This is a genomic window from Tropicibacter naphthalenivorans (genome assembly GCF_900176475.1).
Classification (GTDB): Bacteria; Pseudomonadota; Alphaproteobacteria; order Rhodobacterales; family Rhodobacteraceae; genus Tropicibacter; species Tropicibacter naphthalenivorans.
Window position 1 is genome coordinate 56,560 of the sequence record NZ_FWXX01000009.1, and the last position, 56,237, is coordinate 112,796.

Sequence of the window (56,237 nt, forward strand, 5' to 3'; positions counted from 1 at the left end):
ATAAGCGCGCGAGCCTGCACACGATCTCGGCCGGGTTCCGGGTGCCTTACGAGCTGCTGACCGGGGACCTGTCCCAGGTCAACTACTCCTCGATCCGCGCGGGCCTCGTCGAGTTCCGCCGGATGATCGACGCCGTCCAATGGCAGCTGTTCATCCCGATGTTCTGCGCGCCGGTCTGGCGCTGGTTCACGGAAGCCGCATGGGCGGCAGGCAAGATCCCCACGCCGGATGTCCCGGTCGAATGGCAGCCGCCGAAGTTCGAGGCGGTCGATCCGCAGAAGGACGCGATGGCGGACCTTCTGGCGATCCGCTCGGGCACCACGACGCTGGCGCAAGCCATCGCCCGGCAGGGCCGTAACCCCGACGCCGTGCTGGCGGAAATCGCCGCGACCAATGCGAAGCTCGACGAACTCGGCCTCGTGCTCGACAGCGATCCGCGCCGCGTCACCAAGACCGGCAGCGCGCAGGCGGGCGACCCGACAGCCCCCGCCGATCCGGAAATCACACCGGCGCAGGCCGACCAACAGGACTGACCCATGGATACGATGATCGAACTACCGGCCCTTCGCCGGTCGGCGGAGCTTGCGCCGAACAGCGTCGACAATGACGCGCGCACCGTCGAAGTGATCTGGTCGGCGGGCGCGCGTGTCCGCCGCGCCAGTTTCTTCGGCGAGCCCTATGACGAGGAGCTGAGCCTCGACCCCGCCCATGTGAGGCTCGAACGGCTGAACGCGGGCGCGCCGTTCCTGAAGGTGCACGAAATCGACACGCTCGACGCGGTCATCGGCTCGGTCGTGCCCGGTTCGGTGCGGATCGAGAACGGGCGCGGCATCGCGCAGGTCCGGATCAGCGAGCGCGCCGATGTCGAGCCGATCTGGCGCGACATCCAGGCCGGGCACATCCGCGCCGTCTCGATCGGCTACCAGGTCCACCGCTTCGACATCTCGAAACCCGATGGCGGGCGCGAGCTTTGGCGGGCGGTCGACTGGACCCCGTTCGAGATTTCGGCCGTGCCAGTCGGCGCCGACCCCGCCGCGGGCTTCCGCGCCAAGGGCGAACATCACGACTGCGTCCTCCATCGCCGGGACGCCCAAACCAGCGAAGGAGCATCCCCGATGACCGACAAGACGACCCCGGCCGCACCGGCCGACGACACCCCCGATACGGCAGCGACCGAGGAGATCACCATGCCCGACGACAAGACCGGCGCGGCCGAGACGCAAACGCGCGCGGCAGAGACGCGCAGCCAGCCGAAGCCTCCGAAGCCCGAGGCCCCCGACACCGAGGCCATCGCGACCCGCGCCCGCGAGGCTGAGCGCGACCGCGTCTCCACCATCTACGATCTGGCCGGACGGCTGAACCTCGAGCGCGGCTTCGCCGAGGATCTGGTCAAGCGCGGGGTCAGCGTCGACGAGTCGCGCCGCCTGATCCTCGACCAGGTCGCCGCGAAGTCCGACGAGACCCGGACCTTCCCGCATGTCTCCGTGCCCCTTGGCGGCCGCGACGAGCGCATCACCCGCCGCGACGCCGTGGCGAACGCGCTGCTGCACCGCTACAGCCCGACGCTCTTCCCGCTCGAAGACGCCGCGCGCCAATACCGCGGCATGACGCTGCTGGAATTGGCCCGTGAGAGCCTCGGCAACTCCGGAGTGAACACGCGCGGCCTCTCGCGCGACGAGGTGGCGACGCGCGCGCTGCACTCGACCTCGGACTTCCCCGAGATCCTGTCGGCCGTCACCAACAAGACCCTGCGGCAGGCCTATGACGCCTATCCCCGAACCTTCTCGCTCTTCTGCCGCCAGGTGCTGGCCACCGACTTCAAATCCATGCACCGCGTCCAGCTGGGCGAGGCACCCCAGCTTCTGGAAGTGGGCGAAAGCGGCGAGTTCAAGCGCGGCACGCTGGGCGAGAGCAAAGAAAGCTACAAGGTCAAGACCTATGGCCGCGTGGTCGCGATCACCCGGCAGGTGCTGATCAACGACGATCTTGACGCCTTCACCCGGATCCCGGCGATGTACGGCAACTCGATTGCCCAGCTGGAGAGCGATGTGGTCTGGGGGATCATCACCGCCAACCCGGCGATGGCCGATGGAACGGCGCTGTTCCACGCCAATCACAAGAACCTCGCGGGCACCGGCGCGGCGCTGGCCGTCGATGCGGTGGGGGCGGCGCGTGCGGCGATGGCGCTGCAGACCGGGCTCGACAAGAAGACGGTGCTGAACATCCGTCCCGCCTTCCTGATCGTGCCGGCCGCGCTGGAACTGAAGGCCGAGCAGCTGGTCGCCCAGAACCTCGTGCCCGCCGCGACCTCCAGCGTGGTGCCGCAGTCGATCCGGACGCTCTCGCCGATCAGCGAGCCGCGCCTCGACGCGGCGAGCGCCACCGCCTGGTATCTGGCGGCGAGCCCGAACCAGATCGACACCATTGAATACGCCTATCTCGAGGGCCAGCAGGGTGCGTACATCGAGACCCGCAATGGCTTCGATGTCGACGGCGTCGAGATCAAGTGCCGCCTCGACTTCGGCGCCAAGGCCATCGACTGGCGCGGCCTCTACAAGAACCCGGGCGCGTAAGGCACGAATCCTGAACCCTAAAACGCGGGCGGTCCAATCGGGCCGCCCTTCGTCTTTCCACGAGGATGCTCCCCATGAAAAACTACGTCCAGCCCGGCAATACCATCACCTTGACCGCACCCTATGCCGTCGCCTCGGGCGATGGCCTGCTCGTCGGTTCCATCTTCGGCGTGGCGGCAGGCACCGCCGCCCTCGGCGAGAGCGTCGAGGTCGCGCTCACCGGCGTCTTCGACGTCACCAAGATCGGCTCGCAGGCCTGGACCGCGGGTGCCAGGATCTACTGGGACGATACCAACAAGCGCACCACCAACGTGGCAACCTCGAACACGCTGATCGGCGTCGCCATTGAGGCAGTCGGGGGTGGGGCCGGTGAGACCATCGGCCGGGTGCGGCTCAACGGCAGCTTCTGATGACTGCCTTCGCCGCTGCCGTGGACGCGCTTTTTGCCGATCCGAATATCGGCAGGGATGCCATCTACATGCCCGAGGGCGGCGCGCCCGTTCTGGTGCGCGTCGTCGCCCGGCGCGCGGATGCCATCACCGACTTCGGCGATACGCGGCTCTGGTCCGAGACCACGCGGATCGACCTGCGCGTCGCCGAGGTGGCGAACCCGCGTCCCGGCGACCGTATCGAGATCGACGGAGACGCCTTCATCATCCAGGGCGAGCCGGTCCGTGACCGCGAGCGGGTGGTCTGGACCGTCGACCTGCGCCCGGCGTGACCGCGATGAAACTGAAGCTCGACATCGATCCCGACATTGTCGCGATAATGGCGGCCGAGGTGGCGGCGGGGGAGCGCGCGGTGACCGCTGCCATGCGCGAGGCCGGGACCGGGCTGAAGGCCGCGTGGCGCTTGCAGGTCACAGGCGCAGGGCTTGGCACACGGCTCGCCAACACGATCCGCAGCCAGACGTTTCCGAAGTCGGGCGAAAGCCTAGACGCCGCCGCGCTCGTCTGGTCCCAGGCCCCGGTCATCGTCGGCGCGCATGACACCGGCCCGCTGATCCGTTCCAAGGATGGGTTCTGGCTCGCGATCCCGTTGCCCGCCGCAGGCAAATCCCTGCGCGGCGGCCGGATCACCCCCGGCGAGTGGGAGCGGCGACGCGGGCTGCGCCTGCGCTTCGTCTATCGCCGCACGGGGCCGAGCCTGCTGGTGGCCGAGGGGCGGCTGAACACGAAAGGTCAGGCGGTGGTGTCGCGCTCAAAGACCGGGCGCGGCAAGGTCACCGCGCCGATTTTCCTGCTGGTACCGCAGGTGAAGCTTCCGAAACGGCTGGATCTGGCTCGGGATGCAGACCGGGCGTTGGACCGCGTGCCGGAGCTGATCGTGGCGAACTGGGTGGAGGATTTGGCAAATCGCTGACTCTGCGAGCGATTAAGGATTGTCAGGTAAAACCGGCGCAGCGCGGCCAGCCAGCTTTTTCCAGTCTTGGTTGTCGATTAGGGTTGATCGATAGATCTTTATCTTCGAACAGCCATCTATCGACTTTAGTGCGGCCTTTACTGAGTCCGAGAGTGCCGATGCCAACCAAGGGCTCAAAGTGATGCGCTTTACATGCCTCAAACTAATCGGCACGTCATGAAATGGCTTTGAGACGTCGGGGTCTACGTGGACGACGCGGTACTCGGCCTCATCGCCATAGGGCCACCTTTTTAGGAAAGGAAGCTGCTCGACATCAATGTCAGCCATCTTCTTCGCCTGCTTGAGAAGGGTGTAATTCATGGCGCCGTGCCGAATACTCCCATCCCGGTTGAAGCTACCCAATAGCCCTTCCTTTTCGAATTCGATGCAAACGCCGTCGGAGCCGTGCGAGAAGACCCTCCAATGGTGATATGTCTCATGGCTTTCAGCAAAGCACAGTGCCAACACCGAAGCTGACTGCGTGCGTCGCTTGTATTCTGACATGAAGAACGCATCATTTCTGTCGTCCCATGTCGAGGGATCAAGGAGCGTGATCTTGCGTTTCTGCAGGAGATGAATGGCTGCGGCCAAATTCGTGTAGCGTCGAAAAGTCGTGTTTGTCATATTCTTGGACACCCCCTTGAAATCTCGAGCCGATCATAGGCATCAAGCGCAGCAAAGCGCCAAGGCAAAGTGGATCCCAGGTGACTTTGCTCTTGGATAGGATCAATGCCCACCACTCGCGAAACCATCTTAACCGCGCTGCACGCGCGGCTATCGGCGCTGCCCGCCACCGCGCTGCGGGGTGACGTGCTGCCCGAGCGCGTCCCGGCCGAGGGGCTGCTGATTCTGCGCGATGGTGATCCGGGGGAACCCGAGGTGACGCTGTCGCCGCTGCGCTATCACTACCAGCACCGCGCCGAGATCGAGGCGGTCGTGCAGGGCACCGCCCGTGACGCCGCCTTCGACATGCTGACCGCCAGCATCGGCGCGGCGCTCGCCGCCGACCGCACGCTGGGCGGGCTCTGCGACTGGGTCGAGGCGGAAGCCCCGCGCCCGGTGGACCTGCCGGTCGAGGGCGCGGCGAGCCTGAAGGCGGCCGTGATTCCGGTGGTGCTGCACTATTCCACGGCCGATCCACTGGCCTGACCCAACCAACAACAGGAGATCACCATGGCACGAGCCCAAGGGGCGCGGGCGCAGATGGCGCTTGCGTTCGAGACCGTCTACGGCACGCCGCCCGCGGGCGGCTTCACGAAGATGCCGTTTGCCAGCACCACGCTCGGCGCGGAGCAGCCGCTACTGAACTCCGAGCTGCTCGGCTATGGCCGCGATCCGCTGGCGCCGATCAAGGACGCAGTGACGGCCGACGGCGATGTCGTGGTGCCGCTCGACGCCGAGGCTTTCGGCTTCTGGCTGAAGGCGGCCTTCGGGGCGCCGACGACGACCGGCACCGGCCCCTGGACGCACGAGTTCCAGTCGGGTGCCTGGACCCTGCCGAGCGTCTCCATCGAGACCGGCATGCCTGAGGTGCCGCGCTACGCCATGTATTCCGGTTGCGTGCTCGATCAGATCACCTGGCAGATGCAGCGGTCTGGCTTGCTGACCTCCACCGCCCGGCTGGTGGCGCAGGGCGAAACGGTGGGCACGACCACCAGTGCCGGCACGCCCGCCGCGTTGGAGCTGAAGCGGTTCGGCCATTTCAACGGGTCGATCACCCGCAACGGTTCGGCCCTCGGCAATGTGGTCTCCGCCGACATTACCTATGCCAACAACCTCGACCGGATCGAAACCATCCGTTCGGACGGCCGCATCGATGGCGCGGACCCGTCCATCGCGGCGCTGACGGGCTCCATCGAGGTCCGTTTCGCCGACAGCACGCTGGTGACGCAAGCGATCAACGGCGATCCGTGCGAGCTCGAGTTCGCCTACGTCCTGCCGTCCGGCGAGAGCTTCACCTTCACCGTGCACGCCGTCTACCTGCCGCGCCCGCGCATCGAGATTTCCGGGCCCCAGGGCGTGCAGGCGACCTTCGACTGGCAGGCCGCGCGCGACAGCACCGTCGGCCGGATGTGCACTGCCACCCTTGTGAACGATGTGGAGACGTATTGATGCTGACGCTCGACCTGACCAATGCGCCCTGCTGGCATGACCTCGCCCCTGGCGTGCGGGTGCAGCTGCGCCCGCTGACCACCGCGCTGATGGTCGCGACGCGCAGCGATCCGGCCGTGGAAGCTGTTCCAGAAGATGCCTCCGACGAGGAACGCGCAGTGGCCTTCGCCAAGGCGCTGGCGCGGCGGGCGGTACTTGCCTGGGACGGTATCGGCGATGCGGACGGCAACCCCATCGAGCCGAGCCCCGAGGCCATCGATGCGCTGCTCGACGTCTGGCCGATCTTCGAGGCCTTCCAACTGACCTACGTCTCCAAGGGCCTGCTGCTGGAGCAGGAAAAAAACGCCTCCGCGCTCTCGCCGAATGGTCCTTCGGCGGGGGCGAACGATATTGCCAAGCCTGCGCGCAAGCCTGCCCGGACTGCCCGGCGCGGCTGAACCGTCCAGAAACTCCGGAGGGCTGGCAGGTCTGGGACCTGGTCGGCCGCCTCGGCGGTCAGCTGCGTGTGTTGCCTGGCGCGGTGATTGGCTGGGACATGTCGGCGGCACTGGACCTTGGCAATGCCCTTGGCGTGCCGCCCGCCGTCGCGGCCGAACTTCTCCCCGTCATCGAAGCGGTGATGGTCGCGAAACTCAACGAACAGATGGAACGCCGCAATGGCTGAAAAACGCGTCAGCGTCCGCCTTGCGGCGGTCGGTGGTCGGCAAGTGCGCGCCGAGCTGGAAGGTGTCGGCGAAGCCGGATCGCGTGGCTTCGGACGGCTCAGCCGGGAGATGGAAGCGGCCAATGCTCGGCTCGCGGCTTTCTCGCGGCGCGTGCGTGTGGCCGCCGCAGCCGCTGTGGCCGCAGCCGCCGCTGCTGGCGTGGCGATGATCCGCTCCGGCCTGCAGACCGTCGATGCGCAGGCCAAGCTCGCGCAGTCGCTCGGCACCACCGTTGCTTCTATCCAGACGCTGGAGCGTGCGGGCGAGCTGGCGGGCGTGTCGATGTCCGGCATCGAGCAGGCGACGAAGGATCTGACACGCCGTCTCAGCCAGGCGGCCGCTGGCACGGGCCCGGCCGCCGATGCGCTCGACCGGCTCGGGCTGTCCGCCAACGACCTGATCGCGCTGCCGCTGGACCAACGTGTCGGCGCGATCAATGCCGCCATCGAAGAGTTCGTGCCTGCCGCCGAGCGCGCCGCCGTGGCGGGGCAGCTCTTCGGCGAGGAAGGCTCCATCGCCATGTCGCGGATCGACACCGCGACGCTGCGCCAGGCGACCGAGGACGTGCTCGCGTTCGGTGTCGTGGTCTCCGAACAGGATGCCGACCAGATCGAGCGGACGAACGACGCCATCTCCCGGCTCGGGCTGATCTGGCGCGGGCTGTCGAACCAGCTGGCGGTCGCCGCGGCTCCGGCGCTCGAGGCGGTCGCCAACGCCATGGCCGCCATTGCCAGCCGCACCGGGCCGCTCGGCATCGCCATTCGTGGCCTCTTCGACAATATCGGCCGCCTGACCACCTATGCCGTGACCTTCGCGACCTTCCTCGCGGGCCGCTGGGTCGCCGGATTGGCCGCTGCGGCGCTGTCGGTGCGTGGGTTCGCCACCGCGCTCGTCGTGCTGCGCGGGGCTCTGATTCGCACCGGCATCGGTGCGCTGATCGTCGGCGTCGGCGAACTCATCTATCAGCTGTCCCAATTCGTCGCCCGCGTGGGCGGGGTCGGCGACGCCTTCCGGCTGCTCTCCGATCTGGCCTCCGAGGTCTGGTCGCGGGTCGGGCTCGCGCTCGATGCCGCGCTGGCCCGCATGGCGGCCGGATGGGCGGGGTTGAAGGCTGCCGCGCTTTCGGCGCTCGAAGGCACCGTCGCGGGCGTCGTGGGGTTTGGGGACCGCACCGTCGCGATCTTCCAGGGGGCCTATGACGGCGCAGTGGCGATCTGGGGCAGCCTGCCGGGCGCCATCGGTGACTTCGCTTACCAGGCCGCGAACGGGTTGATTGGCGGGGCGGAGGCGATGCTGAACGGCGTCGTCACCCGCATCAACAGCTTCATCGCGACCCTGAACGCCGCGCTGGCCCTGCTGCCCGAATGGTCGACCGGCGAAGGCGGCGTGCGGATCGGCACGCTCGACGCGGTGGACCTGAGCCGGATCGACAATCCGTTCGAGGGGGCCGCGACGGCGGCGGGTACCGCCGCAGCCGATGCGTTCTCGGCGGCGCTCGCCCGGACCTACGTCGCACCGCCCGATCTCGGGCTTGGCGCGATGGCGGAGGACGTGCGTGCCCGGGCCGATGCCTATCGCGAGGCTGCGGGCATGCTGACCGATGCCGCGACCCGGCCGCTCGCCGCCTGGCAGGCGCTGAAGGATGCCGTCGCCGGGTCCGGCACGGAGGCCGAGACCGCGCTGTCAGACGCCGCGACCTCCGCCGATGCACTCGCGGCCGGGCTCGACGACACCGCATCCGCAGCCAATGGCGCCGGAGGTGCTGCTCGCGATGCCGGAACCGCCGCGGGCGAAGGAGCGGAGCGTGCCCTGACCGGATGGCAGGCCGTAACGGCGGCGCTCTCGGACTATGCCAGCCGGGCCCGGGAGATCGGCGGCGATATCGGCCAGAGCCTCGTCAGCGCGTTCCAGTCGGCCGAGGACGCGGTCGGGGAGTTCGTGAAGACCGGCAAGCTGAACTTCCGCGATCTGGTGACTTCGCTGATCGCGGACCTGGCGAAGCTGGCGGCGCGGCGGTTCATCCTCGGCCCCATCGCCAACGCGCTCTCAGGCGCGCTCGGTGGCGCGGGCGGGATCTTCGCCAACATCCTTCACGCAGGCGGCATGGTCGGCTCGTCCGGCCCCTCGCGCATGGTCCCGGCCATGGCCTTCGCCACCGCGCCCCGGATGCATTCGGGCGGCGCGGTGGGGCTTCGGCACGACGAGGTGCCCGCGATCCTGCAGCGGGGCGAGCGCGTGCTCTCGCGCCGCGAGGCGCAGAGCTACGGCACGGGCGGCGGGATCAACGTCACCATCATGGCGCGCGACGCCGAGAGTTTCCGGCAATCGCGCACGCAGGTCGCGGCGGACATTGCACGGGCGGTCTCGCTCGGGCGGAGGGGGATGTAAGCCATGGCGTTCCATGAGGTCCGGTTCCCGGACAACATCAGCCGAGGCGCGCGGGGCGGGCCCGAGCGGCGCACGCAGATCGTCGAGCTCGCCTCGGGTGACGAGGAGCGCAACGCCAGCTGGGCCAATTCGCGCCGCCGCTACGATGTCGCCTTTGGCATCCGCCGCGCAGACGATCTGGCGGCGGTCGTCGCTTTCTTCGAGGCGCGCAACGGCCGCCTGCATGGGTTTCGCTTCAAGGACTGGGGCGACCACAAGTCCTGCCTGCCGTCGGGCGCCCCGTCGCCGACCGACCAGGCGATCGGCACCGGTGACGGCACGACGACCGCCTTCCAGCTGGTGAAGCGCTACGCTTCGGGCAGCCAGACATGGGTGCGGACCATCGCCAAGCCGGTCGCGGGCTCGGTCACCATCGCCTTGAATGGCGCGCCCCAGGCGTCCGGCTGGTCCGTCGATACCACGACCGGCGTCATCACCTTCACCACCGCGCCGGGCCTCGGCGTCGCGATCACCGCGGGCTTCGAGTTCGATGTCCCCGTCCGCTTCGACACGGACGTGCTCGACGTGACGCTCGACCTCGAACGGCTGGGTTCGATCACCTCCATCCCGCTTCTGGAGATCCGACGATGAACGACGAAACCGGATTTCTGGCGGCGGCGCTGAAGGAACTGCTCGCTTCCACCGCCGTGATCCTCGCCGCCTGGGGCGCGCTCGGGGGCGCGACCAACGCGCTGACGACGAAAATGCGGCTGCGCGACGCCCTGCGCCACATCCTGCTCGGGGGTCTGATCGCGGCCGGGATGGGCAGCCTGTCGATGGCGATCATTACCCGCTGGCTCGGCCTGCCGCCCGAAGCGATCCCGGCCGGGGGCGCGGCCGGATCGGCCGCCTATCTCGTCGGCGTCTTCGGACCGGCCTTCATCGAGGTGCTGCTCGCCCGTCTGCGCCATGCCGGGAAAGGTGATGGCGATGCATGACCTCCTGCGCCTCGCGCGCTCCCTTCGCTGCGACCCGGCCGATCCCGGCCAGGCCTTCCGCCACCACCTGGGCATCGGCATCGCCGTCGCCGCGCTGATCCTGATCCTCTCGCTTCTGGGGTAACTTCCATGCAGATGACTGACCGGGGTCTTCTGGCCCTCGTCCGGCACGAAGGGATCGTGCTCGGACCCTATCTCGATGTGAAACAGGTCTGGACGTTCGGCATCGGCCACACGGCCGCAGCCGGGGCACCCGATCCCGCCACGATGCCGCGCGGCATGCCCGCCGATCTCGATGCCGCGATCCGCGAGGCGTTCCGGGTCTTCCAGGCCGACCTCGCGCGTCACGAGGCTGACGTTTTGCGCGCCGTGAAGGTGCCGCTCGAGCGGCACGAATTCGATGCGCTGGTCTCCTTCCATTACAACACAGGCGGCATCGCCAAGGCGGCGCTCACCCGGCTCCTGAACGCGGGCGACCGGGCTGCTGCGGCAGCAGCCTTCATGGGCTGGCTCAAGCCCGTTGCGATCCGCCCGCGCCGCGAGGCCGAGCGCGACCTCTTCGCCAAAGGCCACTATCCCGCTGGCAACATCCCCATCTGGTCGGTCGACCGCAACGGCCGAGTCGATTTCTCGCGACCGATCCGGAGACTGACCGAGGGCGAGGCGCTGGCGCTGCTGCGCCCCCCAAGCGTGCCGATACCGAGACCAACCGTGCCTGCCGCCAAACCTGAACCCGCAATCAGCTGGTTTACCCGGCTGACCTCCTTCTTCTCCACCCTGATCCGGAGGGCCTGATCCCATGCGCTACATCCGTCCGACCTCGCTCACCTGGTGGGCGGGATGCCTCGCCATGCTCACCGGCATCGCCTCTCTTGCGCTGCCCGCCACCGGGCCGCTCGGGGAACTCTCCCGCTTCGTCGCGTTGCTCGCAGGTTCAAGCGACGCTTCGCCTGCGGGGCTGATGTTCCTCGGGCTGGGCCTGATCGGCCTGCGCGACCGGATCGAGCGCGGGTTCCATGGGCGTGCTTGAGTTCCTCGCAGGTCTGGTCGTGGGCGGGGTGCTCGGCGTCTTCATCGTTGCGCTCTGCGTCGCTGCCGCGCGCGGGGAGCGGGACGATGGCTGAGTTCCTGGTCTGGCTGATCGCGGCTCTGGGCGCGGTCGGGGGCGTCGTCCTCGGCCGGGTCTGGGGGCGTGCGGAGGGCGAACGTACGGGTAAGCGAGAGGCAGAAAGCGATGCGATGGAAGACAAGAACAAGCGCGTCGAGCGCGGGCAAGATGCGGTTCGCGACGGCCGCAGCGCTGGCGATCCTGCTGACCGGCTGCGCCGCAACGATGGGCGCTGGTGATGCGGGCTGCGTCTCCTATGCCGAGGCGCGGTTGGCCCGGCCAGCTGCCCAGACCGTCGCGGAGGTTCCGCCGGAATGGGCGACCTGGATCGCCGATCTCGACGACCGAATGACGGGAACCTGCCGACGAAATCCCTCTCACCCGCACTGCAAGCCCATCTCGACGATGGCACCACGACGCTCGCTTGGTGCTGGCGGATCTCGCAGGCCGATGGGGTCACCTTCGGCTTCACTGACCACGACCGCACGCTGAGCTTCGACGGCACGGATTTCGAGCCCGAGAGCGGGCTGACCGCCTCCGAGGTGCGCTCGGGCTCGGACCTCTCGGTCGATGCGCAGGATGCGGAAGGCGTGCTGACCTCGGACCGGATCACCGAGACCGATATCCTCGACGGCCGCTGGGACAACGCGGCCGTCGAGGTCTGGCGCGTGAACTGGGCCGACACCGCTCAGCGCGTTCTGATGCGGCGCGGGGCCATCGGCCAGATCCGGCGCGGGCGGCTGGCCTTCGTCGCCGAGGTCCGCTCGCTCGCGCATGTGCTCGGGCAGACGGTCGGGCGGACTTTCCAGGCGACCTGCGATGCCGCGCTCGGCGATGCGCGCTGCGGCGTCGATCTCGAGGACCCGGCCTTCAAGGGCGCGGGTGCTGTGGTCGATCTGCTGCGGGATCGCGCGTTCACCACCTCCGGTCTCGGCGGGTTCACGTCCGGGTCTTTCACATTCGGCACCCTAGACTGGACCTCCGGCGCGAACGCAGGGCGGCGCACCGAGGTGCTGGGCCATGATGTGGCGGACGGTATCGCCGTGCTGACCCTGCTCGAGGCCCCGATGCGGGCCATCAGCGAGGACGACGCCTTCACCATCCGCGCGGGCTGCGACAAGCGGATCGAGACCTGCAGCGCGAAGTTCGCCAATACCGCCAGATTCCGGGGCTTTCCGCATATTCCGGGTCAGGACGCCGTTCTGCGCTACGCCACTAAGGACGGCGGCCACGACGGAGGTGTGCTGTGAAAGCCGCTGATCCGGATCGGGTTATCGCGGCGGCACGGTCCTGGCTTGGCACGCCGTATCACGACCAGGCGAGCCTCAAGGGCGTCGGCTGTGATTGCCTCGGCCTCGCGCGGGGCGTCTGGCGCGAACTCGTCGGCCCCGAGCCATTCCCGATCCCGCCTTACAGCCGGGACTGGGGCGAGACGGGCCCGCGCGAGGTGCTGGCCGAGGGCGCGCGGCGCATGATGCCGGAGATCGCCCCGGCCGATGCCGGTCCCAGTGCGCTGGTTCTCTTTCGGATGATGCCGCGCGCCATCGCCAAGCATGTCGGGATCCTGACCGGCCCCGATACTTTCCTCCATGCCTACGAGCGGCTCGGCGTCATCGAGGAACCGCTGAGCCAAGCCTGGCGGCGGCGCATCGCCTTCGCCTTCATCTTCCCGCAACGCTGAGACCCCCGACATGGCCACCCTCGTTCTCGGCGCGGCCGGTGCTGCCATTGGCGGCAGCATCGGCGGCGCGATCCTCGGCGTCAGCGCTGCGACCATCGGAGGCTTCATCGGCTCCAGCATCGGCTCGGTCGTCGACAGCTGGATCATCTCGTCGCTGGCGCCGACGCAGCGCATCGAGGGCGCGCGGCTCGACACGCTGCGCATCACCTCGGCCACGGAGGGCGCGGTCATCCCGCGGCTCTACGGCCGCATGCGGATGGGTGGCAACATCATCTGGGCGACGGATTTCCGCGAGGAGACCACGACCACGACCCAAGGCGGCGGCAAGGGCGGTGGGGGCGGCAAGGTCAAGACGACCGAGTATCTCTACTACGCCAGCTTCGCCGTGGCGCTCTGCGAAGGCCCGATCACCGGCATCGGCCGCATCTGGGCCGATGGCAAGCCGATGGACCTCTCCGGCGTCACCTGGCGCTGGTATCCGGGCGACGAAGCTCAGCCTGCCGATCCGTTCATCGCGGCGAAGATGGGTGCGGCGAAAACCCCGGCCTATCGCGGCACGGCCTATGTGGTCTTCGAGGAACTGGCGCTCTCGACCTACGGCAACCGGCTGCCGCAGCTTTCCTTCGAGGTGTTCCGGCCGCTCGCTGATCCCGACACCGCCGAGGGGCTGACCCGCGCCGTCACTCTGATCCCGGCCTCGGGCGAGTTCACCTATGCCACCGAAGGAATCCGCAAATCCTCGGGCGGCGCAACGCAGGCCGAGAACCTGAACGCGCTGCCCGACACTTCCGATATGTTGGTCGCGCTTGATCGGCTCCAGGCCATGGCGCCGTCCGTCGAGAGCGTCAGCCTCGTCGTGGCCTGGTTCGGCGATGACCTGCGAGCGGGAACCTGCAAGCTGCGCCCGGGCGTCGAAGTCACGGCGAAATCCACGACGCCGGTCGGCTGGTCGGTCAATGGCGTCAGTCGCGCCAATGCCTTCCTCGTCAGCCGCGACGATCAGGATCGACCCGTCTACGGCGGCACACCCGCCGATTTCGCGGTGGTGCAGGCAATCCGGGAGATGAAGACGCGCGGGCTGCGCGTGACCTTCTATCCGTTCATCCTGATGGACGTTCTGCCCGGCAACACGCTGCCGAACCCGTATTCCGACAATGCCGCCGGGGTGGGCCAGCCCACATTCCCCTGGCGCGGCCGGATCACCTGTTCGCCTGCGGCGGGCAATGCTGGAAGCGTGGACAAGACGGCAACCGCAGCCAGCCAGGTCGCGGCCTTCTTCGGCAGCGCCAACCCTTCCGACTTCGCGATCTCGGGCGACACCGTCTCCTGGACCGGCCCGTCCGGCGACTGGGGCCTGCGCCGCATGATGCTGCATTACGCCCATCTCTGCGCCGTGGCAGGCGGCGTCGACGCTTTCCTCATCGGCTCGGAGATGCGCGGCCTGACCACCATCCGCTCGGGTGCCAGCACCTATCCGGCCGTCACCGCGTTCAAGGCGCTCGCCGCCGATGTGCGCGCCATTCTCGGGGCAGGCACCTATATCGGCTACGCTGCCGACTGGTCCGAGTATTTCGGCCACCACCCGAGCGACGGCAGCGGCGATGTCTATTTCCACCTCGATCCGCTCTGGTCGGATGCCAACATCGATTTCATCGGCATCGACAACTACATGCCGCTCTCCGACTGGCGTGACGGGTTCGAGCACGCGGACGCGGCCGAGGGCTGGCCCGCGATCTACGACCGGGCCTATCTGCAGGCGAACATCGCGGGCCGCGAGGGCTTCGACTGGTTCTATGCATCGTCGGCCGACCGCTCCGCGCAGGTGCGCACGCCGATCACCGATGGTGCTGCGGGCAAGCCATGGGTCTTCCGCTACAAGGATCTGCGCAGCTGGTGGTCGAACGCGCATTACGACCGCCCCGGCGGCGTGGAGAGCGGCACGCCAACGACATGGGTGTCGCAGTCCAAGCCCATCCGCTTCACCGAACTCGGCTGCCCGGCCATCGACCGGGGCACCAACCAGCCCAACGTCTTCTTCGACCCGAAGTCGTCGGAGAGCTACACACCGTATTTCTCGCGGGGCTGGCGCGACGACAGGATCCAGCGCGCCTATCTCGAGGCGACCCATCTGTTCTGGGGTGAGGCCGCGAACAACCCGCTGTCCTCGGTCTACGGCGACCGGATGGTCGATGTCCCCGAATGCGCGGCCTGGACCTGGGATGCGCGGCCGTATCCGTTCTTTCCCGAACTGACCGATGTCTGGACCGACGGACCGAACTGGCGTCTCGGCCATTGGCTGACCGGCCGACTCGGGTCCGTGTCGCTGGCGGCGCTTGTACGGCACCTCTGTCTACGCGCGGGATTGTCCGACGATCGCATCGACGTCACCGGCCTCTGGGGCGCGGTCGAGGGCTATGCCATCGGCGCGCTGGAAAGTCCGCGCGCATCGATCACCACGCTGGCGCGGCATTTCGGGTTCGATGCCGTCGAGACCGAAGGCGTGATCCGCTTCATGATGCGCGGGCGGGCGGCGGTGGCAAGCGTCGCACCGGACGATCTGGTCGCCGCGCGCGAGGGTGATGTTCTGGAACTGACGCGCGGCCAGGAGACGGAGTTGCCGCAGGCCCTGAAGTGGCAGGTCGCCCGCGCCGACGAGGATTACGAGGCGGCTCAGGTCGAGGCCTGGCGCATCACCGTCGACACGACCCGCATCGCATCCGAGAGCTTCCCATTGGCGGTGCCGCCAGAGGAGGCCGAGCGCCGTTGCCGCCGCGCGCTGATGGAAGCCTGGACCGGTCGCGAGAGCGCGGCATTCCGGCTGCCGCCCTCGCGGCTCGCGCTCGACCCGGCCGATGTGGTAACGCTCGCCCATGACGGCCGATCCATCCCGCTGCGGCTCATCTCCATCGCCGATGCCGATGCGCGCAGCATCGAGACCGTCCGCCAGGACCGAGAGGCCTACGACCTGCCGCCCGGCGCGCCGCGCCCCTCGGCGCTGTCCCAGGCCGTCGTCTTCGGCGCACCCGAGGTCATGCTCCTCGATTTGCCGCAGCTCACCGAGGACCAGGCCGCGCATCGGCCCTTCGCGGCGGCGCATGCCGTGCCTTGGCCCGGCGAGATGGCGGTCTATCGCAGCCCGTCGACGGATGGTTTCGACCTGCTGACCACGTTTGGCACACGCGCACGGATCGGCACGCTGGTCTCGGACTTCTACGCCGGACCTACCTCGCGCTTCGACCTCGGCAATGCGCTGGTAGTCGACCTGCTGGCCGGCACGCTGGAAAGCGTCACTGACCTGGCACTGTTCGGCGGTACCAACGCGCTGGCCATCGAGAGCGCGCCAGGTGTCTGGGAGATCGTGCAGGCGGGCGCGGCCGAACTGATCGCTCCTGGCCGGTATCGCCTGACCCGGCTCCTGCGCGGCCAGCGGGGGACAGAGGCCGCCATGGGAAATCCGGTGCCTGCGGGTGCGCGGGTGGTGATACTGGACGCCTCGCTGGCGTCGCTGCCGATCGCCGAGGCCGATCTCGGCATCCCATGGAACTGGCGCATCGGCCCGGCAAGCCGACCGGTCAGCGACGAGACATATGCGGCAAAGGCGTTCACGCCCGCGGGCGTGGGGCTTCGCCCGTTCTCCGTCGCCCATGTCGAGCAGCCATGGCGCAGGCCTCGCACGCCAGGCGATTTGACGATCCGCTGGACCCGGCGATCCCGCGCGCTCGCTGCCGACAGCTGGGGCGGGCTAGAGGTCCCAGTCGCCGAGGAGCTGGAGGCTTACGAGGTCGAGATCCTCGACAGCGCCACCGTGAAGCGCGTTCTGAGCGCGGCTGCCGCCAGCGCGGTCTACACCGCCGCCGCCCAGACCGCCGATTGGGGCGTGCTGCTCGGCCCGGGCGACACGCTCACCATCCGCATCTACCAGCTCTCCGCCCTCGTCGGGCGGGGCGCGCCCAAGACCGCCACGCTTACGTTCTGAAGGCCATCCCATGTCTGACGCAACGACCCATCTGCTGCTGCCCTACATCCTGGCGGCGCAGGCCCAGAAGCACGTCACCCACAACGAGGCACTGCGGATCCTCGACGGGCTGGTCCAGCTTTCCGTTCTTGATCGGGGCCTGACCGCGCCGCCGGGAAGCCCTGCTGATGGCGACCGCTATATCGCCGCTTCGGGCGCGACGGGCGATTGGGCTGGTTGGGACCTGAATGTCGCCCTCTGGTCCGACGGCGCCTGGCTGCGTCTGCCGCCGCGCACCGGCTGGCGGGCATGGGTCGAGGACGAGGGCCTGCTGCTCGTCTGGACCGGTGCTGCCTGGGAGGTCGTGGGCGAGCCCAGCGACATCTCGGATGCTGTCTTCAGTCTCGTCAACGACGCCGATCCCACCAAGAAGGCGGTGTTCTCGCTGTCCGGTATCAGCACCGGGACGACTCGCAGCTACACGCTGCCGAACACCTCGTCGGAACTGGCGATCCTGGCCGGCACCCAGACCTTCACCGGCAACAAGACCTTTTCGGGCACGCTGACCGCGTCCGGCACCGTCACGGTCTCGGGCGCGACCGCGACCATCGGCACGGCGACGGGCACCGCGACCTACGGCATGGGCACCGGGGCGACGACCACCGGCCTTACCAAGACCGTGAACCTCGGCACCGGCGGCGCGTCGGGGTCGACCACGGTCGTCAACATCGGCTCGGCGACCTCGGGTGCGAATGGCACGACGGTGGTCAATACGCCGACCGTCACCTTCGCCAATGCCGTCACGCAGGTCGGCATGCCCCAGGCCAACCTGACTGCGCAGCTTCTGGGCCTCGGCGGGGCGGCGGCCGACAGCTACAATCGGCTCTCGGTCAACACGCCCGCGGTGCTCCTCAACAACGCGGGCGCCGGAATCGAGGCGACGGTCAACAAAGCCGCAGCCGGGAACGATGCGAGCTTCGCCTTCAAGACCAACTGGTCGGCCCGGGCGCTGATCGGTCTTCTTGGCAGCGACGATTTCAGCTTCAAGGTCAGCCCGGACGGCTCGGCCTTCTACGAGGCGATCCGGATCGACCGCGCGAGCGGCCGGGTCGAGATGCCCGAGCCCGTGGTGCTCCCGGCGCTCAATGCCGTGCCCACGCCGCCGCCGACCGGCAAGCTCGCCCTCTATGCCCGCGACCGCGCCGGGGCCGGATGGCTCGACGTCCAGCGCCCCTCGGGGCGGTTCTTCCCGCTGCAGCCGCATTTCGGGGTGAATCGCATCGCGACCTGGGCGCCGTCCACCGGTACGACCGTGAACACCAACGGCATGCCGCGCACTGCCGTCGGCACCGTCTCCACGCCGACGCTCGCCACCACGAACCTCTCGACCTCGATGCGCCGCTGGCGCGTGACCAGTGCCGCCACCGCCGATGCAGCGGCCGAAGAACGCTCGGCCGGCTGGGTCTGCTGGCGCGGAAATGCGGATGGGCTGGGCGGCTTCACCTATGTGAACCGGCTCTCGCTGGTGACGCTGCAGGCGACCGGCATGGGGTTCTTCGGCCTCTATGGCTCAACGACAGCGCTGGCGACCACCTTGACGTTGTCGGCGGCAGTGAACTGCATCGGCATCGGCTTCCAGCGCGGTACCCATACGAACTGGCAGCTGGTGCAAAACGACACCTCGGGCGCGCCCACGCTCACCGATCTGGGCGCGAGTTTCTCGGTCGCGAGCACGACGAACGTCCTGACCCTGACGCTCCTCGCTGCCCCGAACAGCGCCGAGATCGGCGTCCGGGTGGTCGAGGAGGTCAGCGGAGCGGTGGTCGAGGTCATGCTCGACACCGACATCCCGGCCGCGACGCAACTCCTGAGCCCGCGCAACTACATGAACAACGGCGCGACGGCGGCGGCGGTCGCCTACGATTGCTCGGGCGTGTATGTCGAGACTGACTACTGAGCTGGGCGTTTGCGGAAGTGATGATTGCAGGGGCTCATCCCGCCGGGAATTCCCGCCCCTTAGGGCGAGGTCAATAAGGGCAACCCGGCGTTGCGCTCCCTAGACCGCAGTGAAACTTGATGTACCCAACCACTTGATCGAAAAGCCCAAAAGCTGCGCGCGGATCGCCGCGCTATCCGCAGCGAGATCCACTGTGGCGAACCGGATGCAATGACCCTGCACAAGGATTGCCTCGTCGACCGTTTCGCCGATGGCGGGGTGCAGTAGCAGGCCCTCGGCAACGTCGGCCAGCGAGTCACCACGCCCGGTCTGCGACCGTAGATAGACGTAGATCTGATAAAGGTATCCGCTGCGCAGCGTGGTTTCGCGCCGCCAACCGGCCGTGACGATCCCGGTGAACTTTGTATCAATCACGATGCGTCGGTCCGCCACCAGATCGTCGAGTACGACGTCGGTCCGCATGCCAGGCAGGATGTCCCGGGCGCCGTCGCTGCACCAGTCGACCGGCCAATCAAGTGGACGGCCCGTTCGCACATCCCAGCGGCTAGACGGCAGCACCGCGCGGTAAAAGCCGCCCACAGCCCGCTCGAAGAGCCGTCGTGCCCATTGTTCCTCCCGATCCGGCATCGGCAGGGGTCTGGGGCCCGCCGACTCGGTGGGCAGGACGAGGTCTACGGCCAGCTTAGCGGCCGCCAGCATCTCGCGATCCGCCGCGTCGTGTCGCCCGATGCGGTCAGCACTTAGCTCGCTCCGCGACGGCATCGCACCCGAGACCCCCAAAGCCTGCATGTCCGCGGCGAGGCGACGGCAGCGATGGCGCAGATCCGGGTGTGACACCAGTCGCGCCACCGCTTCCAACGCACCGCGAACAAAGCGGTTGCGCGGCGTGTCGACGCTGAGTTCGACGAAGCGACAGGCCACCGCGCCGCGCGCGAGCAGCTGGCGACGCTCGGTGCGCAAGACGTCGATCCGGCCCCGCACGCGCGAGAGGTCCGCGCTGCGCGGCCGATAGCCGAGACTCAGCTGCCGGCGCTGTCGCTCCTCCACAGCCTGTGCCAGCAGTCGCGCGACGAGGTCGGCGATCTCATCCGGGTTGCGTTCCGCGTCGACCAGCGCGCGCTCTGACGTTTTCAGCAGATCCGACGCGTAGAGCATCAGCAGCCAGATGTTGCGCACGGGGATGCGCCCGATGAAGCCCGCAGCCTCGTGCGACAGATTTGTCGCGGCAGTCACCATCCCTGCAGCAGCTTCTCGACGGCATCGCGCGCTGATTTTGGGGCATCGAACCAGTATTCATCGAGAAGTGGTCCGATTTCCGTTTCGGCAACCTGTCTGAACCACTCGCGCGTAGCGTCAGGTTCGAGTCTTGCCGTCGGCGTCACGTAGCTATGCCCGATCTCGAACTGGTGGCCAAATGCCTCACCGATCTGCGCATTCAGCGCCACGATACGCCGTTCGATGTCGTCGACGAGGGCGGGGTCGACGCCGCCTATTTCGGTTACCCACCGCCGCCAGGCTTCACCCAGCCTCGGCTCAAGACCGACGAAGGCGAAGCGCCTCCGGAACGCGAGGTCGACCAGCGCCAGCGAACGGTCTGCGATGTTCATCGTGCCAATGACAAAGAGATTCTCGGGCACATGAACCGGGCGGCGTTTGCCGTCAGCATCGGGATAGCAGAGTTCAAGCGCCTCGCGCGGCGTGCGTTTTCCAGCCTCGAGCAGGGTAAGCAGTTCGCCGAAAATCTGTGCGGGGTTACCGCGGTTGATCTCTTCGATGATTACGACGAAGCGGGCTTCTGGCCGGCTAAGCGCCGCACGGATCGCCTCCATGAAGACGCCGTCGGCAAGGGTCAGCTTGCCATCGCCGCTCGGACGCCAGCCGCGCACGAAATCCTCGTAGGAGAGGTTTGGGTGGAACTGGACCGCACGGACGCGCGCCTCGTCGCGTTCCCCCATCAGTGCGAACGCGAGGCGCTTGGCCATCCAAGTCTTGCCCGTTCCCGGCGGTCCCTGCAGGATCAGGTTCTTGCGCGTGCGCAAGCGCTCCAGCAGGCGGTCGATCTCCCCGCGCTCCAGAAAACATCCCTCGCGCAGGATGTCGTCAGCATCGTATGGCACAGCTGGCGCTGGCATCTGGACCGGATCGACAACAGCCGCATCGTCTTCGTCCTCATTGGGCGCGGCGCCTCCTTGGTCGGCCTCGGCCTGAGACTCTTCGGGCCCCTTATAGTGCCATGCGGCCAGCGACAGTTCGGGGAAGCTGTGGACCGGGTAGCTTTCCTCAGAAAAGCGCGCCTTCAGGTCGTCCACCAGCTTGAGATAGGTCGCGCCACTGCACGGCTTCTGCGGCCCTATCGTCGGGACCCGCATCTGTAACCGGCTAGTGAGGAATGAGCGCGAGTTGCTATCAAGGGTCGGGAACTCCCACGGATGTGACCAGTAGAGCCCTGTCGAGAGGTTCCATGAGGCGCCCCAAACGTCGATGGCCGCGTCGTAGTCGGCGATGAATTGGTCCCGCTGATCGGGCTGATCAGATTCCACCAGCGCTGCGGCGGCAGCGAACAGGTCCCATAGCTTGTCGATGTCGCCTTCGCCGCGCTTGTCGCCGTATCGAAAGAACCAGGATCGCTGGTTGTTGAGGACCGGAATACCCTCGAAGGTGCTCGGAGGCTCCTCCTCCACGCCGATCAGCTTGGCAATCGCTCTCGCGATCACGCTCCGATTGGAGTCGGTCATGGATCGGTTGAACGTGCCCATCGCCGTAAAGGGGCAGATGTCGCGCAGTGGGCCAGTACCGCCTTCCGGGTAGCGGTCCTGCAAATAACCGAGCCCCGCCATCTCTTGCGCGATTGCATGGATGCCGTCGATCAGGGGCTTGCGGTCTGCCCGGTAGTCCAGGAGCTTTGCCGCAACGGCGCTGTAGAAGGATGTCCAGCGGAAACGCTGCTCGCCGTCCGCGTCGCCGAACCGCTCCCGCCAGAACGGTTCATTCCGGAACCGGTCGAGGTCCTGCCGCTGGCCGTCGAATGTGAAGGAGAGGAGGCCATCCTCCATCCAGCCGCCCGGCGCGACCCGCCAAACCGTGGCGCGGTTTGTGTAGAAGTACCATTCGCGGGGCGGCGATACGGGCGTCCAGTTGACCTGAACACGCTTGCCATCGTCTAGATTGGCAGTGATCGTGCCGACCGCCTTTATGGCCATCACTGAGACAGTGGCACCGCGGTTGTCGAACGGCAGTTCCCGCTTGCGAGTATAGGATGACTTGATCGCGATCCTGTCCCCCGGGCGCATTGAGCGCACGAGATCGCTATATTTGCCGTCTTCGTAGCCGTTCTCCCAGATGCCTTCAGCGAGAAATCTGGGCGTCTGGTCCTCGGTGCGATTATACGCGGCGCCGACAAACCAGCTGGGCCTGATGTTTAAAATTTCCGACATTCCGCAAAATCCTGTCTATGCCGCCATGCGATTTATTATCGAGGCGACATAGGTGTCTTTTCGATCCTCCATGAACAGAACATGCATGTCCTCCAATTCATGGATCGTTTTGCCCCAGTTCAGCTTGCCGAACCGTGTTGGTGTGACGATAAAGCTGTTCAATATGACGTTCTCGCTGGCGAGCCTTGCCTGGATGCCCTTGATGACCTGATGGAACTCAATCTTCTTGTGGCCAGGGCCTTCATGCTGGAGGCCATGAGGCTCGACGAAAGCCAAGTGCTGTCTGCCGTCCTTCACGAGCCATAGAAGGAAGTCGGGATAAAAATTTCCTGCCTCAAAGAAGCCCACCCCGCGCCCGCGGCTCTCGTTGCGAAGCAAGAAGAGTTCAATTCCCTCCGCCGCCAGCCGTGCTTGATCCTTTTCGATGAAAAGGCGCAGATCATCCAAGAACTGGAACTCGCTCTCATTCAATGAAACCGGCGCGATCTGGATTTTGCTTCCCTTGGCCGCATGAAGCACGGGCTCGTAGAGATGCGTGCCAAACAGGCAGCCTTTCAAGTCGCCAGCACGCAACACCCCGGCTTTTCGAGCCGATATCTCGCCGGTGAGGTTCTGGATGTCGTTGATGAGCGCGGTTTCGCTGGCATCGACGATTAGCTGGTATTCCTCCGCTTCAGGCAGGCTTCCGTCACCGGCTTCGATCTCACGGAGTTCAAGACGTGGCTCAATAAAGGCTGCCTTGCAGTAGTTATAGTATTCTTCCGAGAATTTCTGCAGCAGCTCCGCCGCCATCTCCTGCCAGAGCGCGACGTTCCCAAAATCCGAGAACTCCATCTTCCCCGAAGGCACGACGACCTTGTACCAGGTCCGGTCAGTGAGCAGTGCCCTGATCATGGACTTGGAAATGTTGAGATTGTGCCAAGTGCGCTCACGCTTGAATTTCTCAAGACGGAAGAAAAGATCGTCGTAGTCCAAGAAGTCCAAGTGGCCATCTTCGAAAACGGTCTCCTCCTTGGTGCCCAGCCTGCTGCCCTTCTTGGACTCGAGAGACTGGATGCGGGGATACCAATCTATCGTGACGCCCTTTTGGTGTATCTTTGCCGGGACCAACGTCAGGGCCGGCACAGCGCCATCCCTCTTAAAATCGTACTCGCGACCGTCACCGCGCTTCTTTCGGGGGCGCAGCACCTTGAGGCGTTGCCCGAAGTCGTATGTGACCGTCAGCGGAACTGTGAAGACCTGCTTCTGATCGTTGCGGGGCAGCTCTTCCTCTTCGAGGAACTTCCGGAATCGCTCCATGAAGTCAGCCTCGATCCCGAAGACATTCAGGGTCTCGACATACTGTATGAGTTCCGGTTGATGGGTGGGGGTGGCGAAGCCGCTACGCTGGAGCGACCAGTCATACCCTTTTAGCCGGACGCCGCGCCCGAAAAGCTGAATGATCTGCGCGCCTTCGCTCTTGCCGACATGCATGAGACCAAGGGTGCTGACGCGCCAGCAATCCCAGCCCTCGACAAAGCGTTTGGAGCCGATGAGCAGATTGACCGGGGAGCTGGACAGGTTGATCTGCCCGAACATCGTCTCGGCAAACTCAGATTCCAGGACCGCGACGTTGTCGAACTCCTGCTCAGCGATGTGGGTCGCCAAGCCGGATGCGTCGCCGACGTTTATGAGCCCGAAGGGCTTCTCAGCCTGGCCGACGCGCAACATGATCTCGTTCTCGTCGCCCTTGATCCGGGCAATCGACAGCTCACCACCGGCCCGGTTCTGAAAGAGCTTTTCAAGGATGTCGCGGAACAGGTCGCCGGGCTTCCAGCCCTCGCGAAGCATGAGCTGCTGTAGGTAGACGAAACCGCCGGCGAATATGTCGCCGCCGTTCTCATCGAGGAGACCGGTCTCCTGAGCGTTACCGCTGAGGATCCGCTCGATCTCGGCGGCCGACGTACCCTCGCTCTTCAGGAACTTCGCTATGAAGGCAAGAATCTTGCCCACGTCAGAAACTGTAGCCTTCTCGGCCTTGGATCCGGTGGCCTTGGTCACGCTGGAGCCGACGAAAACCCAGAGCGGTTTCTCGATGTTGTAGGGCGCATAAATGCCCTGCTTGTCCTCGTAGAGCTTCAGCTGCTGGTAAAAACTCAGAAGGCAGGCAGTCAGGTACGAGAATTCGAGCTGGGAGAAGGTCCGCGGAAGGTTGAAGATGCGGTAGTCCTTGCCATAGCCGTCCTCGTAAAAGTACCGGTACGAATAGTCGAACAGGATCGTCTTCGCGTAGGACGCTTCGATATCGGGACGCTTCGCGGCAGTGACAGCCTCCTTCAGCGTCGCCGAATACTCGAAAACAAAACCCTTCTCCGACAGGCGGGCGCGGCTTCGGAACCAGCCGCGTTCTTCCTGGCTTCCCATGCCACGATGGGCCTCGTCGACGAGCAGCAGATTCTGGTCGCCGAGATTGCGTGTCGCGATGACGTTGGGCCCGTCGGTGTCTCCGAGCTTTGTCACCTCGGTGAAGTCCACCTGACGCAGCCCGTTCTTGCCCGAGGACAGCAGATCGCCGCTGTCCGTCAGCAGGCGCGACGCGACGATATTGCTGCCCTTCATCTCGCGCGCGTGCTGCAGGGAAAGCTGCTCGTTCGGCGTGATCAGTACCGTCCGCGTCAGGTCGTGCTTGAGTGGCGACTTCGAGGCGTAATGCCTGAATTGCAGGAAGTTGACGTGCATCAGCAGCGTCTTCCCCGAACCGGTGGCGTTCTGCAGGCAGAGCTTATTCAGGTCATCGAGCTCGTAGGGCGTGATCCCCGTCTCGTAGCCCTCATCGGTCCAGTACTTGTCGAACGCATCGACATAGGCGTTCAGCGCATCGAGCAGCGCGGCGCGATCAGCGAAGAACCGGTCGAGATAGATCTCGGCGAACAGCAGCGAGAGCCACTGGTAGTACTTCCACACGATCGGCCGGTCACGCTTCTCGTTGATCGCCAGCGTGTGGCTGACGATGTTGTGCTCGTAGCGCAGCAGATCGGCCCGCGTGATCTCGGCGCCTTCCTGCAGGTGGACGTCCAGCGCCTTGTAGAAGTGGTGCAGGTTCTCGGACGTCATGCCCTCGGGCGCATCCTTCACCGTCTTGGCCAGCGGCTGCACCGGCCGCAGGGTGCGCTTGCCGTCCTTGTGGTCCTTCAGCGGATCGAAGCCGAACAGGCTGACGATCCACTGGTTGAGCACCAGCTTGTGGCCAAAGGGGAGCGGCTTGATCTTGGATTTGGGCTTTCTTGCCATCGCTCAGCCCTCCACGTCCCACATCGCCTGGTGGAAGGCTTCCTCGATGAGGCGCACCTTCCAGGTCTCCTCGTCCTTGCGGAGGTTGGGCAGGTTGTTGGAGCCATTCACGTAGATCACGTCGAACTCGGTGTCCTGCGCGGAGAGGCGGTACTTCCGGAACCACTCGTCCAGCATCAGATTGTCCTGCTCGAGATCGCCGGTCAGCTTCCGCCAGACCACCAGCGCCTTCTCCCGGTCGTTGTGATCACCGGGGGTGCGCAGGGTGTAGCCCTCGACCTTGCGGAAGCGCCAGGTGCCGTCGTCCGTCTCTTTCAGCGCGCCGTCGAGCATCAGCCGGGTGTTCGTGTCGCCCGGTAGCTCGGGATCGACCTCGCGCTTGAACGCGGCGTCATAGCCGCGCCATCGGTCCAGATGCTCGACATGCAGGCCGGTCAGCCAGTTGAACGTCTCGACCAGGTCCACGGCTTTCTCGACATACTCGTCCGTGCCGGGCTTCTTGATCTTCAGCTTGTAGGCGGTCGGATCGTCGAACCACTCGATGTTCAAAAGCGACGGGCTGCCCTTGGTCTCGAAGTCGAGCCAGTAGCGGAGCATGTAATCGCGCTCGAAGTCGCCTTTGGCCCCTTTGAAGCCGGCTCCGGGGAGGAGCGTAAGGTTGTTCAAGGCATCTTCGTAGCTTTCGAGCCGAACATATTTGAACAGAGCGGACAAGCCGTCGTTCGAAAGCGGTTTCCCGTCCCGCCACTGTGACGCGTAGATTGCCTTCTGCATTCTCGGTCGCGTCACTGTATCAAAGTATTCGCCCATCTCAACTAGACAGAACTTGCGGGAGCCGTGATCAGCTCTGTTCAGCGATAGCACGGCATGCCCAGTGCTTGCCGAGCCGCCGAAACAATCAAGGATCGTCGAGTCTTTTTCTGCCGCGTGCGTTATGAAACGAGAGACAAAATCAGCATGCTTCGGCGCAAGGAAAATACCAGACTGACCGAACATCGCAGAGGTTTGCTTTTCGCCGTCTGAATAATCTACAAAAATACTTTTTCCGACGTTTGTTTCGACTTCATGAAGCATTCTCTTGATTTGGGGAACCTTGGCTTCGGTGTCGCCCCATGCAATACGCCCGTCCTCGTCCAACGTCTTAAGTGTTGTTCGATTTGTGTCATCCTCCGCTCGGTCATACGGAAACTTCCAACCACTCTTGGGCATTGTGACCGGCTTTCCTGTTATTGGATGATTGGCAGTATAGAATCGATAGTTAGGGCTCTTGGGATCACGTGTACTTGCGGCTTGTTTGGTCGCAGGTAGTGCGAGGTCAGACTCCCTGAAGACCCAGATCTGCGCTTGAAGCTCTCTGGCAACGGACTCGTCAACGATCTTCCCATCAGCATCGCGGTATTCTGCATTCTTATAGTTAAACAGTCCCTTCCACGGGTCGTCCTTCTGAAAGTCTTCCCACTCAAGACCTTGCGCTTCTATTTCTTCGCGGTAAGCGATTTTGTGATCGTTGTATAACTTCTTGATTGCCTCTTCAATTTCCGAGATCGGCGGATAATCCGGGTTTAGGGCTGCAACAAGCTCCATGACTTCCAAGTAGCCAGGCTTTGGCTCACGGAACATGCTGCGGTCTTTCTCGGCAGTCGGCTTATCTTTGGCATAAACCAATACATACTCGTGGTTCGTCGAGTAATTTGGGACCTGGCTATTATTTGTGTTCATTGACCAGATCAGCTCTTCGACACGGTTCTCCGCCCCAAATACGGCATCCATCGCATGTTCAAGTACCGTGCGTTCGGATTTGTCGATACTCACGAAGATCGCGCCATTTTTTGGCAGCATCGGCTTCATCGCTCGAAGCCGATCATGCATCAAAGTCGCCCATGAAGAGTGCTTGTAGCTGTTCTTGTAGGGAATTGAACTGCTATCAGTGTTGTAGGGCGGGTCAATATAAATGCACTTCACGCTATCCCTTAGCTTTTCCTCAAACAGCCTCAGGGCCTGAAAGTTGTCCGAATGAACGAGTTGGCCCGATTGCTCAGCGTCTATGTCTTGAAGTCGCGCCAATATGTCTTCTTTGGTTTCGGCCGTGAGGAAACAGGTGTCCAAGAGAAGCTTTTGATTTTCCCTCAAGAAATCGACGGATAGTGGCTCTGAGTATCCCTGCATTTGGTCGATCGCAAAAAGCTTGACCCACTCTTTCCGCTGGGCCTCGTTGGCCGCAATCTCTGGATAGAATTCCTCCGGGATGCGGTCGAGCGTGATGCAGTACTGGGTGTCGACGACGAATTTCTTCTTCAGCCACAACCGCTTCTGGAAGTCCTCGAGCTGGGCGAGGAAGTCGATCAGATGCTGTGCGATGCGGCGCAGCACCTTGACCTTGGCCAGGTAGGCTTCCACCCGCGGCGCATCGGCGGACTCGATGTCGTCCAGCCGCATCACCTCGTTCTTGATGTAGAAGTCCAGCTCGCGCCGCAGGAACCCGCCCAGATCCTTGTGGATGAAGTAGTCCATCGTGTTCCGGCCCGTGTACTGGGCCAGGTACTTCTCCAGCAGCGTCCGGTCCTTCTCGGCCTCGGTCGGCGCCGGGGTCGTCAGCGCGGTCACATAATCGTTCGCGCCCTCCAGCTTGGGCAGCAGTGCCTTCACCTTGTCGGCCGCCTCGGCGAGGCGCTTCTTGCGCCAGGTGCCGTCCTGGCCGGTCTTTTCGGGATCCGGGCGGTACTGGAACTGGATGACCAGCTCCGGCTCGCCGGTGTCGCCCATCTCGATCTTCACCGGCTCCGGCTCGTGGATGATGAAGTAGCGTTCAGTCTGTTCGGACGCCTTGACGTTGTTGTGCTCTCCCTCGGACGCCGAGACGATCCGGCAGTGGACCTTGAGCGGCTTCTGCTCAAACAGCGCGCCGTGCTTGTCCTTGAACTCCTTCGCCTGCGTCGGATCGAAGGTGAAGTTGGTCAGGTACTCGGACGTCTTGATGTAGTATTGATCGCGGTTGGCCCAGTGCAGATAGACCTCGCGCCCGTCATAGGGAACGGCGTAGGGGGCCGCCTTGCCGTCCGTCTCGCGCGCGAAGTAGCGGCGGCTCATGAAGTCGCCGTTGTCGTAGTAGCGCTCGAAGAAGCGGTAGAGGTGGTCGTAGACGTCGCCCTCGTTGCTGCCGCTCTCCTTCGCCGCGTCCCAGGCCGCCTTGGCCTTCTTCACCGGCTCGGTCACGTCCGGATCGGGCGCGCCGTATTCGATGGCCTGCTGGCGGGCAGCCTCATGCGCGGCCTTGGCCTGCTCGACACGGGCGCCATCCGCCTCGCCGAATGCATCGCGGATGATGCTCAGCAGATCTTCCTCGAGAAACTTGGTCACCCGGCCGGCCTTCGCATGCATGATGCGATAGAAGCCGAAGTCCAGGTCGGGCTGGTCGAGCTGGAACAGCTCCTTCAGCAGGCTGATCAGGCGTTCTCGTTGTTTCTCGACGTTCGGCATGTGACGGGTTTCTCCTGCATTCTGTTGGCTCACACGACCGCCCAGCGGACGGCGAAGAGCTCCTGTTTGCTGATATCCTGTTGGAGGCGGGTTTCCAGGTCCGAGATCATCTGATCACGCTCGTCGATGATCTCGTCCTCCACCTCGAAGATGCGTTGGCGAAGCCGACGCTTGGATTTCTCCAGGTCCTGAATCTGCATCTGGATCCGGTGCTGATCCTCGGGGGACTCGGCCGTTCGCGCCTCGCGCTTGAGTTCGAGGATCCGCGCCTTCGCGTCCTTCAATTCCTTTTCGGCGGCGAAGACCTTGTCCTCGGCCCACCTTTCGAGCTTCTGGCTCTCGGCCGAGAACCACTCCGCGTTCTGGCGCTTCAGAGCGTCGGTCACAGCTTGTTCGCGTACAGCGAGCGGGCCCTCCAATCGGGATTTCTCGATGGTCGCGACCCCGCCTGTGATGCGGCAGGGCATGTCGAAAAGGCGCCGAACGACATCTTCTTCGATCAGCTCGCCCTCATCGGTCATCGCCGCGAACAGGATGTGGTCCTGCGCATCGAAGCCTGAAAAGCTGAGGCAGCGTGCAGCGAGGATTCCGCCGCGCCCCACAAGCGGTTCGATGCTGACGGCCTTGGCTGGCCATGCTGAGTAATCGAATGCCAAAGAGGCTGCTTCGAGGATTCGGCCCTTGGCCCGCTCAATGACATGCTGCGCCAGCGGGTGACCCAAACGGTATCTGTGTTCGCTCAGACCGTTCTTGGCGATCCCGTAGCCTCCAGCGGGCACAGCAAGCCCACCCGGCGGCTCCTTCAGGGTGAAGGTGAGGTGTTCGTCATCGAACTGAGCTCGGTCGCGGAGCTCATGCCGCGTCACCGCCCAGAGCATCCTCTCGTATCGCCCGACATACTCCTTGCTCTTGTCGAGATTGATCTTCAGGCGGTCATGCACCTCGGCGTCGAAGTTCTCCAGCAGCTTCCGCCGAGTGTCCTCCATCGCAACGCTGATGTTCTCGTCCATTTCGCCCCGAAGCCGAGAGAACTCGGTCTCGATCTCTTCTGTTGTTCTGCACGTCTGGTAGATGGTGACGATCCGCTTTTCGAATTCGACACCGGACTCGATTGACCCCAAAACCTCGTCGGAAGCGCCGAACACCCCGGAGAATAGCTGAAACTTTTCGGCCAGAAGCTCGTAAACGCGTTGGTCTGCGGCATTGTTTTTGTTCAGGAAATTGACAACCACAACGTCATAGAGCTGGCCGTAGCGGTGGCAACGACCAATGCGTTGCTCGATTCGCTGGGGGTTCCAAGGCAGATCGTAGTTCACCACGATGGAACAGAATTGAAGGTTGATGCCTTCTGCGGCGGCCTCTGTTGCAATCATGATCGAGGCATTCTCGCGGAAGTACTCGACCAATGCCGCACGTATGTCGGCTGTCCGTGAGCCAGTAATGCGATCGCTACCTTTGTGCTTTTCGAGCCAGGCATCATAGATCTGTTTGGATTGCTCGTCGGTGTTAGACCCGTTGAAAAGAACGAGCTCATCGCCGTAGCCGTTGTCTGACAGAAGGCGGACAAGATACTCTTGGGTGCGGCGTGACTCTGTGAAGATGATAGCCTTCTGCGCGGCACCAAGTTGTTGGGTCTTGGCGAAACCAGCACTCAACGCGCTGAGAAGTGCTTGCCCCTTCGCGTTTTCAGAAATCGAAACAGCGAGGTCGCGGAATTCGCGTAGGTCGGAGATTTCCTTCTTGATCGCGTTCACATCTTCCGGGGACAGCAATTCGGGCTGGTCATTGCTTTCTGGCCACTCGTCTGCGAGTTCATCGAACTCCTCGTAGTCTTCCGCTAGTTCCTCCTCGAGCTTGCTCCGCAGGTCAGTGTCTTGCTTGAGTTGCCGCTCAAGCTTCCGCGCAAGGGAGTCGAGAGCGCCTGCGATGGCGAAAGTCGAGGATGCGAGCAGCTTCCGCATGATCAACGTCATTAGGGTTCGCTGCGATGACGGCAACGCGTGCAGAGAAGGCCTTCGGAGGTAATCCGATACCATGTCGTAAAGAGCCTGCTCTGCCTCGGTTGGCACGAACTCCTGCGTGATCGGAATGCGATTTGTGTACCGTATATATTCGAGCACCTGGCGACGGAGCGTTCGATGGCAGACAGCTTGCAGTCGCAGCTTCAGTTCGTCGAACTGATCATCACCGGTCAGCCGCGCGTACTTGGCCCTAAAGCTCTTGGCGTCACCGAAGGTGAAGTCATCGATTAGGCTGACGAGTCCGTACAACTCCATCAGCGAGTTCTGCAGGGGCGTGGCGGTCAACAGGATCTTGGGCGCGTTCATGAGTGCGCCCTTCAGAGTGCGTCCGATCCGATTGTCTGGTCGGTACACGTTCCTAAGGCGATGCGCCTCGTCGATCACCACCAAATCCCAAGGAATGACCATCAAAGCCTCGGCGTGCCGTGCCGCAAATTGAAAAGAGGAGATCACAAGGCGCTTCTGATCGAATGGGCTACGCACCCCATCCTTCGACATCTTGTTGTAGTTCTTCGCCTCGAGGATAAGCGTCGGAAGGAAGAACTTTTCCTCGACCTCTTGCGACCACTGCTTCCGCAAGTTGGCTGGCGTAATGATCAGAATGCGACGTTTCCCTTCGGCCCATTTCTGAGCGAGAACCAATCCAGCCTCGATTGTTTTTCCAAGACCCACTTCGTCAGCCAGAATCGCCCCTTTCGAGAGCGGTGACTTGAACGCAAACAGCGCGGCTTCAACTTGATGAGGATTGAGGTCCACCTGCGCGTCCAACAGTGCCCCAGCGATTTTTTCATTGTCGGCGACGGAATGCCGCTTGCTCAGTTCGTGCGCAAATAGCTTGGCGTGATACTCTGTGATCAATTCAGCACTCCGGAACCTGGCTTGCAGGACCGACGGCATTGCCGACGGAGGGGATATGGCAAGTAATGAGTTCCCGATTGAGGAGCACGATCTGCTGATCCTGCGGCTTCCTGGCGAATGGATCCGTGTCCAGCCCAAGGCGCTTGAGGGTGTAATAGAGAAGTGCACGGCGAACCTTGATTTCGGCTTTCCCGTCTTGCATGCCGTAGTCGAGCGCGATCACCTTGGCCTGTGTCTCGGACAGGTCCGGGTGGGGCCCCACCTTCAGCGTGACCTCCGAATGCCAGTCGTCGTCTTCGGCGGCAGAGGTTGCAGCATCGGCGGTCTCGCGCACCTCAAGTATCCGAGACAGCAGGAAGTCCTTGAAACTATTGCCCGTCATGCAAAAGGCTCGCGCATGCCAACGAAACCCATCGAAGGCAATGGCGTGGGGCGCAATCCAGCGCCAACGCGGCTCGGGATTGGACAAGGATTGGTAGTTGATCTCTATCGCCTCAGTCCGGCGAATGGCACCAACGACCGCGCGTAAGGTTTCAGGATGAACGCCGCGCACAGGAGTAGGCGTCGAGCCAAAGGCCGGCAGGTCAGTGGTCCAGCAGTCATCGCGGTCGAGGAGCCCATCCTCAAGGGAGCGCAGCTGGGCCAGGTAGCGGCCAGCGTCCAGCTTTCCGAACACAGACTTGAAGCCCGGGCCGCGCACATAGGTGCGCGCGCTCTTGTCGTAGGTCATGTTGTCGGGGGCAAAGCTGATGTAGCGATTCAGGTCGGTTGAAGCCTGGTTCACCGACAGCCCGAACTGCTCCATGACATCGCTTCGGTTCACATGACCCTCCCAGAACAGGCGAAACTCGATGAACTCGAGCCGCTGCTCGACGCCCCAGCGAAGTTCCGACCTGTCGATTTCCACTACGCGCTCCCGCCTTGGTCGATGCGCACGATTACTATGCGCGCCCAATTATTGGGTTCTAGCCGACGCTATCCGACGGGGTGAGCGCGCGCAATCGAAATTGCGCGTAAAGCGATTGATATTGCTGGGGGTTGTGGGTGGGACCTAGTTTCAGCAGGGATCGCGCAGTCACCGATCAGGCATGATGGCGGTCCTCACTGTTCAGCTTCCCTGCGGCATGCGGCACGGGGGACGTCAGGCTGCATGGCTCAGTCCCCGGCCTTGTCCGCTGGGATCTCGCTCAGCTCCCGATTTTCGAATGCCACGACATCCTCCATCCGGTAGATGACCAAGCGTCCGATCTTGATGAAGCGCGGCCCTTCGCCAAGGGAGCGCCAGTATTCGAGGGTCCTGTGGCTGATCCTCCATCGTGCTGCCAGCTCAATTTGGGTCAGACGGGTGTCAAACATTTTCGTTTCCTTTCGTGCGATCTCAACGGCCGAAATGCAAACTCCCTGCGCGTCCATAACAATGCTTCGCGCAGGGTTTTGCTGACGATGCCCGCGCGGGATTCAGCGCCCGGCCTTTATCTCCTCCAGGTCGCGCAATTCTTGATTTTCGAACGCAAGGACATCTTCGAGGCGGTAGATCACGCGCCCGCCGAGCTTCATGAAGCGCGGCCCATCGCCGATCCACCGCCACCGCTCAAGTGTCCTTGGGCTAATTCTCCATCGAGCAGCCAGCTCGATTTGCGATTTGACTGAGGCACATTTCTCGCATTTTCGTTTCCTTTCGAGCGACCACCGTGGTCGCACGACAACGAATGCGTAGAAAGAAAACCTATTCAAGTCAGTGCGTTGCGGGGTTTTTCGCGTTGCGGGCTACGTCCCTCGGACATTGGGCGCAGCAGCGAATTGCCCGGTGGACCGGCGTCAAATTGCGAAATGTTCCCTAGAAGTCCGTAGGACACGTTAGCCTGCCGGAGCTTCCTCAGGGGTCACAGGAGACGGTCCGGTTGGAAGCGCACTTCCTCCGCCACTAACCTAATAAGATCAACAGGTTAGTGAGTATTCTGGGGATCAGACACACAGATAGCTCCACAGTTGCGCCGCCTTTGGTTCCCGCTCAATGTCGTGCCCTATGCACAACGTTCAGCGGCAAACTTTCCGTCTGTCTCCATCCGCCGGAAGCATGATCACCACGGAGCCAGTGCCTTTGGATTGGCTGGTAGGGGGCATCCCATCGACGGGGGCGGGGTGGCTTTTCGCTTGAGCGGGGCCCCCATCAAGCCCGACATCAAGGGAACCCAGAATGCTACTAATGGCGGGTGAGAGGGAGCCTTGGCTTCCCCGGGCGACATGAAATTTCCAGCGCCATCAGGGCGAGGGCAAAGTTTGCAAATCCCGGCGTGAAGACCGGATCACCCAAGGGAGAAGCGCCATGAACGAGACGTCCAGCTGCTAGAACGGCAGCAAAGGCGGCCAGCCTATCACCATGTCGTCGCGTTAAATCGCAGACACTTGCTGCATCTGACATGCCCCCCATCGTAATGCAGATTCTGCGCCAACTCGGAAGGAGCAGACAAATGCGAAAGAGCCGTTCCACCGGTTAAGGGGACCGTGGCCCCGGTGGGGCCGCGTAAGCCCTGTACCAGATTATCGGGATGATCAAAGAGCAAGAGGCCGGCATGGCGACAGCCGAGGTTTGCCGAAGGCATGGCCAAAGCACGGCGACTTTCTACAAGTTGAAGGCCAAGTATGGCGGGATGGAAGTGTCCGAGGCGGTCAGGCTGAAGGCGCTCGAGGACAAGGACGCTAAGCTCAAGCGCGCCGGACGCTTGAGCAATTTGGGGGCTCCGCGCCCCGCGCGCTTGCGTCAGACGCGGAAGCCGAACACCCAGATCCAACATGCAGACTCTCATTGTGAACGAGGGATCCGCAGGGGGGCAGGTCGGTCGGAACGGTATGACATTGTTTGGCTGCTGGAAGGACTTCGCGCATTGCAGGCGGTCGCGAATGACCGCGAAGCGCGGGTTGACACTGCGGCTTCTGAAGGCGGTCTCACGCCCCGGGACATTGGCATTCTTAAACGCGAGCACGTGCAGAATACACCTCGTGGCCGACGCCTCTACTTCCGCCGGGCGATAACGGGCAAATTCATCAGCATTCCTGTGACGCCGGCGTTGGCGCGCCTCATCGACGGAACACCTGCAAGCCAAGAGTTCCTCATCGTTTCGCTTGAGGGGTGCTAGCTGACGCCGGAGCGCGCCTCCGTCATTGTCCGCGACCACAAGGCCCGTGCAAATGCGGCTGCCGAAAGAGACAAAGAAAAAATCCACATTCGCGATGAACTGCGGTTTTACGATATGCGAGCCACGGCGGCGATGGAATTTCTTCGCGCAGGTTGCAGTCTGAATGAGATCGCCGTCACAATGGGATGGGGCTGCGTCATGCCGCCAACATCATCGAGAAAGATGCCGCCGTTGTACCCGAGATTGCGGATGAGGTTCTCGACAAGCTGTACGCGCAGCGACAGAAACGCGAGGAATAGGTCCCGCGCCTTTATTCATCTCTCCCGCAAGAACACTTCATCTCCTGTCGCCCAGCCTAGGATCAACGGCATGCCGCAAGGAGCCGTGATCGTGCTGGGCGAATTGCGGTTTGGTGAAGCCCCCAGGAAGTCACAGAACGCCGCGAAGTTGTCATACCAGCGGTGCTCCTGCGAGAATGACTGCACGATCATCGCGGCGGCCTCTGTCCCGAAACGGCGCGCCTCGATGATGGCTGCTGCTGTGCGATGGAAGAGTTGGTAATACATCTCTTCCGGAGGGTTGCTGCACCCGAGGAGATCGCAGATGGCAGACAGGCGCGCTCGCTTGCCATCCGAGGCGTTCCGCATCCAATCCCCGATAGTCCGGTCGAAAGGCTCGGCAACCTTCGCTTCCACGGCCACCGCGATCCGGCGATCAGATTCGCGCACCAAGGCAAAGACGTCGCACTGGCTTGCCGCACCACGGCCGGGCAGGGGGACCTTGTGCTCGGGTATCGCCAGCAACAGCTCTGCATCAGGCGCGAACATGGCTGCGATCTCCGGCGGCAACCCGGCCGCAGCTTCCCACGATTGAGCGGCGGCCATAGCTGAGTAGCCTGCGCGCCAGTGCTTGTCGGGATCGCCAAGCAAAGCGCGCCAGTCGAGAGGAGTGCGTGTCGGGATGTAGATCTTGGCCATGCCAAAACATCGCCCAGAAGAGCCGAAGTTGGCAACAGTTCCGATGTTCAAAGGGCGGCGCGACAGGGCAGTTTGTAAACCAACCTGTAAACCGGGCATTTTCTGGCCCCTCGTAGTAGGTCCAATTTTGCCAGAAAGCTCAGAATAAAAATATGGAGGCGAGTACCGGAATCGAACCGGTGTACACGGATTTGCAATCCGCTGCGTCACCACTCCGCCAACTCGCCTTCCGAATGCTCCGGGCGGGGCCCGGGGCGTGTGGTTGGCACTGATTATGCCCAACGTCGGGGCGCGTCAACTGCATAATTCCCACTTTTCGACGCCCTGCTCGCAACCTTTGACAGGTGATCGCTTTCCCTCAATTTGAGGCGTGCAAGACATTGCCGCCGCTCGGCAAGTATGGCACAAACGTTGCAAAGTAACTGAACGAAAGAGTTTAGTGCATGACCGATTTTGCCACTCGCCGCCGCATGATGGTCGACACGCAGGTGCGTCCGTCCGATGTGACTGAATTCCCAATCATCGACGCCATGCTCAGCGTCCCGCGTGAGGCGTTCGTGCCCGGTGACAAGGTCGAAGCGGCCTATGTCAGCGAAGACGTGGATCTTGGCGATGGCCGCGTCCTGCTGGACCCGCGGGTGTTTGCCAAGATGCTGGATGCGCTGAACCTGACCAATCAGGATCTCGTGCTCGATCTTGGGGCAGGGCTGGGCTATTCCTCTGCCGTGATCGCCATGATCGCCGAGGCGGTCGTGGCCGTTGAGGACGACGAGACGCGCGCCACCGAGGCGCAGGCGCTGCTGTCCGAGCATCACGCCGACAATGTCATCCTGCACGCCGGCGCATTGACCGACGGCGCGGCGGGCCACGGCCCCTATGATGCGATCATCATCGAAGGCGGCGTCGAGGAAATTCCGACCGCCGTGACTGATCAGCTCAAGGACGGTGGGCGGATCGCCGCCATCTTTATGGACGGGGCTTTGGGCACCGTCAAAGTCGGGCATAAGCTGGACGGGACGATCAACTGGCGCTTTGCGTTCAACGGGACCGCGCCGGTTCTGGACGGGTTCAAAAAGGCCGCTGAATTCGCATTGTAAGCGAAGGCCAACATAAGAAGGGGGCAAAAAATGCTGAGCAGAATGCGAGCAAAGGTCGTGAAAACGGCCGCTATGGGCGCCCTTCTGGTGTCCACGGCGATGCCGGTGTGGGCAGAAACCTTGGCCGAGGCGCTGACCTCGGCCTATATGAATTCCGGCCTGCTGGAACAGAACCGCGCCACCCTGCGCGCCGCAGACGAAGACGTGGCACAGGCCTTTGCGGCGCTGCGGCCCGTTCTTAGCTGGCAAAGCGATATTCAACGGACGTTTGGCACCAGTGGCGGGATCGTCACGGATCGGAGCTCGGCGGCCTTTGGTCAGTTCCGGATCGGCGGCTCAGTGTCCAACTCGGCGTCCTTTAGCCTGTTGGCCGAATTGGTGCTGTACCGCGGTGGCCGCAACAAGCTGGGCATCGACGCCGCGAAAGAGGCCGTGCTGGCGACCCGTGCAGGCCTGCTGGCGATTGAGCAGCAGGTTCTGTTCGACGCGGCGAGCGCCTTTATGGAAATGCGCCGCGCGACGGAAACCGTCGCCCTTCGGCAGAACAACGTGCGTGTGATCCGCCAAGAGGTGCGTGCCGCGCGGGACCGTTTCGATGTGGGCGAAGTGACCCGCACCGATGTCGCCTTGGCCGAGGCGCGCTTGGCTGCGGCGCAATCCGCGCTGGCTGCCGCCGAAGGCTCGCTGGTCTTGGCGCAAGAGGAATATCTCGCCACCGTGGGGCACAAGCCCGGCGCGTTGCAATCGCCGCGGTCTTTGCCCAAGCTGCCCGCCAGCGTCGACGCGGCCAAGGCGCAGGCCGTGCGCCAGCACCCGCAGATGATCAGCGCGCAACATGCTGTGACCGCTGCGGAAATTGGTGTGCTGATCGCCAAGGGCGCGACCAAGCCGACGGTGTCGCTGTCTGGCGGGTTGAACACCCAAGAGGACTTTGATTCCAAGTCGTTTAGCCGCGGTGGCAGTGTCACCCTGCGGGCCACTGGCCCGATTTATAGCGGCGGGGCGCTGAACTCGGCGATTCGCAAATCGCGCGCGCAGCGCGACGAGGAACGCGGCCGCCTGCATGTGGTTCAGGCGGAGGTGATCCAGAACGTTGGCAACGCCTACGTGCAACTCGGCGTCGCCCGCGCCAGCCGCGCCTCTTTCGAATCGCAGGTTCGGGCCGCCACGGTCGCCTTCCGCGGTGTCCGTGAAGAGGCGGCGCTTGGCGCGCGCACCACGCTGGACGTGCTCGATGCCGAACAGGAACTGCTCGACGCCCGCGCCAGCCTGATTTCCGCGCAGGTGGACGAAGCCATCGCCGCCTACGCTGTTTTGGGCGCGCTGGGGCTGCTGACGGCGGATGCGCTGCACCTGAACGTGCCGAAATTCGACCCGGCAGAGTATTACAACCTCGTGCGCAAATCCCCCGCCAGCCTGTCCAAGCAGGGGCGTGAACTGGATCGTGTCCTAAAGGCCCTCGGAAAAGATTAACTTTTTCCACATCTGTTGTGAGAATCTCGGCGGGCGGGTAAAGTCCGTCCTGAGGCAGAGTGGTAAAAAAGAATGTCGGACCCCGTAACCAACGTGGAAATAGAGGATGTGCTGTCCTCGATTCGCAGACTCGTCTCCGAGGATTCGCGACCGAGGCCTGCCGCCAAACCGGCGCAGCCGGACCGTTTGGTGCTGACGCCCTCTTTGCGCGTGCAGGATGCGCCTGTGCCTGAGGTTGAAAAGGGCTCTGGGCCAGAGGCGGCAGCGGATACGGCAGCGACCTCAGCAGAGGTGGCCGACGGCCCAATGCTCTTGACGGACCCAGACCCCGATTCCATTTCCAGCCCGGACGAGGAAACCTCTGTCGACGCGGGGCCTTTGGATTTGGGCGCGCTTCAGGCCGAACTTCAGGCGGAACTGGCGCGTGATGCGGCGGATCGGGACGATCCTGTCGCGGATGTCCATGTGGCCGAAATCGAAGTGGCCGAGGTCATGGAGGCCCAAGAGCCATCCGCCGATGACGCCGAGGCTGCCTCGGATCAGGACTTTGCCGATTTGCTGGCCGAGGTGGCCGTGGCCGAGGAAGACGCCCCTGTCGAGGCCAAACCCTCTGCGGTCGGGATTTTATCCAGCTTGATCGAAGAAGAACTGGCGCGGTTCCGCGAAGCGGCCAAGGCCAACGCGGTTGAGGAGGCCGAAGAGCCGACCGAAGCCGAGCTTTCCGAACCTGACCCCGAGCACGTCCAGCCCGAAGAGGCACAGGAGGAGGCGCCGCAAGAGCCGCAGGCCGAGCCGGATCAGGATTGGGATGCGCCTCAGCCCGAGCAAGCGTGGGCCGAGCCGCAGCAAGAGGCCGAAGAGGACGAAGAGGACGCCCCGGTCGATCTGGCGCAGGCCGAGCGCGACTTTGACCTCGGCGACACCCACGCCGATGAGACAGAGCTGCTCGAAGCCTTGGGCGAGGCGCTGGCCGGGCCGGAAACTCCGGTCGCCGAGGTGCCGCGCGACGTCAAGGGCGAGAGCCTCGAGGACAAGATCGCCGCATTGGAAGAGCTGGTGGGGCGCAAGCAGGACGATTGGGACATCGAGGCCGACGCCGAGGCCCCCGCGACCTTTATCCGCCGCGCCCCCGAGCCGCTGGCGTGGGAAGACCACACGCCCGACGTGGACGAAGTCCGTGAGACGCTGACCGCGCCAATGCAAGAGCTGGACGACATCGAGGCGTCTTATGACGAGCCCGCCGTGGCAGAGCCGCAGGTACAGGCGCTGAGCCTTGATCTGGACGATGAGGCGCTGCGCGCCATGGTCTCGCAGATCATCCGCCAAGAGTTGCAGGGCGCCTTGGGCGAGCGGATCACGCGCAACGTGCGCAAACTGGTGCGCCGCGAAATCCACCGCGTGCTGATGAGCCAGGATTACGACTAAGGCCTACGGGCCTTGGATCGCGGCCCGGGCCGCGCCGGATCAGACAAATAAAAAACGCGCCCGGCAGAAGGGCGCGTTTTTTTCATGGTACTGACAAAAATACGTTAGGCAGCTTCGGCCTGTTGTGCAGCGGCATTGCGGCGTTCGCTTTCCTCGCGGGACAGTGCGACCGAAGTCCGCACACCCTTGGAAACGAATTCCATAAGACCGGATACAACCCGTTCGTTCGGGTCGATCCCGGCACAGGACAAAACTTCACGCCCATCGCGAGAGCGTGCCCAGCGGGCGATTTGTTCCGGGCCGTTGCCGTATTTCTTGTCGTCAGCGATTGCGTCGTCTAGGGCAGCCAGCACCACAGCGGCAAACAGCTTACGCGCACGATTGCCTTGCTCCGCATTGAACGCGGTGCTGTCAACGAAATCCTTCATATCTCGACCTTTGATTATTGCTCTTGTCTTTTCCGGCGTGAGGGGGGTTATGACCTAATCGAAACGATTCGGATACCCCGCAAACGCATACCACCCATGCGAACCACGCATATCTTTCGTCAAATGCAAACGAGATTTGGTTGGCTTGCACGGGTGCGGTAGGCAATATATAGGGGCCGTCAAACATTCATCAACCTTTCGCCACGGAATCGCCACATGCCCAAAATCAACGGGAACGAGATCCGCCCCGGCAATGTGCTGGAGCATAACGACGGTCTTTGGGCCGCAGTCAAAGTCGACCACGTCAAGCCCGGCAAGGGCGGCGCGTTTGCTCAGGTCGAGCTCAAGAACCTGCGTAACGGCTCGAAGCTTAACGAACGCTTTCGCTCGGCTGACAAAGTCGAACGCGTCCGTCTGGAGCAAAAAGACATGCAGTTCCTCTATGAGGACGCCGGTCAGCTGATCTTTATGGACACCGAGACCTACGATCAGGTCCAGCTGGACGCCGACATTCTCGGAGAGCGTCGCCCGTTCCTGCAGGACGGCATGACCATCGTCGTGGAATTCCACGAGGCCGAGGCGCTGAACGCGACCCTGCCGCAAAAGGTGATCTGCGAGATCGCAGAAACCGAGCCGGTCGTCAAAGGTCAGACCGCCGCCAACAGCTTTAAGCCCGCGGTTCTGGACAACGGTGTGCGTGTCACGGTGCCGCCCTTCGTGGCGCAGGGCGAAAAGATCGTCGTGAACACCGAGACCATGGAATATTCCGAGCGCGCCTGACCCAGGGGCTCGCGCGCACATACCCCGGATTTAGCCGGGGGTGCGATATGACAAACAAGAGGCCTCCGGCGCAACGCCAAGGAGGCCTTTTTCATGATTACCCCCGCCCATCCCGACGACATTCCCGCCATCGCGCGGATGCTGTTTGATCTGAACGCTTTGGATGCGTCCACCCGCGCCCGGTTCCACAACTGGCGCGCCCAGCCTGCCTTGCAGGCGTTCCTGTCGGAAAGGATGCAGGACGGCGCGCAGGTCTTGGTCTACCGCACGGCGGGCGTGCCGCGCGGTGTGCTGATGTGGCGCGCAGAGGGGCAGGGGGCCGTGCTGGAGCAACTGTTCGTCGAGCCGATCTGGCGCCGGCGCGGCCTTGGCGCGCGGCTCATCCAGCGGTTCGAAGCGGACCTTTGCGCGCGCGGGCTCAGGCGGTATAGCTGACCGTCGCGCCCTCGGCCTGCATATCGGCCCCAGCGCGGTCGAACCGCAGATAGGCAATCGCCTTGCCGCCGCTTTGGGTGAACAGCGTGCCCGCCACCTTGCCATTATTGCTGATCTCGGTCCCCACGGGGGCCGCGCCGGTGACGTCCACCACCGCCAAGCCCTTGCGAAGTTCGGTCTTGTGCTTCATCCGCGCGGTGACCTCTTGGCCGACGTAGCAGCCTTTCTTGAAGTCGACGCCATTCAGCCGTTCAAACCCGGCCTCCAGGATAAAGGTGTCGGGCGTCAGCTCGACCCCGGTCTGCGGCACGCAGGCGGCCACGCGCAGCGCGTCCCAATCCACGTCCTGCCCCGGTTGCCCCGCATAGCCGCGCCAGCCCAAGGACGCATCACGCGGATCGGCAAAGGCCCCCTCGGGCGCATCCCCCAGCCCGCGCGTCACGCTCAGGTCGGTCGCCTCAATCGTCACGTCCGAGCGCAGCTTGTACATGCTCAGCACCTTCGTCAGCTGCGGCGCAAGGGCGCTGTCCACGTCCAGCAGGATGTCCGCCCCGTCCGGCACCAAAAAGAAGTCGGCGCGGTACTTGCCCTGCGCGGTCAGCAGCGCGGTGTAGACCAGGCCATCTTTCAGCCGTGCCACATCGTTGGTGACCAGACCTTGCAGAAACTCCTGCGCGTCGGTGCCGCTGATCCTCAGAACGGTGCGATCGGTGGTGTCCATGGTTTTCCCCTTGCTGACTTATGTGCCATATAAGGCGCGCAGCTTTCGACGAACAGGCCCATGCGCGCACCGATTTCCGTTATTCTCCCGACTTTGAACGCGGCGGACCATTTGCCCGCCTGCCTCAATAGCCTTGGCGAAGGGCTGGCCGAAGGGCTGATCCGCGAGCTGATCCTGTCCGATGGTGGGTCCACCGATGCCACCTTGCAGATCGCGCAAAGCGCCGGGGCCGAGGTGGTCACCGGGCCTGCCTCTCGCGGGGGGCAGCTCAGGCGCGGGGCCGAGGCGGCGCAGGGCGAGTGGCTGTTGATCCTGCACGCCGACAGCGTGCTTGCGCCGGGATGGGCCGAGGCGGTGCTGCGCGCGCTGCCAACGCCGGGCGCCTATCATTTCCGCTTGCGGTTTGATGCTGGGGGCGTCGCGTCGCTTATGGTCGCGGCATGGGCCAACGCGCGGGCGCGGCGGTTCCATCTGCCCTATGGCGACCAAGGCCTGCTGATTGACCGCGCGACTTACGAGGCGGCGGGCGGCTACGCCGATATGCCCCTGATGGAGGATGTGGCGCTGGCGCGTGCGCTTGGCGCGCGGTTGCAGGAATTGCCCGCCGAAATCGTCACCTCGGCCGAGAAATACCAGCGTCAAGGGTGGCTGCGGCGCGGCGGGCGCAACCTGCTGACGCTGGCGCGCTATCTGATGGGGGCGGACCCGGCCAAGCTGGCGCAGGCCTATCGCAAAGCCTGATCAGCCTTCGAATTGCAGGGCGTAGAGCTGCTTGTAGGGGCCTTCGCGGGCGATCAGCTCTTCGTGGGTGCCTTCGTCGACGACGCGGCCTTGATCCATCACGATGATCTTGTCGGCGTTGCGCACGGTGGACAAACGGTGCGCGATCACCAAGGTCGTGCGGCCCTTGGACAGGCGTTCCAGCGCCTCTTGGACCACCGCTTCGGATTGCGCATCAAGGGCCGAGGTCGCCTCGTCCAGCAGCAAGATCGGCGTGTCGCGCAGCAGCGCGCGCGCAATGGCGACCCGCTGACGTTGCCCGCCCGACAGCGCCGAGCCACGCGTGCCCACGCGCGTGTCGAGGCCATTCTCAAGGCGCGGCAAAAAGTCGGTCACATGGGCGGCCTTCAACGCGGCCTCCAGCGCCTCTTCGGACACCTCGCGGTCCAGAACGATGTTCTCGCGCAGGGTTTCGTCGAACAGCAGCGCCTCTTGGCTGACCACGGAAATCATGTCGCGCAAATCGGCCAAGGGCAGCAGCGACACCGGGATGCCCGCGATTTCCACCGCGCCGCCCTGGGGGTCCACCAGCCGGGTCAGCAGGTTAAAGACCGTGGTCTTGCCCGCGCCGGACGCGCCCACCAGCGCGGTGGTCTGACCGGCTTCGGCGCGCAGGGTCAGGCCGTGCAGCACCTGCGAGTCGCCAAAGGACAGCGTCACATCGCGCAAGCTCACCTCTGGGATGCCACTGGGCACGGGCAGAGGGTCGGCGGGGTCGCGCTGGCTCGGCGGGGTTTCCAGCAGCTCCTTGAGGCGCTCAAGGCTGGCAGCGGCCACTTGCCAGACGCCGCTGAACGCGCCCAGACGGCGCAGCGGTTCGAACGCCAGACCAATCGCGGTGAAAAACGCCATAAAGTCGCCGACGGTCTTTTCGCCGCGCAAAATCTCGGAGCCGCCGAAATACAGCACCCCGACAAAGCCGATGCCCGACATGATGTCGATCAGCCCTGGCAGCGACGCCTGACCAAAGGCAGAGCGCGTCTCGGCGTCGACGCGGTCACGGGTCAGATCGCGGTAGCGCTTGCCCTGATAGGCTTCGAGCCGGTTCAGCTTGACCGCGGTGATGCCGTGGAAGGTCTCGTTCAGGCGGGTCGCCAGGTCGGTCGAGATGTCGCGCGCGTGCCGCGCCGTGCTGCGGACAAAGCGTTGCAGCAGCACCGACGGCACCACCAGCAGCGGCGCCCCGATCAGCGCCACCAGCGTCCAGCGCCAGTCGATCACGATGGCCACCCCCAGCAACGAGATCAGCGCGATCACGTCGCGGCCCGCCCCGGTGATCAGCGTGCGCCACAGCTTGGCAATGCTGTTCACGTCGCCCTCGATCCGCTGGATCAAAAAGCCGGGGCCGAACTCTTGGTGAAAGCTGGTGTCGAGCCGCATGACGTGCTCGAGCAGGTCTTGGCGCAGATCACCCATGGACAATTGCGAGACCTTGGTCAGCAGCACCTTTTGCGCCACGCCCGCCACGCCGCGCAGCGAAAAGATCACCATCACCGCGATGCCGACCCAGACCAGAGCGGTGGAATCGCCGCCCACAAAGGCTTGGTCGAACATCGGTTTCATGATGTAGGACAGCAGGCCGAACATCGACCCTTCGATGGTCATGAACACCATGGTCAGCGCCATCAGCGCCTTGTAGCGGGTCAGGTAGCCGTGCCACAGCCACAGGAACAGTCGCTTGGGCGGCGGGGCGTCCCGGTCTTGATGCGGCGCGCTCACGGGCGGGCGCTTTCGATCAGCTCGGCGGCCACCTCGGCCTCTGGGCGGCGGGTATCCCAGCCGTTTTGCAGGATGCCGTTGTTGTATTCGGTGCGGATCCAGTCCTCAAAGCCGATCTCGCCAAGGGCCAGACGCGCCTTGTAGACCCGCAGGATGTAATCCTGAATGCCGGTGGCGGTAAAATCGAGGTGGATATACTTGAGGCTCAGCTGCTTCATCGCCTCATCGACCGACGCACCTTCAAAGATCATCAGGTACATGGCGGCGGTAAAGCCCGCCCGGTCGGCCCCTGATTTACAGTGGAACAGCATCGGCTTTTCGGCGGCGCGCAGCGCGTCGATCACCCCGATCACCCGGTCCAGAGAGGCGGCGTTGCGGGCGTGGATCTTGGCGTTGATCAGCTTCAGCCCCAGCGCATCGCAGCTTTCTTTTTCAAAGAGGTAGTGGGCGTGGCCGTCCTCGCCGCGCAGGTTGACCACGGTCTTGATGCCCATGGCCGCGTATTTTTCGAACCGCGCGTGGGTCGGCTGGTTCGAGCGCCAGACGCCGGGGGCGATCTGGTAAAAGTTGGTCCACAGCACCCGCAAAAACGCGTGGTCAAAGACGTGGTAGTGAAACCGGGACCAGCGCCGCCCCTCGGGCGTGCTGATATCACGGCCAAACGAATGGCGCAGGCGGCGCTCTGCGTTGTCGATTTTGGTCCAGAGGTCTTTCAGCATATCTGCCTTCCCAAGCTTCAGGGGCGCGGTTTACTTGGCCTTTGGGGCTGTGTCCAGCGCGGGGGGAATTGACCACGCGGTCAAGGCGGGTAATGTCGGCCCGTACCTCAGATAGGAGCCCCCCATGTCGCTTGCAAATGGCCGTCCGCATATCGCTATTCCCGGCCCGTCGGTCATGCCGGACCGTGTGTTGCAGGCCATGCACCGCCCCGCGCCGGACATCTACGATCCCGGTTTGGTGCAAATCATGTCGTCGATCGTGCCTGACCTGAAATACGTGGCGCAAACCGATGGCTACGTGGCGATGTATATCGCCAATGGGCATGGCATCTGGGAGGCGTCCTTGCAAAACGTCACCGATCCCGGCGACACGGTGCTGGTGCCTGCGACCGGGCGCTTTGGTCACGGCTGGGCGGAAACCGCGCGCAGCATCGGCCTGACCGTCGATGTGATTGAACATGGCCGCCAAAGCCCCATCGACCCAGAGCGGGTGCGCGCGGCCTTGCGCGCCGATACCGATCACAAGATCAAGGCCGTGCTGGCCGTGCACGTCGACACCTCGTCGTCGGTGCGTTCTGACATTGCCGCCCTACGCAAGGTCATCGACGCAGAAGCGCACCCGGCGCTGCTCATGGTCGATTGCATCGCCTCGCTGGGCTGTGACCGCTTTGAGATGGACGCCTGGGGCGCCGATGTGATGCTGGCCGCCAGCCAGAAGGGTCTTATGACGCCGCCGGGCATGGGCTTTGTGTTCTTTAACGAACGGGCCAAGGCGCGGCGGGCCGAGGTCAAAAGCGTGTCGTTCTATTGGGACTGGAGCAACCGCGCCGAGCCAGAGATGTTCTATATGTATTTCGCAGGCACCGCGCCGACGCATTTGCTGTATGCGCTGCGCGAGGCGCTGACCATGATCCGCGAAGAGGGCATCGAGGCGGTGTGGGAGCGCCACGCGCGCCTTGCGCAGATGCTGTGGACGGCAGTCGAGCACTGGGGGCAGGACGGCGCGTTCCGCCTGAATATCGCCGATCCCGCGCATCGCTCGCACGCGGTGACGGCGGCGGGGCTTGGCAAGGGGCAGGGCGACCGCTTGCGCGCTTGGCTGACAGAGCAGGCGGGCGTGACGCTGGGCATTGGTCTGGGGGCAGAGGATGCGGACGATCCGACCGCGTCGGGCTATTTCCGCTTTGGGCATATGGGCCACGTGAACGCGCATATGATGCTTGGCGTGCTTGGCGCGGTCGAAGCGGGCCTGACGGCGCTGGAAATCCCGCACCGCGCGGGCGGCGTCACAGCGGCGGCGCAGGCGATGGCGGCAAAGCCCTAACCGGCCTTAATCCGTACGGGCCTGTGCGGCTTGCTGCGCGGTTTTGCGCCGCAGGGCGAAATCCAGCCGGGTGATTGCGTGATTGAGCAGCGCAGCCACCACCAAAGCGCTGGCAAAGCCCCAAGCGGCCGAAATCGCGGCCATGATCCATGTGAGATTGACGAACAAAAGCACCAGATTGGTCGTGGTAAAATCTTCGACCGCGGTGGGATGATGGTTCTTCATGACAGCTCCGCAAACAAAACGCTTGAACCCGTAATACTCAGTATAAACGCTGCCCCCGACGGAAACGTTGCATCAGAAGTCTGAATTTTCGGTAAATTTTATCGGATTAGCTGTTGCGGGCGGTCTCCAGCGCCTTGGGCAGTGCCTCGGCCAGCAGCGCCATATCCTCGGGGCGGCCTGCGCTGATGCGGATGCAGCGATCTTGGGGCGCGACAAAAGGCATACGCACGAAAATGCCCTGAGCCAGCAGGGCGGCCAGCACCTTGCGCGCGAAATCGCCATCCTGCCCGCAGTCGACGGCAACGAAATTGGTGGCCGAAGGCAGGGTGGTCAGCCCATTGTCCTTGGCGATGCGGGCGATGTCCTTGCGCGCGGCATCCACCAGCCGCAGCACTTCGGTCAGCCACGCGTCATCCGCCAAAGCGGCCAAAGCCCCGGCCATGGCGGGCCGGTTCATGCCGAAATGGTTGCGGATCTTGTCAAAGGCCTTGATGGTCTCTGCCGCGCCCAGAACATAGCCGATCCGCGCGCCCGCCATGCCATAAGCCTTTGAGAACGTGCGAAAACGCAGAACGCGCGGGTCTTGCGGGTCGATCTTGGGCGCGGTGCCTTGGGGCGCGAATTCGATATAGGCCTCGTCCAGCGCAAAGACGCAGCCCTCGGGCAGGCGATCCAGCGCCGCTTCGATGGTTTTGCCGTCGTACCACGTGCCCATGGGGTTGTCGGGGTTGGCGAGGTAGACGATCTTGGCGTCCACCTCGGCGGCCTTGTCGAACAGCGCCAGAATGTCTTCGCGGTCGTCCTTATACGGCACCTTGTGCAGCACGCCGCCGAACCCCGCCACGTGATAGTTGAACGTCGGATACGCCCCGTCCGAGGTCACCACCGCGTCGCCCTGGTCCACCAGCAGGCGCACGGTGTACCCCAGCAGCCCGTCAATGCCTTCGCCGATCAGGATATTTTGCGGGGTGCAGGCATTGCGCGCGGCCAAAGCGCCCTTGAGGTCCAAATGCGCCGAGTCGGCGTATTTCCAGATCTCGGCGATCTCGTCCTGCATGGCGGCCACCGCAAAGGGCGAGGGGCCGAACATCGACTCATTTGCGCCAAGCCTTGCCTTAAAGGGAAACCCCTGCGCGCGCTCCTGCACTTCGGGGCCGACGAAGGGCACGGTTTCGGGCAGGGCTTTGATCAGGGCGGGGTAGCGTGGTCCAGTCATGGCGCGCACTATGGCGCGTCTGGGCGGTTGCGCAAGGGGGTTCTGCGTGTGCCTGCGGGCACGAACACGCGCAAAAGGCGGGTTTGCGGGGCAGATCGCTTGACCCCACCGGGGCAACAGGCCAGTTTCGCGCCGAGCAGCCGGGAAAGAGCATAAAATGGCCAAGACCCCACCCCCTTTTGCCGCCTTTGAATGGATGATCGCGTGGCGCTATTTGCGCGCCAAACGCGCCGAAGGTGGTGTGTCCGTGATGACGTGGATCTCGCTTGTGGGGATCACGCTGGCGGTCTTCGCGCTGATCGCGACACTCGCGGTGCGGTCGGGCTTTCGGGCGGAATTCGTGGACACGATCCTTGGATCGAACGCGCATATCACCGTCTATCACGTGACCCGCACGGATGAGAATGGCCAGAGCACCCGGACTCTGCCGGACCATCTGGGAATGGCGGAACGGGTGCGCGCCGTGCCCGGCGTGGTGCGCGTGGCGCCCTTGGTCAAGGGGCAGGTGATGGGGACAGCGAACGGCAATAACGCCGGGGTCGAGATCTTTGGCATCGCGGCTGACGACCTTGCGGCGATCCCCCGCGTGGCGGACCCGGAAACCGGGCGGGGCGATCTGGCGCGCTTTGACGACGGCATCGCCATCGGCTCTGGGGTTGCGCAAATGCTGGGTGTGGGCGTGGGCGACAGTGTCAAGTTGATCTCGCCCAACGGGGTCAAGACGGCCTTTGGCGTCTCGCCTCGGGTCAAGAGCTATGACGTGACCTATATCTTTACCGCTGGCCGCTATGACATTGACCGCACGCGGATTTACATGCCCTTCGCCGAGGCGCAGCTGTATTTCAACCGCGAAGGCGTGGCCGATGAGCTGGAGGTGATCGTGACTGACCCAGAGCGGGTCGAGGACTTGATCACCCCGGTGGCACAGGCCGCAGGCGCAGGGGCGCTGGTCTGGACATGGCAGGACTCGGCGGGCGGGTTCCTGCGGGCGCTGGAAATCGAGGACAACGTGATGTTCGTGATCTTGTCGGTGCTGGTCCTGATCGCGACGATGAACATCGTGTCGGGCTTGATCATGCTGGTGAAAAACAAAGGGCGCGACATCGGGATTTTGCGTACCATGGGGCTGACCGAAGGCTCGGTCATGCGGGTGTTTTTTATCTGCGGGTCGTTCACCGGGATGATCGGCACGGCCCTGGGCGTGCTGCTGGGGTGTCTGTTCGCGATCTATATCGACCCGATCTTTGCCACGGTGAACTACCTTTCTGGGGGCGGGGTCTGGGATCCGTCGATCCGCGGCATCTACGCGTTGCCGGCCAAGCTGCAACTGGCGGATGTGCTGTCGGCGGTGGTGCTGTCGCTGGGCCTGTCTTTTGTCGTGACGATCTTTCCGGCGCGGCGGGCGGCCCGCATGAACCCGGTCGAGGCGCTGCGTTATGAATGATCTGACCGCTCTCCGCCGGTGCCAAATTCCTTCCAAGGAATTTGCAAATCTTTTGGGAAAAGATTTGTCCCACTTCGTAACGAGGGTCTCATGAGTTCTGCGGTTTTGCGCCTTTCTGGCATCGAAAAGGTCTACAACCCCGGCACCCCCGGTGAGGTCAACGTCTTGCGCGGCGTCGATCTGACCGTGAACACCGGCGAAGTGGTCGCCCTCGTCGCGCCCTCTGGTGCGGGCAAGTCGACGCTTTTGCACATCGCCGGCCTGTTGGATACGCCTGACAAGGGCGCGGTTGAGATCGCCGGAGAGGCCATGCAAGGGCGCAGCGACCGGAGGCGGACCGCCGTTCGGCGGGATCAGTTGGGCTTTGTCTACCAGTTCCACCACCTGCTGCCCGAGTTCACGGCGATCGAAAACATCGTTCTGCCGCAGCTTGCCAACGGCGTGTCCCGCGTCGAGGCCGAGGCCCGCGCGCAGTCCCTTTTGGCCAGCGTCGGCATTGCCGCGCGCGCATCGCACCGTCCCGCCGCCCTGTCCGGGGGTGAACAGCAGCGCGTCGCATTCTGCCGCGCCATGGCCAACGCGCCCAAGCTGCTGCTCGCGGATGAACCCACCGGCAACCTCGACCCCGAAACCTCGGCGCTTGTGTTTGACGCGCTTATGACCCTCGTGCGCGACACCGGGTTGTCGGCCTTGATCGCCACGCACAACCTTGATCTCGCGGCACAAATGGACCGCCGGGTGCGGCTGGACGCGGGTCACCTGCGCGAAGACTGACCCAAGAAAATAACCTTAAGGAATTAACCTTAACCGCCCGTAAACGGCCCCAGACCGGCCCGATTTCTGACGTGATCTCTGCATAGCTTGCGCAAGATTATGTGTGAGAGGTGCGCCATGGGCTTGGAACTGTTGATGTTGATGATCGGCTTGCTGCCGATGACGGTGGCTGCCGTTGGCCCCACCGGCGAAGACGACACCGCAGATGCGGACACCGTGGAGGACACGGACGACGACACCGTGGCAGAGACCACGGACGAACCAGCAGAAGAGACGGCAGATGAGGCTGGGGACGCCGCCGATGCCGTGACCGACCCGGCCACGCCGGAGAGCCCGACCAGCGAAGATACCGTCAGCGCCGCAGGCGAGACCGTCACCGGGACCGATGGCAACGACAGCCTCGTGGGCACCGAAGGCGACGACACGATCCTTGGGGCCGATGGCCTTGACGCGCTGTCCGGAGGGCTTGGCGACGACTCGCTGGATGGCGGCACTGGCGCGGACCTGCTGAACGGCGAAGACGGCGCGGACACGCTGCTGGGCCAAGAGGGCGATGACACGCTCTTGGGCGGCGATGGCGACGACGCGCTGTTTGGCGGTGCGGATGCCGATTCCCTGTCCGGCGGCATTGGCATGGACAGCCTGCTCGGCGAGCTTGGCGCAGACACGCTGGTGGGTGGGGCCGGTGACGACATCCTGTATGGCGCGGCCCCGGGCGAAGTGGACGCGGCCTCGGACGAGCTGGACGGCGGCACGGGCGACGATGCCCTTTTCCTGGATGCCACCGATGTGGGGCTTGGCGGCGAAGGGGCGGATGCCTTCTACATGCTCGGCAGTGCCACCGTCAGCGATTTCGACGTGGCCGAAGACATGCTGATCGTGCCTTATCCGGGCGGAACGGCGCCGACCTTGGCCAGCCAGACCTTGACCGACACGGGCCTGACGATGACCCTGTCCGACGCGACAGAGATTGTGCTGACCGGGGTGACCACCGAATTCGCCGAAGACCCGATCATCTATCTGGACACCACCGACGCCGAGGCTACGATCACAGCAGACACGACCGAAGACCCGGCCTATGATCCTGCGGATGACACGGCAGAAACGCCAGATGCAGAGACCACCGATACCGTGACCCGTGATGCCCCGAGCGGCGAAGACACCGCACCTGCGGCGGATGAGGCGGTCGTGGATAGCGAAACGACGGCAGCCGATACTCCGGCGGACGACCCGGCTGGCACCACTGCAGCGGATGCCGATGCAGCGGATGCAACCATAGCGGACTCAGGGGCCGACGCGACCCTGCCATTGACCCCTGCCGAGCTTTGATCTGACCAACAAGTCCCCTTGTGCTGCGGTAATAACCTACCGTAGGGATAGACTTTAGTCGGATATTTTCGAACGCCGGGGGCCTCATGCCAATCGTTTCAGTGCTTGACATCGCGCAGCAGTCGCGGGCCGCGATGCTTGCACATGGGGCCAGCCCCACGGTCGCACGGGAAATGTCACGCGCCATCGCCTGGGCAGAGGCGCGCGGGAACCGGATTTGCGGGCTGTACTACCTCGAAAGCTATTGCCAGCAGATGAAAACGGGCCGCGTCGACGGGCAGGCTGTCCCGCAGGTGCATCACCCGCGCCCCGCCGAAATCGTGGTCGATGCGCGTCATGGCTTTGCGCAGCCCGCCTTTAGCGCGGGGCTGGACGCGGCGTTGCAAGCGGCCAAGGACAATGGCATCGCGCGGCTTGGGATCATCAACGCGCACACCTGCACGGCCTTGGGGTATTTCACCAAACGCATCGCTCTGGGCGGCTGTATCGGCGTGGGGTTTACCAACGCCTCGCCGATTGTTGCGCCTCCGGGCGGCAAGACCCGCGTGATCGGCACGAACCCGATCGCCTTTGCGGTGCCCGACGGCAACGGCGCGGTGTCGATGATGTTCGACCAGGCCACCACCACCGTGGCCCTTGGCGCGGTGACCATGGCCAAAGCGGCGGGCGAGCCGATCCCCGAAGGCTGGGCCTTGGACAAGGACGGCGCGCCGACCACCGACCCGGATGCGGCGCTTCAAGGCTCGCTGTGCAGCGCCGGCGGCTACAAGGGCTGGGGGTTTGGTCTGATGTCCGAGGTGCTCGCGGCCTGTCTGCTGGGCGGCACGCTAAGCAAGGACGTCGCCCCGCTCAAGGCGCCCGATGGCGCGCCGCATGATCTGGCCCATAGCTTTGTACTGATCCACCCGTCGGATGCGACCTTCTTTGACCGGATGCGCACGCTGGCGCAGGCGGTGGCCGCGGACGAAGGCTGCCGGATGCCGGGGCAGGACAAGCTGCCCAAGGAAGCGGTCGAGGTGCCCGATGCCCTGTGGGCCTTGGTGCAGCGGCTGGCGGGCTAGGCGCGCTGGGTGATCCAGACGCCAAGCGCCATGACCGCGATACCAAGCGCGCGTTTCATGTCCAAGGGCGAAATGCGCGCGCCGAACAGGCCGAAATGGTCGATGGCGGCGGCGCTGATCAACTGCCCGATCAGCACAAAGAACACCGCATTGCCTACCCCGAACTTGGGCGCGATAAAGGTCACCGACAGCACGTAGAAGGCTACGAAAAACCCGCCCGTCAGCAGGTGGCGCGGCACCTGCGTCACGCCGGTCATCCCGCCGCCGCCGCGCGCCAGCCACACCACCAGCGTCGCCGTAAAGGCCACGCAGAACAGCACCATCGCCGCCCCCACGGGCGAGCCAAGCCGCTGCCCCAGCGTTCCGTTCAAGGCCGCAAGGATCGGGATACCCATCCCGGCGAGCAGCATCACCAGCGCGTATTGTGTCATCTTGGGGTCTTTCATGGCTGGAAAAAGGTGGCGGTTGCGGCGGCGACTTGGCGGCCATCGGGCTGTGCGGTCAGCACTGCTTCGGCGAACAACAAGGCGCGCCCGCCCTTGATGATGCGGGCCTCGCAGCGGATGCGCTCGCCCTTGGCGGCCGACAGGAACCGCGTTTCCAGATTGGTGGTTGCCACGGGCTTGAATTCGCGCAGGAATCCCGCGCAGGCAAAGACCATGGCCGTGTCCGCCAGCGTCGCCAGGGCTTGCCCGCAGACGATGCCGCCGACGCGGGAGATGTCCGGCGTGATCGGGATCTCCAGCACTGCGCCCTGCGGCGAGATTTCGGTCACAGTCGGGGATAAGCTTTTGACCCAAGGGGCGAAATTCTCTTCCAACAGGGTTTGCGCGGTGGCAGGGTCTAGCATGAAAACCTCTTTGTTTGTTGCGTCCACAATGGACGCAAGCGGGCCGCCTGTCACCTGCGATGATGCAGATCAAGGCCTTGGCCCGCAAGGCGAGAGAGGCTAGAGCACGAGCAGGCAAGGAGACGGGCAATGACATATAAGATACTCGCCATAGGTGCGGCGCTGCTGGTTTTGGCGGCCTGCGATGGGCTGCCGGTGGCCAAGGCGGACAAGACCCCTGTGGTCAGCAGCGCAGGCGACGCGGCGGCGGGCAAGGCGATTTTCGACAGCTATTGCGTGACCTGCCACGGCAAGGGCGGGCAGGGCGACGGGCCGTTGTCGCAGGACCTGCCCACGGCCCCTGCTGATCTGACCATGCTGTCAGAGGTCAACGACGGCGCGTTCCCGTCCGAACGGGTGATGGCGCAGATTTACGGCTATCCGGGGCGCTATCATCGTGGCTTGATGCCTGAATTCGGCCCGATGCTGGACGGGCCGATGGTCGAATGGACCTCGCCCGAGGGTGAAAAACTGATGACTCCCAAAGCGTTGCTGGATCTGGTGAGCTATCTCCAGAGCCTTCAGCAGTAAGAAAGGGCGATGATGCGAAAGATCGTGATGGGCATGGCGGGCGCGCTGGCGCTGGCGGGCTGTGTCGAGAAAGACGTGATGCCGGGGCCGCAGGACGGCAAGGCGTTGTTCATGGAAAACTGCGCGGTGTGCCACGGCGCAGACGGCAAAGGCGACGGAGAGATGGCCCGCGCCATGGTCAAGCCGCCCAAGAACCTGACTCTGATCGCGGTGCGCAATGGCGACGCCTTCCCGCGCGCGCGGATCATGTCGGTGATCGACGGCTATGCGCGCTCGGACATGGCGGGGCCGGGGATGCCGGAATTCGGCGCTTTGCTCGAAGGCGACTTGGTGCCGTTCGACAGTGGCGACGGCAAGCAGACGCCCACCCCGCGCAAGCTGGTGGCTTTGCTCGAATATCTCGAAACCATTCAGGCCACGCGCTAAGCGGCCACCGCCTTGCGGACCATGTCCCAGTAGACCGCCTGCACCTGCGTTACGGACAGGCGGCCTGCTTGTCGGTACCACGTTGTCACGCCGGTCAGCATGGCGATGACCGCCAGCGTGGCGATCTTGGTGTCGGCGACCTCAAACACACCTTGCGCGCGGCCCTGTTCAAGGATCGCCTCAAGGCGGTTTTCATAGGTGCGGCGCAGGGCTTCGATCTGGGCGAAGTTCTCAGGGCTCAGGTTGCGCAGCTCCATGTAGGAAATGAACACCGCCTCGGGCCGGTCGAGATGAAAGGCGATGTGGAAGTCGACGAAATCGCGCAGGCGGTCCTGCGGGGTATTCAGCGCGGGGCGCTCCTCGCAAGCCGCCAGCAGATCGTCCATGTGGCCCTTCATCAGGCTGAACAGAAGCGCCTGCTTGTCGGGGATGTAGTTGTACAGCGCCCCCGCCTGCACGCCGACCTCGCCCGCGATCTGCCGCATGGACACGGCGGCAAAGCCATGTTTGGCAAACAGCGCCAAGGCCGCGCTGCGGATGCGCGGGCCGGTGATTTCAGAATGACTGCCTTGGGTTCTTGCCATGGCCCAGCGTAACTGAACGCGCGTTCATATCCAAGAGCCCACGCGCGCAGGACGCTTGCCCCGGACGCGGGACTGCGGCATGAGGGTAACATGACGTTTACCACGCGCCTTTTCTGTGCCGCTTTGCTGGCGGGCCTTGCCGGATGCACCCAGTTCCCGGAGCTCGACGCGGTGCAGACGCCGGGGATCGAGAACGCGGCCTATCCCGATCTGGTACCTTTGGACGATCTGCTGAACGCCTCTGCGCCCAGCGTGACGCCGGAAATGGCGGCGGGCCTTGAGGCGCGCGCGGCGGGCCTGCGGGCGCGGGCGGCGCGATTGCAGCGCACCAGCGTGGCCCAGCCGCGCAGCACGGCGGCGCGTGTGGCGCGTTTGCGGCAAAAGGCGGCGGCGCTGCGGGCGCAGTAAGTGGGCCACAAAGCGGCCCATGCGGCTGTTCGGCCAGTTGCGCAAGGGCCGCTTTGCGGATAACCGATGCGCAAACGATCACGCCCACTAAGGAGCCTACTTATGTCCCACCCCTTGCGTCTTGGTATTGCCGGTCTTGGGACCGTGGGCGCCGGTGTCGTCAAGATCGTCCGCCAAAAGGCGGCGCTGCTGGCCGAACGTGCGGGCCGCGAGGTGCAGATTACCGCTGTGTCCGCGCGCAACCGTGACAAGGATCGCGGCGTGTCCCTGACCGATTACGCATGGGAAGACGATCCGGTCGCGCTGGCGACTCGCGACGACGTGGACGTCTACATCGAACTGGTCGGCGGCAGCGACGGCCCGGCCAAAGCTTCGGTCGAGGCGGCGCTGAAAGCGGGCAAGGACGTGGTCACCGCCAA

The 56,237-nt window shown here is 64.1% G+C and carries 54 protein-coding genes, 1 tRNA gene and 1 pseudogene (2 of these 56 only partly in view); 36 read left to right on the forward strand and 20 right to left on the reverse strand.

The window, feature by feature from the left end; genetic code table 11:
• The 5 genes from B9A11_RS16585 to B9A11_RS16605 all read left to right on the forward strand — a co-directional run.
• On the forward strand, positions 1–533 hold the end of the coding sequence (locus tag B9A11_RS16585; protein ID WP_058248944.1) for a phage portal protein. 988 nt of this gene lie to the left of the window's left edge; the window shows 533 of its 1,521 coding nt (coding positions 989–1,521); its start codon lies off the left edge, out of view; it ends in the stop codon at positions 531–533.
• Positions 534–536: 3 nt separating this feature from the next.
• Positions 537–2,573 (forward strand): prohead protease/major capsid protein fusion protein, encoded by a 2,037-nt coding sequence (locus tag B9A11_RS16590; protein WP_058248943.1) that lies wholly within the window; start codon positions 537–539, stop codon positions 2,571–2,573.
• A gap of 74 nt (positions 2,574–2,647) precedes the next feature.
• Positions 2,648–2,983 (forward strand): DUF2190 family protein, encoded by a 336-nt coding sequence (locus B9A11_RS16595; protein WP_058248942.1) that lies wholly within the window; start codon positions 2,648–2,650, stop codon positions 2,981–2,983.
• The gene (locus tag B9A11_RS16600) at positions 2,983–3,294 is read left to right on the forward strand and encodes a head-tail joining protein (protein ID WP_058248941.1); all 312 of its coding nucleotides are present in this window, start codon (positions 2,983–2,985) and stop codon (positions 3,292–3,294) included. The genes B9A11_RS16595 and B9A11_RS16600 overlap by 1 nt, the downstream gene beginning before the upstream one ends.
• Positions 3,295–3,299: 5 nt before the next feature.
• Complete coding sequence (locus B9A11_RS16605; RefSeq protein ID WP_058248940.1) at positions 3,300–3,935, forward strand: DUF6441 family protein; 636 nt, start codon at positions 3,300–3,302, stop codon at positions 3,933–3,935.
• Between the two features lie 12 nt (positions 3,936–3,947).
• Here the strand turns inward: B9A11_RS16605 and B9A11_RS16610 are convergent, their stop codons facing one another.
• A complete protein-coding gene (locus B9A11_RS16610) occupies positions 3,948–4,598 on the reverse strand; it encodes a hypothetical protein (protein ID WP_058248939.1) in 651 nt (216 codons plus the stop codon).
• A 105-nt stretch (positions 4,599–4,703) separates the two neighbouring features.
• Here B9A11_RS16610 and B9A11_RS16615 point away from each other — a divergent pair, with 105 nt between their 5' ends.
• From B9A11_RS16615 to B9A11_RS16680, 15 genes are all read left to right on the forward strand, one after another.
• Complete coding sequence (locus B9A11_RS16615) at positions 4,704–5,123, forward strand: hypothetical protein (protein WP_058248938.1); 420 nt, start codon at positions 4,704–4,706, stop codon at positions 5,121–5,123.
• A 24-nt stretch (positions 5,124–5,147) separates the two neighbouring features.
• A complete protein-coding gene (locus B9A11_RS16620) occupies positions 5,148–6,086 on the forward strand; it encodes a phage tail tube protein (RefSeq protein ID WP_058248937.1) in 939 nt (312 codons plus the stop codon).
• The gene (locus B9A11_RS16625; RefSeq protein ID WP_058248936.1) at positions 6,086–6,523 is read left to right on the forward strand and encodes a hypothetical protein; all 438 of its coding nucleotides are present in this window, start codon (positions 6,086–6,088) and stop codon (positions 6,521–6,523) included. The genes B9A11_RS16620 and B9A11_RS16625 overlap by 1 nt, the downstream gene beginning before the upstream one ends.
• 98 nt (positions 6,524–6,621) lie before the next feature.
• Positions 6,622–6,750: a DUF7697 family protein gene (locus tag B9A11_RS22535; RefSeq protein WP_268811262.1), complete on the forward strand. Its 129-nt coding sequence runs from the start codon at positions 6,622–6,624 to the stop codon at positions 6,748–6,750.
• The gene (locus B9A11_RS16635; RefSeq protein WP_058248935.1) at positions 6,743–9,178 is read left to right on the forward strand and encodes a phage tail tape measure C-terminal domain-containing protein; all 2,436 of its coding nucleotides are present in this window, start codon (positions 6,743–6,745) and stop codon (positions 9,176–9,178) included. Before B9A11_RS22535 ends, B9A11_RS16635 begins: the two co-directional genes overlap by 8 nt.
• A gap of 3 nt (positions 9,179–9,181) precedes the next feature.
• Positions 9,182–9,808 carry a DUF2460 domain-containing protein gene (locus tag B9A11_RS16640; RefSeq protein WP_058248934.1) on the forward strand — a complete coding sequence of 209 codons (627 nt, stop codon included), beginning with the start codon at positions 9,182–9,184 and terminating at the stop codon, positions 9,806–9,808.
• A complete protein-coding gene (locus tag B9A11_RS16645; RefSeq protein ID WP_058248933.1) occupies positions 9,805–10,155 on the forward strand; it encodes a hypothetical protein in 351 nt (116 codons plus the stop codon). The genes B9A11_RS16640 and B9A11_RS16645 overlap by 4 nt, the downstream gene beginning before the upstream one ends.
• Complete coding sequence (locus tag B9A11_RS22300; protein ID WP_186009221.1) at positions 10,142–10,279, forward strand: hypothetical protein; 138 nt, start codon at positions 10,142–10,144, stop codon at positions 10,277–10,279. Before B9A11_RS16645 ends, B9A11_RS22300 begins: the two co-directional genes overlap by 14 nt.
• A 5-nt stretch (positions 10,280–10,284) precedes the next feature.
• Positions 10,285–10,950, forward strand: a complete 666-nt coding sequence (locus B9A11_RS16650) for a lysozyme (protein WP_058248932.1) — start codon at positions 10,285–10,287, stop codon at positions 10,948–10,950.
• 4 nt (positions 10,951–10,954) lie between these two features.
• On the forward strand, positions 10,955–11,185 hold the full coding sequence (locus B9A11_RS16655; protein WP_058248931.1) for a hypothetical protein: 231 nt from the start codon (positions 10,955–10,957) through the stop codon (positions 11,183–11,185).
• An 86-nt stretch (positions 11,186–11,271) separates the two neighbouring features.
• Positions 11,272–11,502, forward strand: coding sequence for a hypothetical protein (locus tag B9A11_RS16660; protein ID WP_058248930.1), 231 nt, complete (start codon positions 11,272–11,274; stop codon positions 11,500–11,502).
• A 75-nt stretch (positions 11,503–11,577) separates the two neighbouring features.
• The gene (locus B9A11_RS16665) at positions 11,578–12,513 is read left to right on the forward strand and encodes a DUF2163 domain-containing protein (RefSeq protein ID WP_058248929.1); all 936 of its coding nucleotides are present in this window, start codon (positions 11,578–11,580) and stop codon (positions 12,511–12,513) included.
• Positions 12,510–12,944 carry a C40 family peptidase gene (locus B9A11_RS16670; RefSeq protein ID WP_058248928.1) on the forward strand — a complete coding sequence of 145 codons (435 nt, stop codon included), beginning with the start codon at positions 12,510–12,512 and terminating at the stop codon, positions 12,942–12,944. Before B9A11_RS16665 ends, B9A11_RS16670 begins: the two co-directional genes overlap by 4 nt.
• Positions 12,945–12,954: 10 nt before the next feature.
• Positions 12,955–16,920 carry a baseplate multidomain protein megatron gene (locus B9A11_RS16675; RefSeq protein ID WP_058248927.1) on the forward strand — a complete coding sequence of 1,322 codons (3,966 nt, stop codon included), beginning with the start codon at positions 12,955–12,957 and terminating at the stop codon, positions 16,918–16,920.
• A 10-nt stretch (positions 16,921–16,930) separates the two neighbouring features.
• Positions 16,931–18,856, forward strand: coding sequence for a DUF2793 domain-containing protein (locus B9A11_RS16680; RefSeq protein ID WP_058248926.1), 1,926 nt, complete (start codon positions 16,931–16,933; stop codon positions 18,854–18,856).
• Between the two features lie 99 nt (positions 18,857–18,955).
• On the opposite strand, the gene mcrC is transcribed toward B9A11_RS16680, so the two are convergent.
• The 8 genes from mcrC to B9A11_RS22585 all read right to left on the reverse strand — a co-directional run bounded on the left by mcrC (position 18,956) and on the right by B9A11_RS22585 (position 33,617).
• Positions 18,956–20,092 carry a 5-methylcytosine-specific restriction endonuclease system specificity protein McrC gene (gene mcrC, locus B9A11_RS16685; RefSeq protein WP_058248925.1) on the reverse strand — a complete coding sequence of 379 codons (1,137 nt, stop codon included), beginning with the start codon at positions 20,090–20,092 and terminating at the stop codon, positions 18,956–18,958.
• A complete protein-coding gene (locus B9A11_RS16690) occupies positions 20,086–22,290 on the reverse strand; it encodes an McrB family protein (RefSeq protein ID WP_058248924.1) in 2,205 nt (734 codons plus the stop codon). The genes mcrC and B9A11_RS16690 overlap by 7 nt, the downstream gene beginning before the upstream one ends.
• 15 nt (positions 22,291–22,305) lie before the next feature.
• Positions 22,306–25,560: a DEAD/DEAH box helicase family protein gene (locus B9A11_RS21180; protein ID WP_058248923.1), complete on the reverse strand. Its 3,255-nt coding sequence runs from the start codon at positions 25,558–25,560 to the stop codon at positions 22,306–22,308.
• A 3-nt stretch (positions 25,561–25,563) separates the two neighbouring features.
• Positions 25,564–29,037, reverse strand: coding sequence for a site-specific DNA-methyltransferase (locus B9A11_RS21185; RefSeq protein WP_058248922.1), 3,474 nt, complete (start codon positions 29,035–29,037; stop codon positions 25,564–25,566).
• A 29-nt stretch (positions 29,038–29,066) separates the two neighbouring features.
• Complete coding sequence (locus B9A11_RS16700) at positions 29,067–31,916, reverse strand: SNF2-related protein (RefSeq protein WP_058249001.1); 2,850 nt, start codon at positions 31,914–31,916, stop codon at positions 29,067–29,069.
• Position 31,917: 1 nt separating this feature from the next.
• The gene (locus B9A11_RS16705; protein WP_058248921.1) at positions 31,918–32,823 is read right to left on the reverse strand and encodes a WYL domain-containing protein; all 906 of its coding nucleotides are present in this window, start codon (positions 32,821–32,823) and stop codon (positions 31,918–31,920) included.
• Positions 32,824–33,071: 248 nt separating this feature from the next.
• The gene (locus B9A11_RS16710) at positions 33,072–33,272 is read right to left on the reverse strand and encodes a helix-turn-helix transcriptional regulator (protein ID WP_058248920.1); all 201 of its coding nucleotides are present in this window, start codon (positions 33,270–33,272) and stop codon (positions 33,072–33,074) included.
• Between the two features lie 102 nt (positions 33,273–33,374).
• Entirely contained in the window at positions 33,375–33,617 is a 243-nt protein-coding gene (locus B9A11_RS22585) for a helix-turn-helix transcriptional regulator (RefSeq protein WP_058249000.1), read from the reverse strand.
• Positions 33,618–34,465: 848 nt separating this feature from the next.
• On the opposite strand from B9A11_RS22585, the pseudogene B9A11_RS16720 reads away from it, so the two are divergent.
• Positions 34,466–34,630 (forward strand): annotated as a pseudogene (locus B9A11_RS16720) (transposase); the annotation flags it as partial.
• A gap of 737 nt (positions 34,631–35,367) precedes the next feature.
• On the opposite strand, the gene B9A11_RS16725 reads toward B9A11_RS16720, so the two are convergent.
• Positions 35,368–36,030 carry a DUF6946 family protein gene (locus B9A11_RS16725; RefSeq protein WP_058248919.1) on the reverse strand — a complete coding sequence of 221 codons (663 nt, stop codon included), beginning with the start codon at positions 36,028–36,030 and terminating at the stop codon, positions 35,368–35,370.
• A gap of 153 nt (positions 36,031–36,183) precedes the next feature.
• A tRNA-Cys gene (locus B9A11_RS16730) sits at positions 36,184–36,257 on the reverse strand.
• A 216-nt stretch (positions 36,258–36,473) separates the two neighbouring features.
• Here B9A11_RS16730 and B9A11_RS16735 point away from each other — a divergent pair.
• From B9A11_RS16735 to B9A11_RS16745, 3 genes are all read left to right on the forward strand, one after another.
• Positions 36,474–37,127, forward strand: coding sequence for a protein-L-isoaspartate O-methyltransferase family protein (locus tag B9A11_RS16735; RefSeq protein ID WP_058248918.1), 654 nt, complete (start codon positions 36,474–36,476; stop codon positions 37,125–37,127).
• A gap of 72 nt (positions 37,128–37,199) precedes the next feature.
• The gene (locus tag B9A11_RS16740; protein WP_143595911.1) at positions 37,200–38,600 is read left to right on the forward strand and encodes a TolC family outer membrane protein; all 1,401 of its coding nucleotides are present in this window, start codon (positions 37,200–37,202) and stop codon (positions 38,598–38,600) included.
• Between the two features lie 72 nt (positions 38,601–38,672).
• Complete coding sequence (locus B9A11_RS16745; RefSeq protein WP_058248916.1) at positions 38,673–40,025, forward strand: hypothetical protein; 1,353 nt, start codon at positions 38,673–38,675, stop codon at positions 40,023–40,025.
• A gap of 104 nt (positions 40,026–40,129) precedes the next feature.
• Here B9A11_RS16745 and B9A11_RS16750 read toward each other — a convergent pair whose 3' ends face one another.
• Positions 40,130–40,453, reverse strand: coding sequence for a DUF6280 family protein (locus B9A11_RS16750; RefSeq protein ID WP_058248915.1), 324 nt, complete (start codon positions 40,451–40,453; stop codon positions 40,130–40,132).
• Between the two features lie 216 nt (positions 40,454–40,669).
• On the opposite strand from B9A11_RS16750, the gene efp reads away from it, so the two are divergent.
• Both efp and B9A11_RS16760 read left to right on the forward strand, forming a co-directional pair.
• Positions 40,670–41,233 carry an elongation factor P gene (efp, locus tag B9A11_RS16755; RefSeq protein ID WP_058248914.1) on the forward strand — a complete coding sequence of 188 codons (564 nt, stop codon included), beginning with the start codon at positions 40,670–40,672 and terminating at the stop codon, positions 41,231–41,233.
• A 93-nt stretch (positions 41,234–41,326) separates the two neighbouring features.
• Positions 41,327–41,668, forward strand: a complete 342-nt coding sequence (locus B9A11_RS16760; RefSeq protein WP_058248913.1) for a GNAT family N-acetyltransferase — start codon at positions 41,327–41,329, stop codon at positions 41,666–41,668.
• On the opposite strand, the gene ygfZ is transcribed toward B9A11_RS16760, so the two are convergent.
• The gene (ygfZ, locus tag B9A11_RS16765) at positions 41,652–42,389 is read right to left on the reverse strand and encodes a CAF17-like 4Fe-4S cluster assembly/insertion protein YgfZ (protein WP_058248912.1); all 738 of its coding nucleotides are present in this window, start codon (positions 42,387–42,389) and stop codon (positions 41,652–41,654) included. The genes B9A11_RS16760 and ygfZ overlap by 17 nt on opposite strands.
• A 60-nt stretch (positions 42,390–42,449) precedes the next feature.
• Between ygfZ and B9A11_RS16770 the strand changes: the two genes are divergently transcribed.
• Complete coding sequence (locus B9A11_RS16770; RefSeq protein WP_058248911.1) at positions 42,450–43,130, forward strand: TIGR04283 family arsenosugar biosynthesis glycosyltransferase; 681 nt, start codon at positions 42,450–42,452, stop codon at positions 43,128–43,130.
• Here the strand turns inward: B9A11_RS16770 and B9A11_RS16775 are convergent, their stop codons facing one another.
• Positions 43,131–44,888: an ABC transporter ATP-binding protein gene (locus B9A11_RS16775; RefSeq protein WP_370736546.1), complete on the reverse strand. Its 1,758-nt coding sequence runs from the start codon at positions 44,886–44,888 to the stop codon at positions 43,131–43,133.
• Positions 44,885–45,607 carry a fused DSP-PTPase phosphatase/NAD kinase-like protein gene (locus B9A11_RS16780; RefSeq protein WP_058248910.1) on the reverse strand — a complete coding sequence of 241 codons (723 nt, stop codon included), beginning with the start codon at positions 45,605–45,607 and terminating at the stop codon, positions 44,885–44,887. The genes B9A11_RS16775 and B9A11_RS16780 overlap by 4 nt, the downstream gene beginning before the upstream one ends.
• Positions 45,608–45,731: 124 nt before the next feature.
• Between B9A11_RS16780 and B9A11_RS16785 the strand changes: the two genes are divergently transcribed.
• Positions 45,732–46,931, forward strand: coding sequence for a pyridoxal-phosphate-dependent aminotransferase family protein (locus B9A11_RS16785; protein WP_058248909.1), 1,200 nt, complete (start codon positions 45,732–45,734; stop codon positions 46,929–46,931).
• 6 nt (positions 46,932–46,937) lie between these two features.
• On the opposite strand, the gene B9A11_RS16790 is transcribed toward B9A11_RS16785, so the two are convergent.
• Both B9A11_RS16790 and B9A11_RS16795 read right to left on the reverse strand, forming a co-directional pair.
• Complete coding sequence (locus tag B9A11_RS16790; RefSeq protein ID WP_058248908.1) at positions 46,938–47,156, reverse strand: hypothetical protein; 219 nt, start codon at positions 47,154–47,156, stop codon at positions 46,938–46,940.
• 106 nt (positions 47,157–47,262) lie between these two features.
• Positions 47,263–48,372 (reverse strand): pyridoxal phosphate-dependent aminotransferase, encoded by a 1,110-nt coding sequence (locus B9A11_RS16795; protein ID WP_058248907.1) that lies wholly within the window; start codon positions 48,370–48,372, stop codon positions 47,263–47,265.
• A 157-nt stretch (positions 48,373–48,529) separates the two neighbouring features.
• On the opposite strand from B9A11_RS16795, the gene B9A11_RS16800 reads away from it, so the two are divergent.
• From B9A11_RS16800 to B9A11_RS16815, 4 genes are all read left to right on the forward strand, one after another.
• Positions 48,530–49,816: a lipoprotein-releasing ABC transporter permease subunit gene (locus tag B9A11_RS16800; protein WP_058248906.1), complete on the forward strand. Its 1,287-nt coding sequence runs from the start codon at positions 48,530–48,532 to the stop codon at positions 49,814–49,816.
• Positions 49,817–49,906: 90 nt separating this feature from the next.
• The gene (locus B9A11_RS16805; RefSeq protein WP_058248905.1) at positions 49,907–50,590 is read left to right on the forward strand and encodes an ABC transporter ATP-binding protein; all 684 of its coding nucleotides are present in this window, start codon (positions 49,907–49,909) and stop codon (positions 50,588–50,590) included.
• Between the two features lie 117 nt (positions 50,591–50,707).
• Positions 50,708–51,919, forward strand: coding sequence for a calcium-binding protein (locus B9A11_RS16810; RefSeq protein ID WP_058248904.1), 1,212 nt, complete (start codon positions 50,708–50,710; stop codon positions 51,917–51,919).
• Positions 51,920–52,005: 86 nt separating this feature from the next.
• Positions 52,006–52,980, forward strand: coding sequence for an Ldh family oxidoreductase (locus B9A11_RS16815; RefSeq protein ID WP_058248903.1), 975 nt, complete (start codon positions 52,006–52,008; stop codon positions 52,978–52,980).
• Here B9A11_RS16815 and B9A11_RS16820 read toward each other — a convergent pair.
• Together B9A11_RS16820 and B9A11_RS16825 are read right to left on the reverse strand one after the other, a co-directional pair.
• Entirely contained in the window at positions 52,977–53,411 is a 435-nt protein-coding gene (locus B9A11_RS16820) for a DMT family transporter (RefSeq protein ID WP_058248902.1), read from the reverse strand. The genes B9A11_RS16815 and B9A11_RS16820 overlap by 4 nt on opposite strands.
• 11 nt (positions 53,412–53,422) lie before the next feature.
• Complete coding sequence (locus B9A11_RS16825; protein WP_058248901.1) at positions 53,423–53,830, reverse strand: PaaI family thioesterase; 408 nt, start codon at positions 53,828–53,830, stop codon at positions 53,423–53,425.
• A 129-nt stretch (positions 53,831–53,959) separates the two neighbouring features.
• On the opposite strand from B9A11_RS16825, the gene B9A11_RS16830 reads away from it, so the two are divergent.
• Complete coding sequence (locus B9A11_RS16830; RefSeq protein ID WP_058248900.1) at positions 53,960–54,400, forward strand: c-type cytochrome; 441 nt, start codon at positions 53,960–53,962, stop codon at positions 54,398–54,400.
• Between the two features lie 9 nt (positions 54,401–54,409).
• The gene (locus tag B9A11_RS16835; protein WP_370736545.1) at positions 54,410–54,826 is read left to right on the forward strand and encodes a c-type cytochrome; all 417 of its coding nucleotides are present in this window, start codon (positions 54,410–54,412) and stop codon (positions 54,824–54,826) included.
• On the opposite strand, the gene B9A11_RS16840 is transcribed toward B9A11_RS16835, so the two are convergent.
• Complete coding sequence (locus B9A11_RS16840) at positions 54,823–55,410, reverse strand: TetR/AcrR family transcriptional regulator (RefSeq protein WP_058248899.1); 588 nt, start codon at positions 55,408–55,410, stop codon at positions 54,823–54,825. The two genes, B9A11_RS16835 and B9A11_RS16840, sit on opposite strands and share 4 nt — an antisense overlap.
• A gap of 90 nt (positions 55,411–55,500) precedes the next feature.
• Here B9A11_RS16840 and B9A11_RS16845 point away from each other — a divergent pair, with 90 nt between their 5' ends.
• The gene (locus B9A11_RS16845; RefSeq protein ID WP_058248898.1) at positions 55,501–55,818 is read left to right on the forward strand and encodes a hypothetical protein; all 318 of its coding nucleotides are present in this window, start codon (positions 55,501–55,503) and stop codon (positions 55,816–55,818) included.
• 102 nt (positions 55,819–55,920) lie between these two features.
• A protein-coding gene (locus B9A11_RS16850; protein ID WP_058248897.1) for a homoserine dehydrogenase crosses the window boundary here: on the forward strand, positions 55,921–56,237 show its beginning. The gene runs 970 nt beyond the window's last position; the window shows 317 of its 1,287 coding nt (coding positions 1–317); it begins with the start codon at positions 55,921–55,923; the stop codon falls past the right edge of the window.

Bases quoted from the DNA above. Each gene is read 5' to 3' on its own strand.
- B9A11_RS16590 (WP_058248943.1), top strand. From the start codon at position 537: ATGGATACGATGATCGAACTACCGGCCCTTCGCCGGTCGGCGGAGCTT.
- B9A11_RS16595 (WP_058248942.1), top strand. From the start codon at position 2,648: ATGAAAAACTACGTCCAGCCCGGCAATACCATCACCTTGACCGCACCC.
- B9A11_RS16600 (WP_058248941.1), top strand. From the start codon at position 2,983: ATGACTGCCTTCGCCGCTGCCGTGGACGCGCTTTTTGCCGATCCGAAT.
- B9A11_RS16605 (WP_058248940.1), top strand. From the start codon at position 3,300: ATGAAACTGAAGCTCGACATCGATCCCGACATTGTCGCGATAATGGCG.
- B9A11_RS16610 (WP_058248939.1), bottom strand. From the start codon at position 4,598: ATGACAAACACGACTTTTCGACGCTACACGAATTTGGCCGCAGCCATT.
- B9A11_RS16615 (WP_058248938.1), top strand. From the start codon at position 4,704: ATGCCCACCACTCGCGAAACCATCTTAACCGCGCTGCACGCGCGGCTA.
- B9A11_RS16620 (WP_058248937.1), top strand. From the start codon at position 5,148: ATGGCACGAGCCCAAGGGGCGCGGGCGCAGATGGCGCTTGCGTTCGAG.
- B9A11_RS16625 (WP_058248936.1), top strand. From the start codon at position 6,086: ATGCTGACGCTCGACCTGACCAATGCGCCCTGCTGGCATGACCTCGCC.
- B9A11_RS22535 (WP_268811262.1), top strand. From the start codon at position 6,622: ATGTCGGCGGCACTGGACCTTGGCAATGCCCTTGGCGTGCCGCCCGCC.
- B9A11_RS16635 (WP_058248935.1), top strand. From the start codon at position 6,743: ATGGCTGAAAAACGCGTCAGCGTCCGCCTTGCGGCGGTCGGTGGTCGG.
- B9A11_RS16640 (WP_058248934.1), top strand. From the start codon at position 9,182: ATGGCGTTCCATGAGGTCCGGTTCCCGGACAACATCAGCCGAGGCGCG.
- B9A11_RS16645 (WP_058248933.1), top strand. From the start codon at position 9,805: ATGAACGACGAAACCGGATTTCTGGCGGCGGCGCTGAAGGAACTGCTC.
- B9A11_RS22300 (WP_186009221.1), top strand. From the start codon at position 10,142: ATGGCGATGCATGACCTCCTGCGCCTCGCGCGCTCCCTTCGCTGCGAC.
- B9A11_RS16650 (WP_058248932.1), top strand. From the start codon at position 10,285: ATGCAGATGACTGACCGGGGTCTTCTGGCCCTCGTCCGGCACGAAGGG.
- B9A11_RS16655 (WP_058248931.1), top strand. From the start codon at position 10,955: ATGCGCTACATCCGTCCGACCTCGCTCACCTGGTGGGCGGGATGCCTC.
- B9A11_RS16660 (WP_058248930.1), top strand. From the start codon at position 11,272: ATGGCTGAGTTCCTGGTCTGGCTGATCGCGGCTCTGGGCGCGGTCGGG.
- B9A11_RS16665 (WP_058248929.1), top strand. From the start codon at position 11,578: ATGGGCGACCTGGATCGCCGATCTCGACGACCGAATGACGGGAACCTG.
- B9A11_RS16675 (WP_058248927.1), top strand. From the start codon at position 12,955: ATGGCCACCCTCGTTCTCGGCGCGGCCGGTGCTGCCATTGGCGGCAGC.
- B9A11_RS16680 (WP_058248926.1), top strand. From the start codon at position 16,931: ATGTCTGACGCAACGACCCATCTGCTGCTGCCCTACATCCTGGCGGCG.
- mcrC (WP_058248925.1), bottom strand. From the start codon at position 20,092: ATGGTGACTGCCGCGACAAATCTGTCGCACGAGGCTGCGGGCTTCATC.
- B9A11_RS16690 (WP_058248924.1), bottom strand. From the start codon at position 22,290: ATGTCGGAAATTTTAAACATCAGGCCCAGCTGGTTTGTCGGCGCCGCG.
- B9A11_RS21180 (WP_058248923.1), bottom strand. From the start codon at position 25,560: ATGGCAAGAAAGCCCAAATCCAAGATCAAGCCGCTCCCCTTTGGCCAC.
- B9A11_RS21185 (WP_058248922.1), bottom strand. From the start codon at position 29,037: ATGCCGAACGTCGAGAAACAACGAGAACGCCTGATCAGCCTGCTGAAG.
- B9A11_RS16710 (WP_058248920.1), bottom strand. From the start codon at position 33,272: ATGTTTGACACCCGTCTGACCCAAATTGAGCTGGCAGCACGATGGAGG.
- B9A11_RS16725 (WP_058248919.1), bottom strand. From the start codon at position 36,030: ATGGCCAAGATCTACATCCCGACACGCACTCCTCTCGACTGGCGCGCT.
- B9A11_RS16735 (WP_058248918.1), top strand. From the start codon at position 36,474: ATGACCGATTTTGCCACTCGCCGCCGCATGATGGTCGACACGCAGGTG.
- B9A11_RS16740 (WP_143595911.1), top strand. From the start codon at position 37,200: ATGGGCGCCCTTCTGGTGTCCACGGCGATGCCGGTGTGGGCAGAAACC.
- B9A11_RS16745 (WP_058248916.1), top strand. From the start codon at position 38,673: ATGTCGGACCCCGTAACCAACGTGGAAATAGAGGATGTGCTGTCCTCG.
- B9A11_RS16750 (WP_058248915.1), bottom strand. From the start codon at position 40,453: ATGAAGGATTTCGTTGACAGCACCGCGTTCAATGCGGAGCAAGGCAAT.
- efp (WP_058248914.1), top strand. From the start codon at position 40,670: ATGCCCAAAATCAACGGGAACGAGATCCGCCCCGGCAATGTGCTGGAG.
- B9A11_RS16760 (WP_058248913.1), top strand. From the start codon at position 41,327: ATGATTACCCCCGCCCATCCCGACGACATTCCCGCCATCGCGCGGATG.
- ygfZ (WP_058248912.1), bottom strand. From the start codon at position 42,389: ATGGACACCACCGATCGCACCGTTCTGAGGATCAGCGGCACCGACGCG.
- B9A11_RS16770 (WP_058248911.1), top strand. From the start codon at position 42,450: ATGCGCGCACCGATTTCCGTTATTCTCCCGACTTTGAACGCGGCGGAC.
- B9A11_RS16780 (WP_058248910.1), bottom strand. From the start codon at position 45,607: ATGCTGAAAGACCTCTGGACCAAAATCGACAACGCAGAGCGCCGCCTG.
- B9A11_RS16785 (WP_058248909.1), top strand. From the start codon at position 45,732: ATGTCGCTTGCAAATGGCCGTCCGCATATCGCTATTCCCGGCCCGTCG.
- B9A11_RS16790 (WP_058248908.1), bottom strand. From the start codon at position 47,156: ATGAAGAACCATCATCCCACCGCGGTCGAAGATTTTACCACGACCAAT.
- B9A11_RS16795 (WP_058248907.1), bottom strand. From the start codon at position 48,372: ATGACTGGACCACGCTACCCCGCCCTGATCAAAGCCCTGCCCGAAACC.
- B9A11_RS16800 (WP_058248906.1), top strand. From the start codon at position 48,530: ATGGCCAAGACCCCACCCCCTTTTGCCGCCTTTGAATGGATGATCGCG.
- B9A11_RS16805 (WP_058248905.1), top strand. From the start codon at position 49,907: ATGAGTTCTGCGGTTTTGCGCCTTTCTGGCATCGAAAAGGTCTACAAC.
- B9A11_RS16810 (WP_058248904.1), top strand. From the start codon at position 50,708: ATGGGCTTGGAACTGTTGATGTTGATGATCGGCTTGCTGCCGATGACG.
- B9A11_RS16815 (WP_058248903.1), top strand. From the start codon at position 52,006: ATGCCAATCGTTTCAGTGCTTGACATCGCGCAGCAGTCGCGGGCCGCG.
- B9A11_RS16820 (WP_058248902.1), bottom strand. From the start codon at position 53,411: ATGACACAATACGCGCTGGTGATGCTGCTCGCCGGGATGGGTATCCCG.
- B9A11_RS16825 (WP_058248901.1), bottom strand. From the start codon at position 53,830: ATGCTAGACCCTGCCACCGCGCAAACCCTGTTGGAAGAGAATTTCGCC.
- B9A11_RS16830 (WP_058248900.1), top strand. From the start codon at position 53,960: ATGACATATAAGATACTCGCCATAGGTGCGGCGCTGCTGGTTTTGGCG.
- B9A11_RS16835 (WP_370736545.1), top strand. From the start codon at position 54,410: ATGATGCGAAAGATCGTGATGGGCATGGCGGGCGCGCTGGCGCTGGCG.
- B9A11_RS16840 (WP_058248899.1), bottom strand. From the start codon at position 55,410: ATGGCAAGAACCCAAGGCAGTCATTCTGAAATCACCGGCCCGCGCATC.
- B9A11_RS16845 (WP_058248898.1), top strand. From the start codon at position 55,501: ATGACGTTTACCACGCGCCTTTTCTGTGCCGCTTTGCTGGCGGGCCTT.